Below are 56,862 nucleotides of genomic sequence, written 5' to 3'. Positions count from 1 at the left end.
ATGACCACGTCTTCGCCCTCGACCTTGACGGACTTGATGTTGAACTCCGGCCTCTCGTAGTCCTTGCCGAGGCGATAGAGCAGGTCATAGCCTGCCGCCATGCGCTGCGCCATGGGCAACTGGCCCCACACCGCGCCTTGGCCATAAAGCTTGGAAGCTGCTTGGGCGAAGTCCGAAAATGGTTCCATCAGGGAACGCTGGGCTTCGTAGAGTTGATAAAGCATGGCTGGTCTTGGAGTGAATGTTGCAGTGCAATATATCAGCGCATTTGTCGGGTTGAAGGGGGGCCTAACCCCTACATCAACACCGCCGCAAGGGTTGTTTCTGGCCCAGGATGTGAAGGAATTCTCGAAGTCGGATTCCTTCACACTTTTGCCGTCACCTAAACGACTTTGGCAATCGACGCGCAGACGTAGTCGATGTTCTTGCTGTTGAGCGCCGCCACGCACATGCGGCCGGTGTCGGTGCCGTACACGCCGAACTCGTTGCGCAGGCGCACCATCTGGTCCTTGTTGAGGCCCGAGTAGCTGAACATGCCGATCTGCGTGGTGATGAAGCTCATGTCTTCCTTCACGCCCGCGGCCTTCAGGCCGTCGACCAGCTTCTGGCGCATGGCCTTGATGCGCACGCGCATTTCGCCGAGTTCCTTTTCCCACAGGGCGCGCAGCTCGGGGTTGCCGAGCACCGCGGCCACCACGGCGCCGCCGTGGATCGGCGGGTTGCTGTAGTTGGTGCGGATCGCGATCTTGAGCTGCGACAGCACGCGGCCGGCTTCTTCCTTGCTTTCGCACAGTACCGAGAGAGCGCCCACGCGTTCGCCATACAGGCTGAAGCTCTTGGAGAAAGAGGTCGAGACGAAGAAGGTCAGACCCGCATCGACGAACTTGGCAACGGCCGCGCCGTCTTCTTTCAGGCCATAGCCGAAGCCCTGGTAGGCCATGTCGAGGAAGGGCACCAGGCCCTTGGCCTTGACCGTGGCGACGACCTGGTCCCACTGCTCGGACGTGATGTCGTAGCCGGTCGGGTTGTGGCAGCAGGCGTGCAGCACGACGACGGTGCCGGCCGGCGCCGCATTCAGGGCGGACAGCATGCCGTCGAAGTTCACGCCGCGCTTGGCCGCATCGTAGTAGGGGTAGCTGTCGACCTCGAAGCCCGCATTGGTGAACAGGGCGCGATGGTTTTCCCAGCTCGGGTCGCTGATCAGCACCTTGGCCTTGGGGTTGAGCTTCTTGAGGAAGTCGGCGCCGACCTTGAGGCCGCCGGTGCCGCCGATGGCCTGGATGGTGGCCACGCGGCCCGATTGCACGGGCTCGCTGTCGGCGCCGAAGACCAGGCCCTTGACCGCGTTGTCATATGCCACGATGCCGTCGATCGGCAGGTAGCCGCGCGCGGTCGGCGCCTTCATCATGTTCTGTTCGGCCGCCTGAACGCACTGGAGCAGCGGCAGCTTGCCGTTGTCGTCGTAGTAGACGCCCACGCCGAGGTTGACCTTGTTGGGGTTGGTATCGGCTGCAAACTGCTCGTTGAGGCCGAGGATCGGGTCGCGCGGTGCCATTTCGACCGCGGTGAACATAGACATGGAAAGGTCCTTTGGGATGAAAGCTTCGCTGCAACCGGAGGAGGCTTTATGCTTTCCGGTTGCCTTGAATTTTACCGGTGCCATCGCCACCTGTCGGGAACAGCCATGCCAGAGAACAACGAAGCCATAGCAGACCTGAAGAAACTGGACCCGATCGGTCCGGCCAAGCAGGGCGAATTCATCAAATACCCCGGTTCGCCTTTCGAACTTTTCCAGCCCTACCCACCGGCCGGAGACCAGCCGAAGGCCATCGACGGGCTGGTCGAGGGCGTGCTCGACGGCGAGGTGTTCCAGACGCTGCTGGGCGTCACGGGGTCGGGCAAGACCTTCACCATGGCCAACGTGATTGCGCGCTTGGGCCGCCCGGCCATCGTGTTCGCGCCCAACAAGACGCTGGCGGCGCAGCTCTACAGTGAATTCCGCGAGTTCTTCCCGAAGAACGCGGTGGAATACTTCGTGAGCTACTACGACTACTACCAGCCCGAGGCCTACGTGCCGCAGCGCGACCTGTTCATCGAAAAGGACTCGTCGATAAACGAGCACATCGAGCAGATGCGGCTGTCGGCCACCAAGAGCGTGCTGGAGCGGCGCGACACGGTCATCGTGGCCACGGTGAGCGCCATCTACGGCATCGGCACGCCCGAGGATTACACGCAGATGCGTTTCATCATGCGGGTGGGCGACAAGATCGGCCAGCGCGACGTGATCGGGCGGCTGATCCGCATGCAGTACACCCGCAACGAGCAGGACTTTTCGCGCGGCACCTTCCGTGTGCGCGGCGACACCATCGACGTGTTTCCGGCCGAGCACAGCGAATTGGCCATCCGCATCGAGCTGTTCGACGACGAGATCGAGACGCTGCAGCTGTTCGACCCCGCTCACAGGCCGCATCCGCCAGAAGATCCCGCGTTTCACGGTGTACCCGTCGAGCCACTACGTGACGCCGCGCGACAAGGTGCTGGGCGCGGTCGAAACCATCAAGATCGAACTGGCCGGGCGGCTCAAGGAATTTGTGAGCCAGGGCAAACTGGTGGAGGCGCAGCGCCTGGAGCAGCGCACCCGCTTCGACCTGGAGATGCTGGCAGAGATCGGCCACTGCAAGGGCATCGAGAACTACTCGCGCCACCTGTCGGGCGCCGCGCCGGGCGAGCCGCCGGCCACGCTCACGGACTACCTGCCGAAGGACGCGCTGATGTTCCTCGACGAGAGCCATCAGATGATCGGCCAGCTCAACGCCATGTACAGCGGCGACCGGGCGCGCAAGACCACGCTGGTCGAGTACGGCTTCCGGCTGCCCTCGGCAATGGACAACCGGCCGCTCAAGTTCGAAGAATTCGAAAAGCGCATGCGGCAGGCGATCTTCGTCTCGGCCACGCCGGCGCAGTACGAAAAAGACCATTCGGGCAATGTCGTCGAGCAGCTGGTCCGGCCGACCGGCCTGATCGACCCCGAGGTGGAGGTGCGCCCCGCCACGCACCAGGTCGACGACGTGCTGGGCGAGATCCGCATCCGCGTCGAGAAGAGCGAACGCGTGCTGATCACCACGCTCACCAAGCGCATGGCCGAGCAGCTGACCGATTACCTGAGCGACAACGGCGTGAAGGTGCGCTACCTGCACAGCGATGTCGACACCGTCGAGCGGGTGGAAATCCTGCGCGACCTGCGGCTGGGCAGCTTCGACGTGCTGGTGGGCATCAACCTGCTGCGCGAAGGCCTGGACATTCCCGAGGTGTCGCTGGTCGCCATTCTCGATGCCGACAAGGAGGGCTTCCTGCGCGCCGAGCGCTCGCTGATCCAGACCATCGGCCGCGCGGCCCGCAACCTGAACGGCAAGGCCATCCTCTATGCCGACCGGATGACCGAATCGATGAAGAAGGCCATTGGCGAAACCGAGCGCCGCCGCGCCCGGCAGATTGCCCACAACGAGGCCAATGGCATCACCCCGCGCAGCATCGTCAAGCAGGTGCGCGACCTGATCGACGGCGTCTACAGCGAAAAGACCGGCAAGGAAATGGCCAAGCTGGACCTGGAGCGCGCCAAGGTCGAGGACATGAGCGAAAAGGACATCGCCCGCGAGATCAAGCGGCTCGAAAAGCTCATGATGGAGCACGCCCGCAATCTCGAATTCGAGAAGGCGGCGCGGGTGCGCGACCAGCTGGCGCTGCTGCGGGAGCAGGCTTTTGGCGCCTCCGGCGGGGACAATATCGCGATCCTGCCGTCGTAGGCCGGGATTCCGGGTTCTTCAAGCGGTTTCCGCAGGGGTTTACCCGAGCAGACTCCAGGGCCTTCTGCTATACTTGACCGAAATACTCAACAACAAAAAAGAACTTCGCGATGAAGAACCGATCCCACCGGCTGGTTCACCAGCGCCAGGGGGTCGGGCAGGGCGGAGACGAAGTCACCGCGGCCCTGGGCCACGGTGTCATTTCAACGGTAAGCACTTGAAGGAGCTTGCGATGCGTCTCACTACCAAAGGCCGTTTTGCGGTCACAGCAATGATCGACCTGGCGCTGCGCCAGAATACCGGTCCGGTCACGCTGGCTGCGATCAGCCAGCGGCAGCAGATTTCGTTGTCGTATCTCGAACAGCTGTTCGGCAAACTGCGCCGCCACGAGCTGGTCGAGTCGACCCGCGGCCCTGGCGGCGGCTACAGCCTCGGCCGCAAGGCTGCGGATATCACCGTCGCAGACATCATTGTTTCCGTCGATGAGCCCATCGATGCCACGCAATGCGGCGGCAAGGAAAACTGCCTCGGCGAAGCCGGCCGCTGCATGACGCACGAGCTCTGGGCCTCGCTGAACCAGCGCATGGTCGAGTTCCTCGATTCCGTCACGCTGCAGAAGCTGGTCGACGACCAGATCGCCAAGGGCGTGCAGATCGAGAACAAGCCGGTCGTCAAGCGCGCCATTTCCGCGCAGCCGGTGGTCAAGCCGATTCGCGTGAACGCGCCCAACTCGGTGTTTGCCCTCGGCAACGCCTTCGCGAAGTCCTGAAGCCGTGGAGCGCCTTCGGGCGCTGCCACCAGAAGCCCAGATCAACGAAACAACCCCACGCCAGCCCGAGCCAGCCATGGACGTCACTCCTCATTTCCCGATCTATCTCGATTACGGCGCCACCACGCCGGTCGACCCGCGCGTGGTCGATGCCATGATCCCCTGGTTGCGCGAGCATTTCGGCAACCCGGCGTCGCGCAGCCATGCCTGGGGCTGGGAGGCTGAAGAGGCGGTCGAGAAGGCGCGCGGCCAGGTGGCTGACCTGATCAGTGCGGATCCTCGCGAAATCGTGTGGACGTCGGGTGCGACCGAGTCGATCAATCTCGCGCTCAAGGGCGCGGCCCAGTTCTACAAGGGCAAGGGCAAACACCTCATCACCCTGAAGACCGAGCACAAGGCCGTGCTCGACACCATGCGCGAACTCGAGCGCCAGGGCTTCGAGGTCACCTACCTCGACGTCGAGGAAAACGGCCTTGTCGACCTTGAGAAGTTCAAGGCCGCCATTCGCCCCGACACCATCCTGGCCAGCGTGCTGTTCGTGAACAACGAAATCGGCGTGATCCAGGACGTGGTCGCGCTCGGCAATGCCTGCCGCGAAAAGGGCGTCATCTTCCACGTCGATTCGGCCCAGGCCACCGGCAAGGTCGACATCGACATCACGAAGCTGCCCATCGACCTGATGAGCCTCGCCTCGCACAAGACCTACGGCCCCAAGGGCATCGGCGCGCTGTACGTGCGTCGCAAGCCGCGCATTCGGCTCGAAGCACAGATGCACGGTGGTGGTCACGAGCGCGGCATGCGTTCGGGCACGTTGCCCACGCATCAGATCGTCGGCATGGGCGAGGCGTATCGCATCGCCAAGCTCGAGATGAAAGACGATATCGCTCATGCGCGCCGCCTGCAGCAGCGTCTGCTGAACGGCCTGAAGGATGTCGAACAGGTGTTCATCAACGGCGACCTCGAGCGCCGCGTGCCGCACAACCTGAACATGAGCTTCAACTACGTCGAAGGCGAGTCGCTGATCATGGGCATCAAGGGCCTGGCGGTGTCGTCGGGTTCGGCCTGCACCTCGGCCAGCCTCGAGCCCAGCTATGTGCTGCGCGCCCTGGGCCGCAGCGACGAACTGGCCCACAGCAGCCTGCGCATGACCATCGGCCGATTCACGACCGAAGAAGAAATCGACTACGCCATTTCGACCATCAAGCACAACGTTGCCAAGCTGCGCGAGTTGAGCCCGCTGTGGGAGATGTTCCAGGACGGCGTCGACATCAGCACGATCCAGTGGTCGGCCCACTGACGCATTGAACAAAGTTTGAGAGGTACACCATGGCATATTCATCCAAGGTCATCGACCACTACGAAAATCCCCGCAACGTCGGCTCCTTCGAAAAGGGCGACGACTCGGTCGGCACCGGCATGGTCGGCGCGCCGGCCTGCGGCGACGTCATGAAGCTGCAGATCAAGGTCAATCCGGAAACCGGCGTGATCGAAGACGCGCGCTTCAAGACCTATGGCTGCGGCTCGGCCATTGCCTCGTCATCGCTCGTGACCGAATGGGTCAAGGGCAAGACGCTCGACGAAGCCGCGGCACTCAAGAACGCGCAGATCGCCGAAGAACTGGCGCTGCCGCCCGTCAAGATCCACTGCTCGATCCTGGCCGAAGACGCCATCAAGGCCGCCGTGAGCGACTACAAGGCCAAGCACGGCGCCAAGGCGGCAGAAGCCGAGCCCTCGGCAGTCCACTGACATGGCCGTTACGCTGACCGAAGCCGCTGCGCGCCACGTCACCCGCTACCTCGGCAAACGGGGCAAGGGCGTGGGCGTGCGGCTGGGCGTGAAGACCACCGGCTGCTCCGGCCTGGCCTACAAGCTCGAGTACGTGGACGAATTCGCGCCTGAAGACGTGGTGTTCGAAGACCACGGCGTGAAGGTGCTCGTCGACCCCAAGAGCCTGGCCTATATCGACGGCACGCAGCTCGACTTCGTGCGCGAAGGCCTGAACGAAGGCTTCAAGTTCATCAATCCGAACGAGCGCGACCGTTGCGGCTGCGGGGAAAGCTTTCGCATCTGATGCACCGTCGCTGACAGCGACCACAGCCGCCACCATGTCATGTGCTGGCGGTTTTTTCTTGCCATGAACCTGAACGACACCGACTTTCAACTGTTCGCCGTCCCCGCGACCTTCGCGCAGGACCGTGCCGCACTCGACGCGCGCTGGAAAGAGCTGCAGCGCGAGGCGCATCCGGACCGCTTCGCCGCGCAGGGGGCTGCGGCGCAGCGCGTGGCCATGCAGTGGTCGGTGCGCATCAACGAGGCCTACCAGCGGCTCAAGGATCCGATCCGGCGGGCCAGCTACATCTGCGAACTCAACGGTGCACCGCTGAACGCCGAGAACAACACCGCGATGCCGCCCGATTTCCTGATGCAGCAGATGGAATGGCGCGAAGCGCTCGACGATGCTCACGACATTGCCGCGGTCGCGCAGCTGCAGGCCGAAGTCGAGGCCGGGCGTGCCCGGGCGCTGTCGTCGCTCGATTGGCTGATCGACGAAAAGGGCGATTACCCGGCCGCCGCGCAGCAGGTGAGAGCCCTCATGTTCATTGAGCGCTTCGGACAGGACGTCGAAGCCAAATTCGATCAGTTGGGACAATAGTCCGTTATGGCTCTTCTTCAAATTTCCGAACCCGGCCAGGCGCCCGACCCGCATCAGCGCCGCATTGCCGTGGGCATCGACCTCGGCACCACGCATTCGCTGGTGGCCGCGGTGCGCAACGGCGTGGCCGAATGCCTGCCGGACGACCAGGGCCGCGTGATCCTGCCTTCGGCCGTGCGCTACCTCGACACGGAGCGGCGCCAGATCGGCTTCGATGCGCTCGCCGCGCGCGCGCAGGATGCCGCGAACACCATCACCTCGGTCAAGCGGCTCATGGGCCGCGGGCTGGCCGACATCGCGAACCGCGCGTCGATGTCGTACCGTCTGGTGGACGAGGGCGGCATGGTCAAGGTGCAGACGGCCGCGGGCATCAAGTCGCCGGTGGAGATCAGCGCCGAGATCCTGGCCACCTTGCGCTACCGCGCCGAAGACACCTTCGACGATGAGCTCTACGGCGCCGTCATCACCGTGCCGGCCTACTTCGATGAAGGCCAGCGCCAGGCCACCAAGGACGCCGCGCAGCTCGCCGGCCTCAACGTGCTGCGCCTGATCAGCGAGCCCACGGCCGCGGCCATTGCCTACGGCCTGGACAACGGGAGCGAAGGCGTCTACGCCGTCTACGACCTGGGCGGCGGCACCTTCGACATCTCGATCCTGCGGCTCACGCAGGGCGTGTTCGAGGTCATTGCCACGGGCGGCGACTCGGCCCTGGGCGGAGACGACTACGACCACGCGCTCGCCGATTTCGTGCTCGCGCAAACCGGCCTGCAGGTGGGCAGCGACGCCGACAGGGCCGCCGTCCTGGTGGCGGCCCGTGCGGCCAAGGAGGCGCTGACCGACGCCGACTCCGTGGCGTTCCACGCCGAGCTTGCCGGCGGCCCCGCCCGCTTCGATCTGGCGCGCGCGCATTTCGATGCCGCCACCAAAGCGCTCACCGACCGCACGATCGCAGCGGTTCGCAAGGCGCTGCGCGACGCGAAGCTCAAGCCCGATGATCTGCAGGGCATCGTGCTGGTCGGCGGCTCCACCCGCATGCCGCAGATCCGCCGCGCCGTCGCCGAGTTCTTCGGCCGCGAGCCGCTCATCAACCTGAACCCCGACGAAGTGGTGGCGCTCGGCGCCGCCATCCAGGCCAACCAGCTGGCCGGCAACAACGGTGCGGGTGATCTGCTGCTGCTCGACGTGATCCCGCTGTCGCTGGGCATCGAAACCATGGGCGGACTGGTCGAGCGCATCGTGCCGCGCAACCAGACCATTCCCACCGCGATGGCGCAGGACTTCACCACCTACCAGGACGGGCAGACCGCTCTTGCGCTGCATGTGGTGCAGGGCGAACGCGACCTGGTCGCCGATTGCCGCAGCCTGGCGCGCTTCACGCTGCGCGGCATCCCGCCGATGGCGGCGGGTGCGGCGCGCATCCGCGTGACCTTCACCGTCGATGCCGATGGCTTGCTGAGTGTCGGCGCCAAGGAGCAGGGAAGCGGCGTGGAGGCCAGCGTGACGGTCAAGCCTTCGTACGGGCTCTCGGACGACCAGATCGCGACCATGCTGCAGGAGAGCTTTTCCACCGCGCAGCAGGACATGCAGGCGCGCGCGCTGGTGGAGGCGCGCGTGGATGCCGAGCGCATGCTGCTTGCCACGCAGAGCGCGCTCGATGCGGACGGCGATCTGCTGAGCGAAGAAGAGCGCGCAGTCATCGATGCGTCGATGGCGAAGCTGCGCGAAGCCGCCAAAGGCGACGATGCCGCGGCCATCGAAGGCGCCACCAAGGCGCTGGCGAACGACACCGAAGCCTTCGCTGCCCAGCGCATGAACGCGGGCATTGCGCGAGCACTCTCCGGCCGCAAGCTCGAATCCCTCTAAGAACAACATGCCCACCATCAAGATCTATCCGCATCCCGAGTATTGCCCGCAAGGCGCCGAGATCACGGCGCCGGCCGGCACCTCGATCTGCGAGGCGCTGCTCGACAACCACATCAACATCGAGCACGCCTGCGAGATGAGCTGCGCCTGCACCACCTGCCACGTGGTGGTGCGCCAGGGCTTCAATTCGCTGAACGAGGCCGAGGAAGGCGAGGAAGACCTGCTCGACCGCGCCTGGGGCCTGGAGCCACAATCGCGCCTCAGCTGCCAGGCGATCCTGGCGCAGGAAGATGTGACGATCGAGATTCCCAAATACTCGATCAACCACGCGAAGGAAAATCACTGATGTCGCGCCAGATCGTCCTCGACACCGAAACCACCGGCCTTTCCGCCGAGAACGGCGACCGCGTCATCGAGCTCGGCTGCGTGGAGCTTTTCGCGCGCAAGCTCACCGGCAACGACCTGCACATCTACTTCAATCCCGAGCGCGAGAGCCATGAGGACGCGCTCAAGGTGCACGGCCTCACGACCGATTTCCTGCGCGACAAGCCGAAGTTCGCCACGCTGGCCAACGACATCGTCGAATATCTGCGCGGCGCCGAGCTGATCATCCACAACGCGGCCTTCGACGTCGGCTTTCTCAACAAGGAGCTCGAGCTGGCCGGCCTGCCGCCGCTGCGCAGCTTCGTCGGCGAGGTGACCGACACACTGGCCATGGCCAAGCTGGTCTACCCGGGCAAGCGCAACTCGCTCGATGCGCTGTGCGACCGCTTCGGCGTCGATCGCTCGAACCGCACCTTCCACGGCGCCAAGCTTGATGCGCAGCTGCTGGCCGACGTGTACATCAACCTCACGCGCGGCCAGGATGCGCTGCTGATCGACGTGGCCTCCAACGAGCCGGCACAGGGCACCACGGTGGTGGCCATCGACCTGAGCCAGTTCGAGCTGCCGGTGATCATGGCGGCCGAGCAGGAGCTCGCGGCGCACGAAGCGGTGTTGTCGCAGCTCGACAAATCCAGCAACGGACGCACGCTGTTCCGGCAAAACGGCTGAAATGCTGTGGCATAATCGAAGGCTTCGCGCAACGCGATTAATTCCAAGGCACTGCACGCGCGGTGCCAAGGGTTGAAAGGGCGGTTAGCTCAGGGGTAGAGCACAGCATTCACACTGCTGGGGTCGGAGGTTCGAAACCTCCACCGCCCACCAATTTCCCAAGATAAAAGCGATTTGGATTGTCCAGGTCGCTTTTTTGTTTTCCGGGCCACTTCCTGCGGCGCCGAATATCGACGCGCACCTGTCGGCTCGTGCTGACGCCAACTGCCGCCACGCACCGGCTGCGTTCCTGAACCCATGGCATAGAACCGGGGAAAGGAGAGCACCATGGCCACCCATCCCGATCTTCCGACCCCGGTCACGCCGGATCTGCCTGTGGAGCCCGACGAAGGGCCGAGCACGCCGCCGGACGAGCCGACCGATCCCGAGCCGCCTCCCACCTCGTCCTGAATTCGCCGCGCGAGCCGCGCTAAGCTCGCGCCATGGATGAATTCGATTGCGCCGTCATCGGCGGCGGTGTAGTGGGGCTGGCCGTGGCGCGCGCCTTGGCGCTCGCGGGCCGGGAGGTGGTTGTGCTGGAAGCCGAAGGTGCCATTGGCACCGGCACCAGTTCGCGCAACAGCGAGGTGATTCATGCGGGCATCTACTACCCGCAGGGCTCACTTAAGGCCAGGCTTTGCGTCGAGGGCAAGGCGGCGCTTTATGCCTATGCGGCAGAGCGCGGCGTGCCCCACCAGCGCTGCGGCAAGCTCATCGTGGCGACCTCGGCAGAGCAGGTGGCCCAGCTCGAAGTCATCCGCGCCAAGGCGGCCGCCAACGGTGTCGACGACCTCGTGCTGCTGACCGCGCAGCAGGCCATGGCCATGGAGCCGCAACTGCATTGCGTGGCGGCCCTGCATTCGCCGAGCACCGGCATCGTCGACAGCCATGCGCTGATGCTGAGCCTGCTCGGCGACCTGGAGAACGCGGGCGGCATGCTGGCACTGAAATCGCCCATCGCCCGTGCGGAGTGCGGCCAGGGCGCTATCGTCCTGGTAGCGCAAGACGGAACGGCGCTGCGCTGCAATACCGTGGTCAATGCAACCGGCCTGCTTGCGCCCGATCTGGCCCGCCGCTTCGAAGGACTGCCGGAAGCCGCCGTGCCCACCGCGTACTTTGCCAAGGGCAGCTATTTCACGCTGTCGGGGCGCGCGCCATTCACACGCCTCGTCTATCCGGTGCCCGAGCCTGGCGGACTGGGTGTGCACCTGACGATCGATCTGGGCGGGCAAGCCAAGTTCGGGCCCGATGTGCAATGGGTGGAATCGGCCGATGACCTGGTGGTGGATCCGGCGCGCGGCAACGGCTTCTACGCCGAAGTGCGAAAGTACTGGCCCGCGCTGCCCGACGGGGCACTGATTCCCGGCTACGCGGGCATGCGGCCCAAGATCTCGGGCCCGGACGAGCCGGCGCGCGACTTCATGATCGACGGGCCCCAATCGCATGGGGTGCGGGGCCTGGTGAATCTCTTCGGCATCGAGTCGCCCGGGCTCACGAGCAGCCTGGCCATCGGGCGCCACGTCGAGCGCATGCTCGCGTCAGGCTGACGGCGGACGCAATACAGGGGCCATCGCGTGCAGAAGTCTGCATAACTGCAGTGCATGAGGGGCTTTTGTGCCTGTAACATGACACCACGCCATTTGCTGGCGTGAAGCCGCCGGCGCGGTGCCGGTGTCATCACGGAGGAAAGATTCCAATGAGTGCATCCAACAATATTGAAGCGGCAGCCGAAGACATCGCAAGCGACGTGCGTGGCGTGCTGGCCAGCAAGGACCTCGATTCGGTTCCCCACATCAAGGCGCTGCGCCAGCGCATCGACACCAAGCTCGCCATTGCGCGCGAGCTTGCTGCGGAGAAGAGCAAGCTGGCCGCCAAGAAGGCCCGCGAAGCGGCCAACACTGCCAACGCCTACGCCCACGACGAACCGTGGCAGATTGCCGGCGCCGCGCTGGCCGTCGGCGTGCTGGTGGGCCTGCTGCTTGGCCGCCGCTGACCTGAACGCAAGCCGCCGCCGCATCGTTGCTCGCCGAACCGGAGTCGGCGCATGAGATTGCTGTCCCTGTTCGGGCTCGATGCCCGTCTGCGGCGGCTGCGGATCGCTGCGGCCGAAGGCGCGCTGGCCGCCGAAGACCGCGTTCAGCTCCTGCGCATGGCGTGGGAGGACGAGAAGCAGCGCCTCAAGCTGATGCTCGTGCTGGTGGTGGCCGTGCTCGGCCTGACCACGGTGGCGGTGGCATTGCTGTCGATGGCGGTGGTGGTGCATTTCTGGGAAACCCCGCACCGCATCGCGGCGGCGTGGTCAGTGGCCGGCGTTTGGATCCTGCTCTGGCTGGGCGCGGCGCTGGGCCTGTTCCTGACCCTTCGCAATGCCTCGAACAGCTTCATCCCGGCGCGCCACGAATTCGAACGCGACTGGGCCTGGGTCCAGGACAGCTTCGGGCTCGGCAAGGATCCCGACCAGGACGAAGAAGCGCCGCGACCCCCGCGGCCTGCCACGCGCGAAGAATTGCTCGCGCGCATGGAGCGCCAGCGCGAACGCATTGCCACGATGCAGGGCGCGCGGCCGGTGCAGCCCGGTGGTGCAACGGGTGCTTCTTCCGAAGCACCGCCGGCGGATGAATCGGCTGCCGCTGCGGCATTGCGCATTGCCCGTGAGCACCCCGTGGCCACCGGCGTTGCCGCCGCGGTGGCCGTGGTGGTGATCCGTCCCAGGCGGCTGTTGCGCTGGGCCGCCTTCATTGCGCCGGTACTCTGGCGCATGCGCTGAGAGGAAGCGGAGAGAAGCGAAGAAGCGAAGGCTCAGGCGGCGCTGCGACTCTGCAGCAACGCCTGCGCCGCCTCGCGCACGAGCGCCGGGCCGCGGTAGATCAGGCCTGTGTAGATCTGCACCACGTCTGCGCCCGCGGCAATCTTGGCCTTGGCATCGGCCGCGCTCAGGATGCCACCCACCCCCACGATCGGAAAGCCCGGCCCCAGCGCCGCGCGCAGCTGCGAGATCACCCGGTTGCTTGCCTCGCGCACGGGTGCGCCCGAGAGCCCCCCTGCTTCGTCGGCGTGCGGCAGGCCGGCGACCGCCTCGCGCGCCAGCGTGGTGTTGGTGGCGATCACGCCATCCATGCCGTGGCGCTGCAGCGTGGCGGCGATGACGGCAACCTGGCGCTCGTCCAGGTCAGGGGCGATCTTCACGAACAGCGGCACGCGCCGGCGGTTGCGTTCGGCCAGCGCATGGCGGCGCTCGGCGATGGCGCCCAGCAGGGCGTCGAGCGCCTCGTCGCTCTGCAGTGTTCGCAGGTTGGCGGTGTTGGGGCTCGAGATGTTGATGGTCACGTAGTCCGCATGCGGGACCACGCCATCCAGGCAGGCCAGGTAGTCGTCCACCGCTCTTTCGATCGGCGTGGTGGCGTTCTTTCCGATGTTGAGTCCGAGCAGCATCGGCTTCTTGCCGCCGCCGCTGCCGTTTTTGCGGAAGCGCGCCTTCTGCACGTTGGCGAGGAAGGCAGCGAGCCCTTCATTGTTGAACCCGAGCCGGTTGATGAGCGCATCGCGCTGGGGCAGGCGGAACATGCGCGGCTTGGGGTTGCCCGGCTGCGCCTTGGGCGTCACCGTGCCGACCTCGACGAAGCCGAAGCCCATGGCGGCAAAGGCGTCGATGCAGCGGGCGTTCTTGTCGAGCCCGGCGGCCAGGCCCACGCGGTTGGGAAATTCCAGCCCCGCGAGCGTGACCGGATCATCGACGCGCGGCGCGGCATAGGCGCATGCCAGCGGCGTGTTCTGCGTGCGGGCCAGCGCGTCGAGCGTGAGTTCGTGGGCATGCTCCGGGTCGAAGCCGAACAGAAAGGGCCGGGCCAGGCCGTAGAGCGAAGAGGGGAGCAGGGGCATCGGATAATTCTCGGCTTCAATGAGCCAAGGATTCTCCGCGATGACTGCACCCGTTTCCCCTTCTTCCGCCTCAGGCGCCGCAAACGGCGCGGGCGCCATCTCCCAGGACGAGCTCAAGGCGCAGGTCGGCCGCGCCGCGCTGGCCTACGTGGTGAAGGATGAAATCGTCGGCGTGGGCACCGGCTCCACCGTGAACAAGTTCATCGACGCCCTGGCCACGATCAAGGACCAGATCAGGGGAGCGGTGTCCAGCTCGGTGGCGTCGACCGAACGCCTGCGCGCCTTGGGCATTCCGGTGTTCGACAGCAACGAGGTCGAGGAACTCGGCGTCTACATCGACGGCGCCGACGAGATCGACCACCACGGCTTCATGGTGAAGGGCGGCGGTGCAGCGCTCACACGCGAAAAGATCGTCGCGGCGCAGTCGCGGCGCTTCGTCTGCATTGCCGATGTCTCCAAGCTGGTCGGCACGCTCGGTGCCTTTCCGCTGCCGGTGGAGGTGATTCCGATGGCGGCGCGCCGCGTGATGCGGCAGTTCGAAGCCATGGGCGGCATCGCGCAGGTGCGTGAGAAAGACGGCCTGCCGCTCGTGACGGACAACGGCCAGCACATCGTCGACGTGACGGGGCTCCAGATCAGCGATCCGCTCGCCTTCGAATCCGAAGTGAGCCAGTGGCCCGGCGTGGTCACGGTCGGCGTGTTTGCCCACCAGAAGGCCGACGTGTGCCTGCTGGGCACGCCCTCGGGCGTGCAGACGATGCAGTTCGACTGAAGAAAAAGGCCGCCAGCTGTAGCCGGCGGCGGCTGGGTATCAGAACTTGATGCCCGCCGGGTTGCTCGGGCTCGGACCGCTGGGGGCAGGCGTGGGCTGCTGCGGTGCAGGCGCCGGCTGCGCGGGCTCGCGTGCGGCGGGCGCCGGTTGCAGCGCAACCAGGGGCCGGGCCGGCGGATTGCGGTAGCCGGCGGGCAGGCTGTTGCTCTTCGGATATCCCGCGGCGTCCAGGTATTGCGACCATTCGGCGTCCGAGTAACCCTTGAGTTGCTGCGAGCCGATCGTCAGCAGTGGCAGCGAGGACTGGTTGCTCAGGCGCTGCAGCGCCTCGACATCCTGGTTGCTCTTGACGGTGCGCTCCTCGAACGGAATGCCGCGCGTGACGAGCAGTGAACGGGCCGTGCCGCAGGGCGCGCATTCCTCGCTGCTGTACAGGGTCACTGGGTAGCGCTGTGCCACTTGCCGTAACTCGTAGGGCAGGCCGGCGTTGGCCGCAGGCGTGATGCCCGCCTGCGGTGCTGCGGCCGGTTCCGTGCTTGCGGTAGGCGCGCGGTCCGAGAAGGTGACCTTGCCGTTCTTGTCGACATTGCGGTAGATCGGCTGGGCCATCGCGCCTGCGGCGATCAGCAGCAGGGCGACGCCGGACAGGCGATGCAAGGGGGATTTCTTGTGGATCGAATGCATCGCCCGAGTATCGCAAGCTTCAGGCCCGCATCAAGCGGGCTGGGCCTGCGCCATGCCCTGGTGTCGCAGCAGCGCATCAAGCTGGGGCTCGCGGCCGCGGAAAGCCTTGAACGAATCCATGGCGCTGCGGCTGCCGCCGGCTTCGAGGATGGCCTGGCGGTACCTGCGGCCGGTTTCGATGTTCGGCTGGCCGTCGGCACCCACGGTTTCCTCGAAGGCGGCATAGGCGTCGGCGCTCAGCACCTCGGCCCACTTGTAGCTGTAGTAGCCGGCCGCGTAGCCGCCCGAGAAGATGTGGCTGAAGGTGTTCGGCGTGCGGCTGAAAGGCGGCGAAGGCATCACGGCCACCTCGGTGCGCACCTTGCCCAGCAGCGCGAGCACGCCGCCCGGCTGCGCGGTGGCGGCCTGGTATTCGGTGTGCAGCAGCATGTCGAACAGCGAGAACTCGATCTGGCGCAGCGTCTGCAGGCCGCTCTGGAAGTTCTTGGCGGCCGTCATCTTGTCGAACAGGGCGCGCGGCAGCGGCTCGCCGGTGTCGACGTGGGCCGTCATGTGACGCAGCACGTCCCACTCCCAGCAGAAGTTTTCCATGAACTGGCTCGGCAGTTCGACGGCGTCCCACTCGACGCCGCTGATGCCCGACACGTCGCGCTCGTTCACCTGCGTGAGCATGTGATGCAGGCCGTGGCCGAACTCGTGGAAGAGGGTGGTCACGTCGTCGTGCGTGAGCAGGGGCGGCTTGCCGTCGACGCCGCTCGCGAAGTTGCACACGAGCTGCGCCACCGGCGTTTGCAGCACGCCGTCGTCCGGGCGCAGCCAGCGCGCGCGCACGTCGTCCATCCAGGCGCCGCCGCGCTTGGCGGCGCGCGCGGACGGGTCGAGGTAGAACTGGCCGACCTTCTGGCTGCCTTCGGCCGTCTGGCGCTCGATACGGTAGACCTCGACGCTCGGGTGCCACGTGGGCGCGCTGTCGCGGCGAATGGACACCTCGAACAGCGTCTCGACGATCTTGAACAGGCCGGCCATCACCTTGGGCGCCGGGAAGTACTGCTTGACCTCCTGCTCGCTGAAGGCATAGCGCGCTTCCTTCAGTTTCTCGCCGATGTAGCTCCAGTCCCACGCCTGCGGATCGGCGATGCCCAGCTGTTCCGAGGCGAAGGCGCGCAGGTCGGCCAGGTCGCGTTCGCCATACGGCTTGGCCTTGGCCGCGAGATCGCGCAGGAACTTGATCACCTGCTCGGGCGACTCGGCCATCTTGGGCACGACCGAGAGTTCGCCGAAATTCCTGTAGCCGAGCAGCCTGGCTTCTTCTTCGCGCAGCGCGAGGATCTCGTTGATCAATGCCGTGTTGTCGAAGGCCGGATCGCCGAGTTCGCTGGCGCGTGTGACGTACGAGCGGTAGAGCGTTTCGCGCAGCGCGCTGCTCCTGGCGAATTGCATCACGGGCAGGTAGCAGGGCATCTTGAGCGTGAGCTTGTAGCCGTCCTTGCCCTCGGCCTGGGCGGCCGCGCGGGCCGCGCTCACCACGTCTTCGGGCACGCCGTCGAGTTCACCCAGCTGCGCGTAGTACGCGAAGGCGTCGGTGGCGTCGAGCGCGTTCTCGCTGAATTTCTGGCTCAGTTCGGCCTGGCGCTCCTGGATGTCGGCAAAACGCTTCTTCGCGTCGCCCTGCAGTTCCGCGCCGCCGAGCACGAAGTTGCGCACGGCATTCTTGTGCGCCTGGCGCTGCTCGGGGTTGAGGGTGGCCACGTCGATGGCCTTGTACTTGGCATACAGGCGCTCGTCGGAACCCAGGCGGGTCCAGAAGGCGGTCACGCGCGGCATCGCCTCGTTGTAGGCGGCGCGCAACTCTGGCGTGTCGGCCACCGCGTTGAGATGGCCCACGGCGCCCCAGGCCCGGCTGAAGCGCTCGGACGCCACGTCGAGCACCTTGGAGATCGCATTCCAGTCGGCGGGAAAGCCGGCGGCCGTCACGGTCTGCAGCGCCGCCTCGGCCTCGGCCAGCAGGATGTCGACCGCGGGCGCGACGTGCCTGGGCTCGATGCGGTCGAACAGCGGGAGATCTTTGAAGTCGAGGAGGGGGTTGGTCATGGAAATCAATTTGCGGCGCGTTCCGCGGCTTCAAGGGTGTTGAGGAGCAGCATGGCGCGTGTCATGGGGCCCACGCCACCAGGTACGGGGGTGATCCAGCCGGCCACTTCCTTGACAGCGTCGAAATCGACGTCGCCGGCCAGCTTGCCGTCTTCCTTGCGGTTCATGCCCACGTCGATTACGACCGCGCCGGGCTTCACCATGTCGGCGGTCAGGATGTTGCGCTTGCCCACCGCGGCGACGATCACGTCGGCCTGGCGCGTGAGGGCGCCGAGGTCTTGCGTGGCGCTGTGGCAGATGGTCACGGTGGCGCTCCTGGCGAGCAGCATCATGGCCATCGGCTTGCCGACGATGTTGCTGCGGCCGATGACCACCGCATGCTTGCCGCGCAGCTCGTAGCCGATGGATTCGAGCATCTTCATGCAGCCATACGGCGTGCAGGGCCAGAAGCCCGGCGCGCCGGTCATGAGCGCGCCGGCGCTGGCCACGTGGAAGCCGTCCACGTCCTTGGCGGGCGATATCGTCTCGATGACCTTCTGGCTGTCCATGTGCTTGGGCAGCGGCAGCTGGACCAGGATGCCGTGTACCTTGGGGTCGTCGTTGAGCGCGCGGATGCGCTCCAGCAGCTCGGCTTCGCTCATGTCGGCCGGGTAGGTTTCGAGCGTGGCCGCGAGGCCGGTTTCGGTGCTGTCGTTGACCTTGTGCCTGGTGTAGACCTGGCTGGCCGGATCGCTGCCCACGAGGATGATGGAAAGGGCCGGGTTCACGCCACGGGCCTTCAGCGCGGCGGTGCGGCCGGCAACCTCGGCGCGAATGGTTTTGGCGAGGGCGTTGCCGTCGATCAGTTGGGCGGTCATCGGTTTCGATTTTCCAAGTAAAAACGCCCGCTTGCGCAGGCGTGGGGGACATTCGTTGCTATCGGGGGGATAGCCGGGCGTTCGGTCAGGCCTTGGCCGCTGGCGCCGCCTGCCCGAGCGCGATCTTGAGCAGATCGGCCACGGTGTTGGCGTTGAGCTTTTCCATGATGTTGGCGCGGTGCGCCTCGACCGTCTTGATGCTGATGCCGAGGTCGTCGGCAATCTGCTTGTTCAGGCGGCCGGCGACGATGCGCTCGAGCACCTGGGCCTCGCGGCCGGTGAGCTTGGACAGCAGCGCATCGCGGCTGGCCGACTGCTGGTGCTGGGTGAAGGCTCCGCGCGCATGCTCGAGCATGCGCTCGACCAGCGTGACGAGCTCTTCGTCGTTGAAAGGCTTCTGGATGAAATCCATGGCGCCTTTCTTCATGCTGTCGACCGCCATCGGCACGTCGCCGTGGCCGGTGATCACCACGATGGGCAGCGGGGAGCGCCGTTCGATCAGCCGGTCCTGCAGCTCGAGGCCGGTCATGCCGGCCATTCGGATGTCGACGATCAGACAGGCGACTTCGCGCGGGTCGTATCGCGAGAGAAAGGACTCGGCCGAATCGAAGCAGCGAACCCTGTAGTCCTTGCCCTCGAGCAGCCATTGCAGCGAATCTCGCACGGCTTCGTCGTCATCGACGACATAGACAGTGCCCTTCTTCGGAATCAAACTCATGCAGGTACCTTTGCCTCGTCGCTTGCTACGGAACTGGGAGCGTCCAACACCGGAATCCAGAAGGAAAAACGGCATCCGATCACATCCGGACCATTGTAGATGTTCTCCGCCTGCATCCTGCCCCGATGGGACTCGACGATGGTGCGGCAGAGGTTCAAACCGATGCCCATGCCTTCCGGCTTGGTAGAGAAAAAGGCTTCATACAGCCGGTCCATCACCTCGGGGGCCAGGCCCTTGCCGGTGTCCTGCACCGAGAACTCGATGGCGTTGTGGCCCTCGATCACCTTGGGCAGCACGCGCAGTTCGACGCTGCGGCGCGCGAGCGGTCGCTCGGCAATGTCGATGGACTCGGCCGCGTTCTTCAGCAGGTTGACCATCACCTGCTCGATCAGGATCGGGTCCACCTGCACCACCGGCAGCCGCGCGGCCACGTAGTGGTTGAGCCGCACGTTGCGCCGCCGCAGCTCGATGCCCGCGAGTTCGACCGCTTCGCTGACCATGGTGGACACGTCGGCGGCTGTGCGGTTGGGCTCGCTGCGCTTCACGAACGAGCGGATGCGCTGGATGATCTGCCCCGCGCGCTGCGCCTGCTTGGAGGTTTTCTCCAGTGCCGCGAGCAGCGCCTCGGTGTCGATGGCCTGTCCCTTGATGCGCGACATCATTCCGTTGCAGTAGTTGGTGATGGCCGTGAGCGGCTGGTTGAGTTCGTGCGCCACGCTCGATGCCATCTCGCCCATCGTGATCAGCCGGCTCGCCGCCTGGGCGCGGTCGGCCTGCGCGGCGGCCTGCTCCTCGGCGTCGCGCCGCGGCGTGATGTCGGTGGCAATCACCAGCTGGGCGAGCCGGCCATCCACCCATGTCAGGTAGCGCGAACGCACTTCGAGCCACTTGCCCAGGTGCGGCACGAAGATCTCGTTGTTGGCCGCCTGCGCGGCGGTCAGGGTGTCGATCGGCAGGCCGGCGTACGGGTCGACGTCGTCCAGGCCCTCGTCGTGCGCATTGGAGGCGGGCACGCCGGCTTGCGCGACCATGCCCAGGTGGCCCACGGTGTCGGAGCCGAACCAGAGCCGGTACAGCTTGTTGGCGAACAGCAATTCCTCGCTGCCGATGGGCGCGACCGACACGGCGGCATCGAGTGCTTCGAGCACCGTGGTGAAGCGCTCGTACGAAGCCGACAGCTGCTCGCGAATGCGCGTGGGCTCGGTGATGTCGGTCATCGACGTCATCCAGCCGGTCTGGTGGCCGCGCGCGTCGATCAGCGGCGACACATAGAGCCGGGCGTTGAACACGCTGCCGTTCTTGCGCTTCACGCGCACCTGGAAGCCGCCCGGCAGTGCGCGTCCGTGCAGTTCTTCCTCGAGCCGCTCGTTCATGACTTCGCGGTCCGATTCGAGCCAGTAGGGGAAGGGCGGCGACTGGCCCACCAGCTCGGCTTCGCTCCAGCCCGTCATCGCGCAGAAGGCGGCATTCACGTAGGTGATGCGGCCCTGCAGGTCGAGCACGCGCATGCCGGTGAGCATGGAGTTTTCCATCGCGCGCCTGAAGTTGGTCTCGGCGACCAGCCGCTGCTGGGCCTGCTGGCGCCGCCGGGTGTGGCGCCAGGTGCCGATCAGCATCCAGCTGGTCAGCACGCTGAGCGCGCAGACCAGCCAGAACAGGCCGTTGCCGACCACCCCCTGCGAAGTGCGGTAGGCCTGGGCGCGCAGCACCAGCGCATTGCCGACGGGCGAAACCGGCACCTCGTACTCGTTGGTTCTTTCGGGCCAGGGGAGGAGCCGCCTGCCGCTTTCCCTCAGGTTGACCGTATTGCCCGCGAGCACATTGCCCTTGGCGTCGAGCAGCGAGACCGCATAGCGCGCCTGCACTTCCGACGGCATGCCGTAGCGCAGCAGGCCATCGACCGAAAACTCGCCCAGTACCACGCCCGCGAACAGGCCCTGGTCGAAGAGGGGGATGTGCAGCTGCAGCATCGCCGCCGGATCGCCGCCCGCCGCCGGCTGGGAGAAAACCGGCTGGCGCAGTTCGCGCGCCAGGGCGTAGTTGCTTTCCACGTCGCCCGGGCGCAGCACGTCGCCGATCAGGTGCTGCTGCGCGGGATGCACGCTCGGCGCCGAATAGCCGGCCTTGAAGCGGCGCCTGTCGTCGATCCAGGTGACGGTCTGCAGTTCCGGGAACTGGCTCACCAGCGATTCCGCGCGGCTCGCGAATTCGACCGGGTCGATCTCGCGATTCGAGGCGTCGCGCGCAATGCGCATCAGCTGTTCCTGGCGCTCGAGTAGGCGCAGGCGCATGCGCTGCTGCGCGTATTCGACGTCCCTGCGCACGGACTCCTGCTCGCGCTCGACTTCCTCGGTGCGCAAATACCAGAACGCCGAAACGATGGCGGCCAGAAACAGCAGCACCGCCGCGATCGGCGCCAGCATGGCGACCGCGTCTTGCAGCACCGGCGTTTGCTGGCGCCACCAGCGGCGCCACCACGAGAGCGGAGACGCATTCACGGCGCTGCGGGCAACCGCCAGCGGAGAGGAAAAAGGCATCCTGCGAGTTTAGGTGATGGCCCCTGCGCCAAGGACAGAGGGCCGCAGTGCCATTGATTCCGACGCGGGCGACTTTGTTTCCAAAATATCACATTAAGAAATCTTCATGCACCATTTGAAATAGAAGTATTTCTATGAGAAACTCCCGCGCGGTGATCGAAGAGCGCACTAAATTACAGCCACAGCCCTAAAGGAGAGACAAGCATGTCGGCAAATCCCGAGAACCTGTTCGGCTCGGCCGCGAACGACGCGGACGCCCAGGAAACCCGTGAATGGATGGACGCACTGTCCTCCGTCATCCAGAGCGAGGGACCTGAACGGGCCCACTTTCTTCTCGAGCAGCTGCTCGAACATGCGCGGCAGCACAGCATCGACAAGCCGTTCTCTGCCAATACCGCCTACGTCAACACCATCGAGCCCGACCAGGAAGAGCGCTGCCCCGGCAATCTCGAGATCGAGGAGCGCCTGCGTGCCTACATGCGCTGGAACGCGATGGCGATGGTGGTCAAGGCCAACCGCCTGCATCCGCCCGAAGGCGGCGACCTCGGCGGCCACATCGGCTCCTTCGCCTCGCTGGCGAACATGTTTGGCGCCGGTTTCAACCACTTCTGGCATGCCGAGAGCGAAAACCATGGCGGCGACTGCCTCTATATCCAGGGCCACGTCTCGCCCGGCATCTATGCCCGCGCCTACCTCGAAGGCCGCCTGAGCGAAGAACAACTGCTCAACTTCCGCCAGGAAGTCGACGGCAAGGGCCTTTCCAGCTACCCGCATCCGAAGCTGATGCCCGAGTTCTGGCAGTTCCCGACTGTCTCGATGGGCCTTGGCCCGCTGATGGCCATCTACCAGGCCCGCTTCCTCAAGTACCTGCACGCCCGTGGCATCGCCAACACCGAAAACCGCAAGGTCTGGGTGTTCTGCGGCGACGGCGAAATGGACGAAGTCGAATCGCTGGGCGCCATCGGCCTGGCAGCGCGCGAAGGCCTGGACAACCTGATCTTCGTCATCAACTGCAACCTGCAGCGCCTGGACGGACCGGTGCGCGGCAACGGCAAGATCATCCAGGAGCTCGAAGGCGAATTCCGCGGCTCGGGCTGGAACGTCATCAAGCTGATCTGGGGCAACGGCTGGGATCCGCTGATCGCGCGCGACAAGGAAGGTGCGCTGCGCAAGATCATGATGGAAACCAACGACGGCGACTACCAGGCCTTCAAGGCCAACGATGGCGCCTATGTCCGCAAGCACTTCTTCGGCCGCGACCCGCGCACGCTCGAGATGGTTGCCAAGATGAGCGACGACGACATCTGGCAATTGCGCCGCGGCGGCCACGACTCGCAGAAGGTCTATGCGGCCTTCGACGCGGCCGTGAAGCACAAGGGCCAGCCCACGGTGCTCCTGATCAAGACGGTCAAGGGCTTCGGCATGGGCAAGATCGGCGAGGGCAAGAACAACGTCCACCAGACCAAGAAGCTCAGCGACGAAGACATCATGGCCTTCCGCGACCGCTTCAACATCCCGATTCCGGACAGCAAGATCGCCGAACTGCCTTTCTACAAGCCGGCCGACGACACGCCGGAAATGAAGTACCTGCACGAGCGCCGCAAGGCGCTGGGCGGCTACCTGCCGCACCGCCGCACCAAGGCCGACGAGAGCTTCACGGTCCCCTCGCTCGAAACCTTCAAGTCGGTGATGGAGCCCACGGCCGAAGGCCGCGAGATCTCGACCACGCAGGCCTACGTGCGCTTCCTCACGCAGCTGCTGCGCGACAAGGCGCTGGGCCCGCGCGTCGTTCCCATCCTGGTGGACGAAGCCCGGACCTTCGGCATGGAAGGATTGTTCCGCCAGATCGGCATCTACAACCCTGCTGGCCAGCAGTACACCCCGGTCGATAAGGACCAGGTCATGTACTACAAGGAAGACAAGGCCGGCCAGATCCTGCAGGAAGGCATCAACGAAGCCGGCGGCATGTCCAGCTGGATCGCCGCGGCCACCTCGTACAGCACGAACAACCGCATCATGGTGCCGTTCTACGTGTACTACTCGATGTTCGGCTTCCAGCGCATCGGCGACCTGGCCTGGGCGGCCGGCGACATGCAGGCGCGCGGCTTCCTGCTGGGCGGCACCTCGGGGCGCACCACGCTCAACGGCGAAGGCCTGCAGCACGAAGACGGCCACAGCCACATCCTGGCCAACACCATCCCGAACTGCGTGAGCTACGACCCGACCTTCGCGCACGAAGTGGGCGTGATCCTGCACCATGGCCTCAAGCGCATGGTCGAGAAGCAGGACAACGTCTACTACTACCTCACGCTGCTCAATGAGAACTACCCGATGCCCGGCCTGCAGCCCGGCACCGAAGAGCAGATCATCAAGGGCATGTACCTGTCGAAGCAGGGCCCTGCGCTGAAGGCCAAGTCGCCCACCGTGCAATTGCTGGGCAGCGGCACGATCCTGCGCGAGAGCTTTGCGGCGCAAGCGCTGCTCGAAAAGGACTGGGGCATCTCGGCTTCCGTGTGGAGCTGCCCTAGCTTCAACGAGCTCACGCGCGATGGCCAGGACGCCGACCGCTGGAACCTGCTGCACCCGGACCAGGCGCCGCGCGTGTCCTTCGTGGCCGAGCAGCTCGCGCCCACGACCGGTCCGGTGGTGGCATCGACCGACTACATGAAGGCCTATGCGGAACAGATCCGCCCCTTCATCCCGAAGGGCCGCACCTACAAGGTGCTGGGCACCGACGGCTTCGGCCGCAGCGACTTCCGCAACAAGCTGCGCGAGCACTTCGAAATCAACCGCCATTACATCGTGGTGGCTGCGCTCAAGGCATTGAGCGAAGACGGCACGGTGCCGGTGGCCAAGGTGGTCGAGGCGATCAAGAAGTACGGCATCAATGTCGACAAGGTCAACCCGCTTTACGCCTGAACATCAATCAACAACCAACGAACGAACGGCGCCTCACGGCGGGAGACAAACGATATGGCAGCAGTGGAAGTCAAGGTGCCGGACATCGGCGATTTCGATGAAGTCGCGGTGATCGAGGTGCTCGTGAAGGTGGGCGACACGGTCAAGGCCGAGCAGTCGCTCATCACGGTCGAATCGGACAAGGCGTCGATGGAAATTCCGTCGTCGACCGCCGGTGTGGTCAAGGAGATCAAGGTCGCGGTCGGCGGCAAGGTGAAGGAGGGCTCGGTGGTGCTGGTGCTCGAGGCCGAGGAAGCGGGTGCTGCAGCAGCGCCGGCCGCCGCGCCCGCTGCGGCTCCCGCAGCCGCCGCGCCAACGCCAGCCGCAGCGGCGCCTGCCCCCGCGGCCGCACCGGCCGCCTCGGGTCCGGTCGAGGTCAAGGTGCCGGACATCGGCGACTTCAAGGATGTCTCGGTCATCGAATTGCTCGTGAAACCCGGCGACACGATCGCGGCCGACCAGTCGCTGATCACGGTGGAATCGGACAAGGCCTCGATGGAAATTCCGTCGTCGGCGGCCGGCGTGCTCAAGGAACTCAAGGTCAAGGTCGGCGACACGGTCAACATCGGCGACCTGATCGCGATATTGGAAGGTTCGACCGCCGCCGGCCCCTCACCCCAGCCCTCTCCCCAGAGGGGCGAGGGAGCCAGTCCCCCGGCCGCTGCGGCCCCCGTTTCCTCTCCCGCTCCCGCCGCTGCGGAAGAGGGCCGGGGTGCGGGCGCGCCCGCACCGGCGGCGCACGAGCCGACGGCCGCGCCCACCGGCAACCTGCCGCACGCCTCGCCCTCGGTGCGCAAGTTCGCCCGCGAACTCGGCGTGCCGCTCGAAGAGGTCAAGGGCTCCGGTCCCAAGGGCCGCATCACGCAGGAAGACGTCCAGGGCTTCACCAAGGCCGTGATGAGCGGCCAGGCCAGCACCAAGGCCTCGGCGGCCAAGGCGCCGGCCGGCGGCGGCACCGATGGTGCGGCATTGGGCCTCATTCCCTGGCCCAAGGTCGACTTCGCGAAGTTCGGCGCGGTCGAGCGCAAGGACCTGTCGCGCATCAAGAAGCTCAGCGGCGCCAACCTGCACCGCAACTGGGTGATGATTCCGCACGTCACCAACAACGACGAAGCCGACATCACCGAACTCGAGGCTTTCCGCGTCTCCACCAACAAGGAGAACGAGAAGTCGGGCGTCAAGGTGACGATGCTGGCCTTCGTGATCAAGGCGGTGGTGGCGGCGCTGAAGAAGTTCCCCGACTTCAACGCCAGCCTCGACGGCGACCAGCTGGTCTACAAGCAGTACTACAACATCGGCTTCGCGGCCGATACGCCCAACGGGCTCGTGGTGCCGGTGCTCAAGGATGCCGACAAGAAGGGCATCCTGCAGATCAGCGCCGAGATGGGCGAACTCGCCAAGAAGGCGCGCGACGGCAAGCTCGGCTCGGCCGACATGCAGGGCGGCTGCTTCTCGATCAGCTCGCTCGGCGGCATCGGCGGCACGCACTTCACGCCCATCATCAACGCCCCCGAAGTGGCCATCCTCGGCCTCTCCAAGGGCCAGATGAAGCCGGTGTGGGACGGCAAGCAGTTCGTGCCGCGCCTGACGCTGCCGCTGTCGCTGTCGTACGACCACCGCGTGATCGATGGTGCCCTGGCCGCGCGCTTCAACGCCTACCTTGGGCAAGTGCTCGCGGACTACCGTCGAATCCTGCTATGACCACGGTAGTGGCCGTCCGCAAAGGCGGCCAGGTCACGATGGCGGCCGATTCCCTGGTGACCTTCGGCGACACGCGGCTTTCGCACCGCGCCGAGGCGAACCAGAAGATCTTCACCATCGAAGACGCGGCGGGGCAGAGCCTTTTTGCCGTGGCCGGCGCCGCTGCGCACTTCCTGGTGCTGCAGCATGCGCTGGCCGCGCAGCCGCGCGAGGCGCTGCTGTTCGGCAGCAAGCACGAGATCTTCCGCACCTTCACGCTGCTGCATCCGGTGCTGAAGGACTCGTTCTTCATGCAGACCAAGGAAGACGAGCACGAGCCCTACGAGTCGAGCCAGTTCACGATGCTGATGGCCAACCAGAGCGGCATCTACGGCATCTACAGCTACCGCGAGGTGTTCGAGTTCAAGCAGTTCTGGGCCATCGGCTCGGGACGCGGCTTTGCGCTCGGCGCCATGCACGCGGCCTATGACATCAAGTCGCGCAGCTCGCGCGACGTGGCGGAGGCAGGCATTGCCGCCGCCTGCGAATTCGATCGCAATTCGGCCCCACCGGTCGACGTTCTCACACTCAAACTGAAAGTGTCCAAATGAGCGAACAACAAATCAAGGTGCCCGACATCGGCGACTTCGACGAAGTCGCGGTGATCGAGGTGCTGGTCAATGTCGGCGACACGGTCAAGGCCGAGCAGTCGCTGATCACGGTCGAATCGGACAAGGCCTCGATGGAGATTCCATCCTCGGCGGCCGGCGTGGTGAAGTCGCTGGCCGTCAAGGTCGGCGACAAGGTCAAGGAAGGCTCCGTGGTGCTGACGCTGGAAGTCGATGGGGCCGGGGCTGCCGCGGCACCTGCCGCGCCCGCACCGGCGGCTGCCGCGCAGGCGAGCGCCGCCGTGCCCCCGCCCCGCCCCCCCTCCCCCAGCGGGGGAGGGAGCAAGCCCATGCCCGTGTCGAGCTATGGCGGCAAGGTCGATGTCGAATGCGACGTGGTCGTGCTCGGTGCCGGCCCCGGCGGCTACTCGGCCGCGTTCCGCGCGGCCGACCTCGGCCTCAAGGTGGTGCTGATCGAACGCTACGCCACGCTCGGCGGCGTGTGCCTGAACGTCGGCTGCATCCCGTCGAAGGCGCTGCTGCACGTGGCCTCGGTCATGGATGAAGTGAAGCACTTCGCCGACCTCGGCGTGAGCTTCGCAGCACCCACGGTCGACCGCGCCAAGCTGCTCGGCCACAAGAACAAGGTGGTGGGCAAGCTCACCGGCGGCCTCACGGCCATGGCCAAGATGCGCAAGGTGACGGTGCTGCGCGGCGTCGGCAACTTCATCGACCCGTACCACCTCGAGGTCGAGGAAACCTCGGGCACCAGCTGGGACACGACCGGCAAGAAGCAGACCGTCAAGTTCCGCAACGCCATCATCGCGGCCGGCTCGCAGTCGGTCAGCCTGCCGTTCATGCCGAAGGACCCGCGGGTGGTCGATTCCACCGGCGCGCTCGAGATGGGCACCGACCCCAAGCGCATGCTGATCCTGGGCGGCGGCATCATCGGCCTCGAAATGGGCACGGTGTATTCCACGCTGGGCGCGCGCCTCGACGTGGTCGAAATGCTCGACGGCCTGATGCAGGGCGCCGACCGCGACCTGGTGAAGGTCTGGCAGAAGATGAACACACCGCGCTTCGACAACATCATGCTCAAGACCAAGACGGTCGGCGCCGAGGCCACGAAGGAGGGCATCAAGATCACCTTCGAGGGCGAGCAGGCACCGAAGGAGCCGCAGCTGTACGACCTGGTGCTGCAGGCCGTGGGCCGCAGCCCGAACGGCAAGAAGATCGGCGCCGAGAAGGCCGGCGTGACGGTGAGCGACCGCGGCTTCATCCCGGTCGACATCCAGATGCGCACCAACGTGCCGCACATCTTCGCCATCGGCGACATCGTGGGCCAGCCGATGCTGGCGCACAAGGCGGTGCACGAGGCGCATGTGGCGGCCGAGGTGATTGCCGGCGAGCAGAAGGGCGACAAGGAACTCTCGAGCGCCGCCTTCAACGCCCGCGTGATCCCGAGCGTGGCCTACACCGACCCCGAGGTGGCGTGGGTCGGCCTCACCGAAGACCAGGCCAAGGCCGAAGGCATCAAGATCAAGAAGGGCCATTTCCCGTGGACCGCTTCGGGCCGAGCGATCGCCAACGGCCGCGACGAAGGTTTTACCAAGCTGCTGTTCGACGCCGAGACCCACCGCATCCTGGGCGGCGGCATCGTCGGCACGCATGCCGGCGACATGATCGGCGAGATCGCGCTGGCCATCGAGATGGGCGCGGACGAGATCGACATCGGCAAGACCATCCATCCGCATCCGACGCTGGGCGAGAGCATCGGCATGGCGGCCGAGGTGGCGCACGGCACCTGTACCGATCTGCCGCCGGCCAAGAAGGCTGCCTGATCGCCTGATCGACCGGCCACAAAAAATCCCGCCGCGGCGGGATTTTTTTCGTCCGGATTCGGGAACGGGCAGGCGGCTCAGTTGCCGGTGTGGGTCGCGGCCGCCGCGGCTGCGGCCTTCACGTCTTCGTTCTGTGTGCCGCCGAGCACGCGGCGTGCGCCGTCGAAGCGGCGGCTCCAGTAGCTGCCGTTCATGTCTTCCACGCGCACCTGGGCGCCCGTGCGCGGCGAGTGGATGAACTTGCCTTCGCCGACATAGATGCCGACATGGCTGAAGGTGCGGCGCATGGTGTTGAAGAAGACGAGATCGCCGGGCTTGAGCTGGCTCGGGTCGATCTTCTCGGTGGCTGCGGCCTGCTCCTCGGCGCGGCGCGGCAGCACATGGCCGAGCGTCTGGTTATACATCGCGCGAACGAAGCCGCTGCAATCGAAACCGGATTCGGCCGAGTTGCCGCCACGGCGGTAGGGAACCCCGAGGAAGCCGATGGCGGTGACCACAAGGTCGGAAGTTCGTTCGGCGACGGTTTGGCGAACCTGCCTGAGTTGTCCGATGATGCCCTTGTCGGCAAGCAACCGGGCCAGTTCGTCGTCGGTTCGGTCCTGTTGGGGGGCGGCCTGGACGGCGACGGCAAACAGGAGGGACGCAGGTAGGACGAAAAAACGCATGGCGCGTAGGATATTGATGACGCGTGGTTATGTCAACCTCATCCGAATTGGCGAATGTATCCTCAAGTCTTTGATTTGTTTGAATTTTTTTGATTCGAGCGAAGAAAAAATGTAACGGCCGATCTTTATGATCCATAAGCGATCGGGCGAAAGTGAACTTTCGTACTCCTCGCCGCGACGCGAACAGCCTGGTTTCGAACCCCATTTCGCGTCAAGATCGCTGTAACTACCCGGAAAAGACATGAACCTGCGAACTCAGGAAACGCTGTGCGTCATTGGGAAGACTGTTGTTGTCATGGCACTGGCCGCCTGGGGGCTCGCCATGGCGCAGATACGGCCGGAAACCATTTCGTCGGACCTGGAGAACCCCTGGGGCCTGGCTTTCCTGTCGGACGGGCGCTTCGTGGTCACCGAGCGCCCCGGCCGGCTGCGGCTGATCGCGGCCGACGGCAAGGTCGGCGCGCCCATTGCCGGCCTGCCCGCCATTGCCGCCGGCGGCCAGGGCGGCCTGCTCGACGTGCTGGCCGATTCGGGCTTCGAGAAGAACCGCACGCTGTACTTCTGCTTCTCCGAACCCGAGGCGGGCGGTTCGGCCAACAGCACGGCGTTGGCAAGCGCGCAGCTTTCGGCCGACGGTGCGCGGCTCGAAAACCTCAGGATCATCTTCAGCCAGCAACCCAAGGTGGCCAGCCGCAACCATTTCGGCTGCCGCATCGTCGAGGCGCGCGACGGCACGCTGTTTCTCACGCTGGGCGACCGCTTCAGCCGCAAGGAAGATGCGCAGAAGCTCGACAACCACCTGGGCAAGGTGGTGCGCATCGCCAAGGACGGCGGGGCGCCCAGGGACAACCCCTTTGTCGGCAGACCGGGCGCGCTGCCCGAGATATGGAGCTATGGCCACCGCAACGGGCAGGGCGCGACGCTCGCGCCCGATGGCCGCTTCTGGATGACCGAGCACGGCCCGCAGGGCGGCGACGAGATCAACATTCCGCAGGCCGGCCGCAACTACGGCTGGCCGGTGATCACCTACGGCGAGAACTACGGCGGCGGGAAGATCGGCGAGGGGCTCACGGCAACGAACGGCATGGAACAGCCGCTGCACTACTGGGTGCCGTCGATTGCGCCCTCGGGCATGGCCTTCCTGACCAGCGACCGCTACGGTGCGGCATGGAAGGGCAACCTGTTCGTGGGATCGCTCAAGTTCGGCTATCTCGACCGCATCGAACTGAAGGATGGCAAGGTGGTGGCCGAGCACAAGCTGCTGGCCGATGGCCGGGCCCGCGTTCGCGATGTGAAGCAGGGGCCGGACGGCCTGCTCTATGTGCTGACCGACGAATCCGACGGCAAGCTGCTGCGCCTGCGGCCGAACTGAGGCGGGCCGCTTTCAGCCGGGGCAGCCCGGCAGCGGCAAGGTCGGCAGCATGCGGCGCCAGAGCCGCGTCCACTCGGGCCAGTCGTGGCCGCCCTCGGTGGTGAAGACCCGGTCCGCAGGCAGCGCGGCCGCCAGGAGTCGCTGATTGAAGGCAAAGCGGTCGTCGACGCCATAGCCCAGATAGAGCGGCGGCCGCGGGCCGTACGTGGCGGTGGCGCCGACGTAGCCGCGCAGCCACTGCCACAGCTGTGTCTCGTTCGGTGCTCGCGGGTTGCTGCCCGGCGGATTGCCCAGCGGTCCGGTCCAGCGGGCGAGGCCGCCGGCATTGGCAATGTCGGTGCCGAGCGTGCGTTCCCCGAGATAGGGCGCAATGGCGACGAGGCCTGCGAGTTCGCCAGGGTGGGTTTGCGCGTAGAGCAGTGCGCCGAAGCCGCCGATCGAGATGCCGACGATCCAGATCGCCTTGTAGCCCTGGCTGCGCGCCGGCGCCATCACGTCCCGGCTCAGCCGATCGAGGATGGTCTTGTCGTTGTAGTAGCCCAGGTGCGCATCGACCCGCATCACGTCCACCGCGAGCCTGTTCTCGTTCAAGGCATCGACGAAGCCTTCGCGCACGAACTCCTCCGGGCGCGAATGCGCGCCGGGGAGCATCACGATCAGCGTGTCGGCGTTCGGCGTGCAGTTGCTCTTTTCGAGCGTGATGTCCAGCGGCGCCCTGGCCGCGCGCAGGCCGCCGCAGCCCGTGGCCGCAAGCGCCGCGCAAAGGCTCAGGGCCGTGAAATGGCGCCGGGTCGAAAAGATCCGCATGCCCCGGAGTCTAGGGGCGCCGCGATGCGGACGGCCGCTTCTGCGACGCGCCGCGGCCATCGAGTCCGGACAATCCGATCTTTTCGGTGGTACGGTTCAGCCCAGTTCAACCGATACCTGAAAGACACTGTTCATGCTGCTCGACGCCTCGCTCTCCCAACTCGTTCTGGTCGACTACCAGGCGCGGCTGATGCCGGCGATCTTCGAGGGCGAGGCGGTCGCGCAGAACGCCGTGCGGCTCGGCAAGATGGCGCAGCTGTTCCAGCTGCCGGTGTGGGGCACCGAACACAATCCCTCCAAGCTGGGCGAGAACCTGCCCGACATCCGCGCGCTGTGCCAGCGCACGCTGTCGAAGATGCATTTCAGCGGCGTGGAAGAGGGCCTCGGCGAATGGCTGCGCGCGCCGGCGAAGGCGCCGCAAGGCAATGCCCGCAGCCTGCCCAAGCATCTGCAGAAGCCTGCTGCGGCAGCCGAAGAGCGCAATTCCATCGTGATCGCCGGCTGCGAAGCCCACGTCTGCCTGCTGCAGACCGCGCTCGACTTGCTCGAAGACGAGTTCGAAGTCTGGGTCGTCACGGATGCCTGCAGTTCGCGCACCGAGCGCAACCGCGACGCCGCCTTCGACCGGCTGGCCGGTGCCGGGGCCGAACTCGTGACGACCGAGATGGTCGGCTTCGAGTGGCTGCGCACTGCGGAGCACCCCGCATTTGACGAGCTGCTCACGCTGATTCGATAGCCGGAATCGGCGGAGCATCGCAGGGCTCGGCCGGATTGTTCCGGCCGTCAGCTTGCTGCAAGATCGGTCTCCATAATTATGAATTCAGTTTTGGCGATGCCGCCAGGGCCGGACGAATAACAGGAGACATATCCAGATGAGCCGCTACGAAGAGTTCTATCGCCAGTCTGTCGATGCGCCCGAGGCCTTCTGGGCCGAGCAGGCGAAGCTGATCGACTGGCAGACCCCCGCTGAGCAGATCCTCGATGACAGCCAGCCGCCGTTCGCGCGCTGGTTCGTGGGCGGCACCACAAACCTGTGCCACAACACCGTCGACCGGCACTTGGCCACACGCGGCGACCAGCCCGCGCTGATCTTCGTTTCCACCGAAACCGGCGTCGAGAAGAGCTACAGCTTCAAGGAACTGCACGCCGAGGTGCAGCGCACCGCCGCCAGCCTGATCGAACTGGGCGTGGGGAAGGGCGACCGTGTGCTCATCTATATGCCGATGATTCCCGAGGCTGCCTTCGCGATGCTGGCCTGCGCGCGCATCGGCGCCATCCACTGCGTGGTGTTCGGCGGCTTCGCGAGCGGCTCGCTGGCCACGCGCATCGAAGACGCCGAGCCCAAGGTGGTCGTGAGCGCCGATGCCGGCTCGCGCGGCGGCAAGGTCATTGCGTACAAGCCGCTGCTCGACGAGGCGATCCGGTTGTCGAAGTACAAGCCGGCCGCGGTGCTGCTGACCGACCGCGGCCTGGCGCCCATGCACCTGATGGCCGGCCGCGACCATCTGGCGGGCGAACTCCGGCAAAGGCACCTCGATGCCCAGGTGCCCTGCACGTGGCTGGCTGCCACCGACATCAGCTACACCATCTACACCAGCGGCACCACCGGCAAGCCCAAGGGCGTGCAACGCGACGTGGGCGGCTATGCCGTGGCGCTGGCCGCGAGCATGAAGCACATCTTCGACGGCCGGCCCGGCGAAACCTATTTCTCGACCAGCGACATCGGCTGGGTGGTGGGCCATAGCTACATCGTCTACGGCCCGCTGATCGCCGGCATGGCCACCATCCTGTACGAGGGCTTGCCCACGCAGGGCATCGACCGGCAGCCCGACGGCGGCATCTGGTGGCGCCTGGTCGAGAAATACAAGGTGACGGTGATGTTCAGCGCGCCCACCGCGGTGCGCGTGCTCAAGAAGCAGGACCCGGCGCTGCTGAAGAAATACGACCTCTCGAGCCTGCGCGCGCTGTTCCTGGCGGGCGAGCCGCTCGACGAGCCCACCGCGCGCTGGATCAGCGAAGGCCTGGGCGTGCCGATCATCGACAACTACTGGCAGACCGAGTCGGGCTGGCCGATGATCACCATTGCCAACGGCGTCGAGGCCAAGCCGAGCAAGTTCGGCAGCCCCGGTGTTCCGATGTACGGCTACCGCATCAAGATCCTGCACGAATCGACCGGCGAGGAATTGACCGCCCCCAATGAAAAGGGCGTGGTCGTGGTCGAAGGGCCGACCCCCCCCGGCTTCATGCAGACCGTGTGGAAGGACGATGCGCGCTTCGTCGACACTTACTGGAAGAGCGTGCCCGGCAGGATGGTCTATTCGACCTTCGACTGGGGCATTCGCGACGAGGACGGCTATTTCTACATCCTCGGGCGCACCGACGACGTGATCAACGTCGCCGGCCACCGCCTCGGCACGCGCGAGATCGAGGAGAGCATCTCGGGCCACCCCAATGTGGCCGAGGTCGCGGTGGTGGGCGTGGCCGATGTGCTCAAGGGCCAGGTGGCGATGGCTTTCGTGGTGCCGAAGGACGGCATCGCCGTGACCGATGCCGACGCGGCGCGCAAGCTCGAAGGCGAGATCATGAAAGTGGTGGCCGACCAGCTCGGCGCGCTGGCGCGGCCCGCCCGCGTGCGCTTCGTCTCGGGCCTGCCCAAGACGCGCAGCGGCAAGCTGCTGCGCCGCGCCATCCAGGCCGTGTGCGAGCAGCGCGATCCGGGCGACCTGACCACCCTCGACGACCCGGCCACCCTGCAGCAGATCAGGCAGTTGCTTTCTTTCGGCTGAATGAGCGAAACCGCGCCTTGCGAAGCCGCGTCGAGCCGCCATATGTTCGACGTGGCACAATGCGAAGGTACTCAGGCCCTTCCCCAGCCACAGTCGCATCCGCCAATCGGTTCAGCCGTGTCGCGGAAGGTTTTCTTAACCAGCTAGTGCTTCCTTCAGGGAAGCGAAGGTCAGCGGATCATGAGCGATTCCTCCAAGCCCACGGCGTATGCCGCGTATCAGGGCAACACGTACCTCTTCGGCGGCAATGCGCCCTATGTCGAGGAGATGTACGAAAACTACCTCACCAATCCCGGCAGCGTGCCCGACAACTGGCGCTCGTATTTCGACGCCCTGCAGAACGTGCCCGCGGTCGACGGCTCCAACACCCGGGACGTTCCGCACCAGCCGGTGATCAACGCTTTTGCCGAACGCGCGAAGCAGGGCACCACCAAGGTCGTGCAGGCCAGCGGCGCGGATTCCGAGCTCGGCCGCAAGCGCACCGCCGTCCAGCAGTTGATCGCCGCCTACCGCAACGTCGGCGCCCGCTGGGCCGACCTCGACCCCCTCAAGCGCGCCGAGCGTCCGGCCATCCCGGAACTCGAGCCCTCGTTCTACGGCTTCGCCGATGCGGACCTCGAGACGGTGTTCAACACCAGCAACACCTTCTTCGGCAAGGAGGCCATGTCGCTGCGCGACCTGCTCAATGCCTTGCGCGAAACGTACTGCGGCACCATCGGCGCCGAGTACATGTACACCACCGACCAGAACCACAAGCGCTGGTGGCAGCAGAAGCTCGAAAGCGCCCGCACCAATCCGCAGCTCAATGCGGACCAGAAGAAGCATGTGCTGAACCGCCTGACCGCAGCCGAAGGGCTCGAGCGCTTCCTGCATACCAAGTACGTGGGCCAGAAGCGCTTCTCGCTCGAAGGCGGCGAAAGCTTCATCGTCTCGATGGACGAGCTGATCAACCAGGCCGGCATCAAGGGCGTGCAGGAAATCGTGATCGGCATGGCCCACCGCGGCCGCCTCAACGTGCTGGTCAACTCGCTCGGCAAGATGCCGGCCGACCTGTTCGCCGAGTTCGACCACACCGCGCCCGAAGACCTGCCGAGCGGCGACGTCAAGTACCACCAGGGCTTCAGCTCGGACGTGACCACGCCCGGCGGCCCGGTGCACCTGAGCCTTGCGTTCAATCCCTCGCACCTTGAAATCGTCAACCCCGTGGTCGAAGGCTCGGTGCGCGCCCGCATGGACCGCCGCGCCGACCCGCAGGGCAAGCAGGTGCTGCCCGTGCTCGTGCACGGCGACGCCGCCTTCGCGGGCCAGGGCGTCGTGATGGAAACGCTGGCGCTGGCCGAGACCCGTGGCTACTTCACGGGCGGCACGGTGCACATCGTCATCAACAACCAGATCGGCTTCACCACCAGCGACCCGCGCGACAGCCGCTCGACGCTGTACTGCACCGACATCGTCAAGATGATCGAGGCGCCGGTGCTGCACGTGAACGGCGACGATCCCGAGGCCGTGGTGCTCGCCACCCAGCTCGCCCTCGAGTTCCGCATGGAGTTCCAGAAGGACGTGGTGGTCGACATCATCTGCTTCCGAAAGCTCGGCCACAACGAGCAGGACACCCCCTCGCTCACGCAGCCGCTCATGTACAAGAAGATCGCCCAGCACCCCGGCACGCGCAAGCTGTACGCCGACAAGCTGGCGACGCAGGGCCTGGGCGCCACGCTCGGCGACGACATGGTCAAGGCGCAGCGCGCCGCCTTCGACGAAGGCCGCAACACGGTCGACCCGGTGCTCACGAACTTCAAGAGCAAGTACGCCGTCGACTGGAATCCGTACCTCAACAAGAAATGGACCGATGCCGGCGACACCGCCATTCCATCCAGCGAGTGGAAGCGCCTGGCCGAGAAGATCACCACGGTGCCGGCCGGCTTCACGGTGCACCCGCTCGTGAAGAAGGTGCTGGACGACCGCGCCGCCATGGGCCGCGGCGACGTGAACGTCGACTGGGGCATGGGCGAGCACATGGCCTACGCCTCGCTGGTGGCCAGCGGCTACCCGGTGCGCCTGTCGGGCGAAGACTCGGGCCGCGGCACGTTCACGCACCGCCATGCCGTGCTGCACGACCAGAACCGCGAGAAGTTCGACGAAGGCACCTACACGCCGCTGCAGAACGTGGCCGAGAACCAGGCACCGTTCGTGGTGATCGACTCGATCCTGTCGGAAGAAGCCGTGCTCGCATTCGAATACGGCTACGCCTCGAACGACCCCAACACCCTCGTGATCTGGGAAGCCCAGTTCGGCGACTTCGTGAACGGCGCCCAGGTGGTGATCGACCAGTTCATCGCCTCGGGCGAAGTGAAGTGGGGCCGCGTCAACGGCCTGACCATGATGCTGCCGCACGGCTACGAAGGCCAGGGCCCCGAGCACAGCTCGGCGCGCCTGGAGCGTTTCATGCAGCTGAGCGCCGACACCAACATGCAAGTGGTGCAGCCCACCACGGCCAGCCAGATCTTCCACGTGCTGCGCCGCCAGATGGTGCGCAACCTGCGCAAGCCGCTGATCATCATGACGCCGAAGTCGCTGCTGCGTAACAAGGACGCGACCTCGCCGCTGTCCGAGTTCACCAAGGGTGGCTTCCAGACGGTCATTCCGGACAGCAAGGGCCTGAAGGCCGAGAAGGTCAAGCGCCTGGTCGCCTGTTCGGGCAAGGTCTACTACGACCTGGCCAAGAAGCGCGAAGAACAGGGCAACGACGACGTGGCAATCATCCGCGTCGAGCAGCTCTATCCGTTCCCGCACAAGGCCTTCGCCGCCGAGATCAAGAAGTACCCGAACCTCGCCGACGTGGTCTGGTGCCAGGACGAGCCGCAGAACCAGGGGGCCTGGTTCTTCGTGCAGCACTACATCCACGAGAACATGCAGGAAGGCCAGAAGCTCGGCTACTCCGGCCGTGCCGCTTCGGCATCGCCTGCAGTCGGCTACTCGCACCTGCACCAGGAACAGCAGAAGGCGCTGGTCGATGGCGCATTTGGCAAGCTCAAGGGCTTCGTGCTGACCAAGTAATTACAAGCCTCTTTTCACACGAACACCTGAAGAACAAAACGGAGCCCACTCCAAATGTCTATCGTAGAAGTCAAAGTCCCCCAGCTTTCCGAATCCGTGGCCGAAGCCACCATGCTCACCTGGAAGAAGAAGGCCGGCGAAGCCGTCGCCGTCGATGAAATCCTGATCGAGATCGAGACCGACAAGGTCGTGCTGGAAGTGCCCGCACCCTCGGCTGGCGTGCTGGCTGAAATCGTGCAGCCCGATGGCGCCACCGTGGTGGCCGACCAGCTGATCGCGAAGATCGACACCGAAGGCAAGGCAAGTGCTGCAGCGCCTGCCGCAGCACCCGCCGCCGCCCCGGCCGCGGCAGCTGCGCCCGCAGCGGCTGCCGCCGCCACCGGCGGTTCGAAGTCGGACGTCGCCATGCCCGCTGCCGCCAAGCTGCTGGCCGACAACAACCTGAAGACCAGCGACGTCGCCGGCACCGGCAAGGACGGCCGCGTCACCAAGGGCGACGTGCTCGGCGCCGTGGCTTCGGGCGCCAAGCCCGCGGCCACCATCGCCGCACCCGCTGCCAAGCCCGCGCTGGCGCAGGTCGCCGCGCCCACCAGCGCACCCGACCTGGGCGAACGCCCCGAGCAGCGTGTGCCGATGAGCCGCCTGCGCGCCCGCATCGCCGAGCGCCTGATCCAGTCGCAGTCGACCAATGCCATCCTCACCACCTTCAATGAAGTGAACATGGCGCCCGTCATGGAACTGCGCAAGCGCTTCCAGGACAACTTCACCAAGGAACACGGCGTGAAGCTCGGCTTCATGAGCTTCTTCGTGAAAGCCGCGGTGCATGCGCTCAAGAAATACCCGGTGATCAACGCCTCGGTCGACGGCAACGACATCCTGTACCACGGCTACTTCGACATCGGCATTGCCGTCGGCTCGCCGCGCGGCCTGGTGGTGCCGATCCTGCGCAACGCCGACCAGATGAGCTTTGCCGACATCGAGAAGAAGATCGCCGAATACGGCAAGAAGGCGCAGGACGGCAAGCTCGGCATCGAAGAGATGACCGGCGGCACCTTCTCCATCTCGAACGGCGGCACCTTCGGTTCGATGCTCTCGACCCCGATCATCAACCCGCCCCAGTCGGCCATCCTCGGCGTGCACGCCACCAAGGACCGCGCCGTGGTCGAGAACGGCCAGATCGTGATCCGCCCGATGAACTACCTTGCCATGAGCTACGACCACCGCATCATCGACGGCCGCGAAGCCGTGCTGGGCCTGGTCGCCATGAAGGAAGCGCTGGAAGATCCGTCGCGCCTGCTGTTCGACATCTGAGGGGGAAGCATCAGATGGCAAACAAGCAATTCGACGTCGTCGTCATCGGCGGCGGCCCCGGCGGCTACATCGCCGCGATCCGCGCAGCACAACTCGGCTTCAACGTCGCCTGTATCGACGAGTGGAAGAACGGCAAGGGCGGCCCGGCACCGGGCGGCACCTGCACCAACGTCGGCTGCATTCCGTCGAAGGCGCTGCTGCAATCGTCGGAGCACTTCGACCAGGCCGGCCACCACTTTGCCGACCACGGCATCAAGGTCGAAGGCCTCGGCCTCGACCTCGACAAGATGCTGGCCCGCAAGGACCAGGTCGTGAAGCAGAACAACGACGGCATCCTGTACCTGTTCAAGAAGAACAAGATCACCTTCTTCCATGGCCGCGGCTCGTTCGTGAAGGCGGGCGAAGCCGGCTACGAGATCAAGGTGGCGGGCGCCGCCGAAGAGTCGATCAGCGGCAAGCACATCATCCTGGCCACGGGCTCCAACGCCCGCGCGCTGCCGGGTGCGCCGTTTGACGAGGAGAACATCCTCTCGAACGACGGCGCGCTGCGCATCGGTGCGGTGCCCAAGAAGCTGGGCCTGATCGGCTCGGGCGTCATCGGCCTTGAAATGGGCTCGGTGTGGCGCCGCCTCGGCGCGGAAGTCACGGTGCTCGAAGCGCTGCCGACCTTCCTCGGCGCGGTCGACGAGCAGATCGCCAAGGAAGCCAAGAAGGCCTTCGACAAGCAGAAGCTCAAGATCGAACTCGGCGTCAAGGTCGGCGAGATCAAGTCGTCCAAGAAGGGCGTGAGCGTGGCCTGGACCAACGCCAAGGGCGAGGCCCAGACGCTCGAAGTCGACAAGCTGATCGTCTCGATCGGCCGCGTGCCCAACACCATCGGCCTGAATGCCGAAGCCGTGGGCCTGAAGCTCGACGAGCGCGGCGCCATCGCCGTGGACGACGACTGCAAGACCAGCCTGCCCAACGTGTGGGCCATCGGTGACGTGGTGCGCGGCCCGATGCTCGCGCACAAGGCCGAGGAAGAGGGCGTTGCCGTGGCGGAGCGCATTGCGGGCCAGCACGGCCACGTCAACTTCAACACCGTGCCGTGGGTGATCTACACCAACCCCGAGATCGCGTGGGTCGGCCAGACCGAACAGCAGCTCAAGGCCGCGGGCCGCGCCTACAAGGCCGGCACCTTCCCGTTCCTCGCGAACGGCCGCGCGCGCGCGCTGGGCGACACGACCGGCATGGTCAAGTTCCTGGCCGACGCTGCCACCGACGAGATCCTGGGCGTGCACATCGTGGGCCCGCAGGCCAGCGAGCTGATCTCCGAAGCCGTGGTGGCGATGGAGTTCAAGGCCAGCGCCGAAGACATCGCGCGCATCTGCCATGCGCATCCGTCGCTGTCGGAAGCCACGAAGGAAGCGGCACTTGCCGTGGACAAGCGCACGCTGAACTTCTGATCCTTTGACCAGCGTCAAACAGGCCTATGAGGCGGAACTCGCCGTGCGCGGGTTCCAGAGCGATCCCGCGCAGCTGCGCGCCGTGGAAGCGCTGGATCGCTGCGCGCGCGAGTGGGGCGACTACAAGGCCCAGCGCTCCAACGCGCTGAAGAAGTTCATCAACCGGCCCGAGCTGCCGCGCGGCGTCTACATGTACGGTGGCGTCGGGCGGGGCAAGAGCTTCCTGATGGACCTGTTCTTCAACGCGGTGCCGCTGCGGCGCAAGACGCGGCTGCACTTCCACGAGTTCATGCGCGAAGTGCACCGCGAACTGCGCGAGCTGCAGGGCACGGTCAACCCGCTCGACGAACTGGGGCTGCGCATCTCCAGGCGCTACAAGCTGATCTGCTTCGACGAGTTCCACGTGGCGGACATCACCGACGCGATGATTCTTCACCGCCTGCTGGTGGCGCTGTTCGAGAACGGCGTCGGCTTTGTCACCACCTCCAATTTCAAGCCCGACGATCTGTACCCCGGCGGGCTGCACCGCGACCGCATCCTGCCCGCGATCGCGCTGCTCAACCAGAAGCTCGAGGTGCTGAGCGTGGACAACGGCACCGACTACCGGCGCCGCACGCTCGAGCAACTGCGCATGTACCTGACGCCCAACGATGCGTCGGCCGAAAAGGAGATGCGCAAGGCTTTCGACAGACTGGCCGAGACGGCCGACGAAAACCCGGTCCTGCACATCGAGCAGCGCGAGATCCGCGCCAGGCGCAAGGCCGGCGGCGTGGTGTGGTTCGACTTCAAGACGCTCTGCGGCGGACCGCGCTCGCAGAACGACTATCTCGAGATCGCGAGCCAGTTCCACACGGTGCTGCTGTCCGACGTGCCGCACATGCCGGTGCGCATGGCGTCTGAAGCACGCCGTTTCACCTGGCTGGTCGACGTCTTGTACGACCGGCGCGTCAAGCTCATCATGTCGGCCGAGGTACCGCCGGAGGCGTTGTACACCGAGGGGCCGCTGGCGCATGAATTCCCGCGAACGGTTTCCAGGCTCACCGAAATGCAATCGAGCGAGTTCCTCTCCCTGGAACGCCGCATCGTGGACACTCGACTGACATGAAAAATATCGTTCTCGCCGTGCTGATGACCTTGGGCAGCCTGCCGCTGTGGGCGCAGTCCAACGCGGCCGCAGGCAATGCAAATTTCGAAGCGGAGCGCAGCAGGCTGGCCGCCGAGCGCGCTGCCATCGAGGCGCGCTTCGACAAGGAGCGCGCCGCCTGCTATCAGAAGTTCGCCGTGGAAGACTGCCTGCGCGACAGCCGCCAGCGCCGGCGCGCCGAAACCGATCACATCAAGCGCCAGGAATCGGCCATCAACGACATCGAGCGCCAGCGCCGCGGTGCGGCCGAACTCGAGAAGCTCGACCAGAAGGCCGCCACGCGGCGCCCGCAGGACACGCCCGAGAAGCAGGACGAGGCTCGCAAGGCGCAGCAGGACCGCGAGCAGCGCGCGGCAGATCATGCGCAGAGCCGCGCGGCCACGGCGGCCGAGGCGCAGGAGCGCCAGCGCGAGTTGGAGGCCAAGCAGAAGGCCCACGCCGACGAGCAGGCCAAGGCCGCCCAGCGGCGCGCCGAGGCGCCCGCGGCGGCAGAACGCTTCGAAAGCAAGCAGCAAAAGGCGGCCGAGCACCGGGCCAGCCGCGAACGGCAGAACGCCGAGCGCACCAAGCCGCGCGGCGCACCCTTGCCCGCGCCGCCGGCCTCACCGGCTTCGGCGCCCAGCCGCTGAGCCTTGCCGCCGGAAGCCGATCGGCGGCGCTCAGTCTTGGGGAAGCTCCTCGAGCTTCAGCACGGCAATCGAGATGTTGTCGCCCGTGCCGCGCGCGCGGCGGCGCGCTTCTCCCACCAGGATTTCCACCGCTTCGCGCGGCGGCTCCGCGTACAGGACGCTGGCCAGCTCCTCGGGGCTGAAGTAGTGCCAGAGCCCGTCGCTGCAGGCCATCAGCAGGTCGCCTGGCTGCATCGCGGGGATGTAGTGCGGCTCGATGGGCGGGGGCGTCGTGGTCATGCCCAGGCATCCGAGGAGGATATTGCCCTTGGGGTGGACGTTGGCCTCGGCCTCGGTGATTTCGCCGCGGTCGACGAGCACCTGGACGTACGAATGGTCGCGTGTGCGCGTGACGAGCTCGCCATCCTGGAAGTGGTAGATGCGGGAGTCGCCCGCGTGGATCCACGCACAGTCGCCCCTGGGGTTCATCAGAAAGGCCGCCAGCGTGCTGTGCGGCTCCTGCTCGCTCGACAGGGCCGTGAGCTTGATGACCGTGTGCGCGTCTTCCAGCAACTGCCGCAGCACGGCCGGCGAACTGTCGCGGTCGGGGTGGTAGCGCGTGAACAGCTGGCGCGCCGTCATCAGCACCTGGTCGGAGGCCTTGCGCCCGCCGCTGCGCCCGCCCATGCCGTCGGCAATGATGCCGAGCATGCAGCCGGGCACGCGCGGATGGCTCATCATCAGAACCTGGTCCTGCTGATAGGGGCGGTCTCCCTTGTGGAGACCGGTGGCGGCGGCAAGCCGAAAGCCTTGTGTCATGAGCGCAAATGCGCCAATGGCGCGCTTTCTGTCTTCTCGTGGATTCGTACCAGGACGTATTATCGAGTGAACACGAGCTGCGGGCGGAATACGTTCGCAGCGCCAACGTTGGACTCCAATCTTCACTCCCTTTCCCGCCAATTGATCGAGCTGCGCATCGAACACGCCGACCTCGACGCCACCATCGACCGCCTGGCCGACGCCTTGCCGCAGGACGAGCTGCTGCTGCGGCGCCTGAAGAAGCGCCGCCTTGCGCTGCGCGACCAGATCGCGCGGCTCGAGAACGTGCTCGATCCGAGAGAACCCGCGTGAGCGAAACACTCGAGGACAAGGTGCGCGACGCCTTCGCGCAGGGCGGCGTCCTGTCGCGTGCAGCCGAACAGTTCCGCGAGCGTTCGGGGCAGACCGAGATGGCGCTGGCCGTCGCCCGCACCATCGAGGACGGCGGCGTGCTGGTGGTCGAGGCCGGCACCGGCGTGGGCAAGACTTTCTCGTACCTCGTGCCGGCGCTGCTGAGCGGCGAGCGCGTGCTGCTGTCGACCGCCACCAAGACCCTGCAGGACCAATTGTTCGGTCGCGACCTGCCGCGCCTGGTCGAGGCGCTCGAACTGCCGGTGCGAACGGCATTGCTCAAGGGCCGCGCGAGCTACCTGTGCCTGCACCGACTCGACTTGGCGCGCCACGATGCGTCGCTGCCCGAGCGCGGCAGCCTGCGAACGCTCGCCAAGATCGAGCAATGGTCCAAGGCCACGCGAACCGGCGACCTGGCCGAGCTGCCCGGGCTGGACGAGCGCTCGCCGCTCATTCCCCTCATCACCTCCACGCGCGAGAACTGCCTGGGCGCGCAGTGCCCGCAGTTCAAGCCCTGCCACGTCAACCTGGCGCGGCGCGAAGCGCTGGCGGCCGACGTGGTGGTCATCAACCATCACCTGTTCTTCGCCGACCTTGCGGTGCGCGAGACCGGCATGGCGGAATTGCTGCCTACCGTGAGCGTGGTCGTGTTCGACGAGGCCCACCAGCTCAATGAAACCGGCGTGCAGTTCCTGGGCGCGCAGCTCGGCAGCGGACAGGCCCTCGACTTCGCGCGCGACCTGCTGGGTGCGGGCCTGCAGCATGCGCGCGGATTGGTCGACTGGCAGCAACTGGTGGCAGCCGTCGAACGCGCCGCGCGCGAGTTGCGCCTTGCGGTCGGCAAGCAGTGGCCCGGCACCAAGCTGCGCTGGGTGGGGCCATCGCCGGAAGGCCTCGACGCGCAGGTCTGGCAGGACGCGCTCGAGGCCCTGCAGCAGGCCTTCGAAATGGCCGCCGAAGGGCTCGACACCGTGAGCGAGATATCGCCCGATTTCGTGCGCCTGTACGAACGGGCGCAGCAGCTCGCCAAGCGCGCGGCACGCTTCGCGCTGCCCTGCGAAACCGATTCGGTGCGCTGGGTCGACGTGGGCACGCAATTGCGCCTGGTCGAATCGCCGCTCGACATTGCCGAGGCCATGCGCACGCGCGTGCTCAAGATCGGCAGCGGTGCGGCGCGCGAAGAGGGCGACGAGGAAGAGGGCCGCGCGGCGCCGGAAGACAACGGACGCGCCTGGGTTTTCACCTCCGCCACGCTGGGCGACGAACCCACGCTGCGCTGGTTCACCGAACCATGCGGACTCGGCGACGCGGAGGTGCTCCGGGTGCAGAGCCCCTTCGACTACGCCGCGCAGGCCGGGCTCTATGTGCCGCGTGCCTTTCCGAAGCCCAACGACGCCGCCCACAGCACGCGGGTGGCGCAGCTGGCTGCGCGGGGCGCTGCCGAACTCGGCGGCCGAACCCTGGTGCTGACGACCACGCTGCGCGCGTTGCGTGCGATCGGCGACGAGATGAAGCAGCAGTTCGAACGGCTCGAGGCGGATGTGCGGCCCGAGGTGCTGGTGCAGGGCGAACTGCCCAAGCGCGTGCTCATGGACCGCTTTCGCGAAGGCGCGGATGCCGGGCGCGCCGGCTGCGTGCTGGTGGCATCCGCATCGTTCTGGGAGGGCTTCGATGCACCCGGGGACGCGTTGCAGCTGGTGGTGATCGACAAGTTGCCATTCCCTCCGCCCAACGATCCGCTGGTCGAGGCGCGCTCGCAGCGCCTCGAAGCCCAGGGGCGCAGTTCGTTCAGCGACTATTCGCTGCCCGAGGCGGCCGTGGCGCTGAAGCAGGGAGCGGGGCGGCTGATTCGCCGCGAGACCGACAGCGGCGTGCTTGCCATTTGCGACACCCGCCTGGTCGCCATGGGCTATGGCCGGCGGCTGCTGGCAGCGCTGCCGCCGATGCGGCGGCTGGAGAGCGAAGCGGACTTCGAGGCGGCGATCGGCGAGCTCAGGAATTCGCTCTCGGCTTGAAGAAAAAGCCCCGAAGGGCTTTGTTCTTTCAGCGGATTACCAGACCTTCCACCACGGATCATCCTTGCCCTTGAAGCCGCGCGCTAGGTACTCGCTCTGCGGGTAGTTGGTGGTCAGCACGCGCTGGGCGTCGTCGCGCAGATCCTTCATGCCGAGCGCATCGTAGGAGCGGACGATGATGTACAGGGCCTCTTCGAGCGCAGGCACTTCGCGATAGTCGGACAGTGCAAGCTGCGCCCGGTTGATGGCCGCGAGGTAGGCGCCGCGCGAGTAGTAGTAGCGCGCCACGTGCACCTCGTACTGCGCTAGCGAGTTCACGATGTAGTTCATGCGCTGGCGCGCGTCGGGCGTGTAGCGCGACTCGGGGAAGCGCGTTGCCAGTTCCTTGAACGATTCGAACGATTCCTTGGCGGCCTTCTGGTCGCGCTCGGACAGGTCCTGGCGCGTCAGGAACGCGAACATGCCGAGGTCGTCGTTGAAGTTGATCACGCCCTTGAGGTAGAGCGCGTAGTCGATCGCCGGGCTGGCCGGATGCAGCTTCAGGAAGCGGTCGATCGTGGCGATGGCGTTGGCCTTTTCGCCGGACTTGTACTGGGCGTAGGCTTTCTCGAGCTGGGCTTGCTGCGCGAGCGGCGTGCCGGCGGCGCGGCCTTCGAGCTTCTCGTACAGCGGCACGGCCTTGTCGTAGGCGCCGGAACCCGCTTCGTCCTTGGCTTCGGCGTAGATGCGGTTGGGGCTCCAGTTGGCGGTCTTGTCGACGGAGGTGGAGGAGCAGCCGGCTGCAAGCAGCGCTGCCGCGCTGAGCGCGATCCAGGAGGGGACCGATAATTTGGCGCGAAACATCACATACGGCTTTCGTGAAACAGTTGCCCTCAATTATATCGACCGACCCCCTGGACATGGTTCCCGACCCCGCCGAGGCCGACGAGGGCGCCGACCCGGTCGAATCCAGCGAACTACGGCCCTTCACGGTGGGCCAGGCCGAGCACGGCCAGCGGCTGGACCGCGCGCTGGCCGCCCTGGTGCCGGAATTTTCTCGCAACTATCTGCAACAGCTGATCGAAGCCGGCGCCGTGGAATTGCAAGGGCGCACGCTCCTGAAGGCTTCCGCCACCGTGCGTGCCGGCCAGGCCGGGCGCATCGAACTGAGGCCCACGCCCCAGAGCCAGGCCTTCCGGCCCGAGGCCATGGACATCGTCACAGTGCACGAGGACGAGCACCTGCGCATCATCGACAAGCCGGCCGGCCTGGTGGTGCATCCGGCGCCCGGCCATTGGAGCGGCACGCTGCTGAACGGCCTGCTCGCGCTCGATCCCAAGGCCGCGCTGCTGCCGCGCGCGGGCATCGTGCACCGGCTCGACCGCGACACCAGCGGGCTGATGGTCGTGGCGCGCACGCGAGCCGCGATGGATGCCATGGTGGCGCTGATCGCGGCGCGCGAGGTGAAGCGGCAGTACCTCGCGCTGGGGCACAAGGCCTGGGCCGGCGCGGCAGCCCGGCAGGTCGACGCGCCCATCGGCCGCGATCCGCGCAACCGTTTGCGCATGGCCGTGGTCGATCTCGAACGCCACGCGGGCAAGACCGCGCGCACGTTCATCGAGCGGCTGGACAGCAATGCGCAGGCCTGTGCCGTGCGGTGCACGCTCGAAACGGGCCGAACCCACCAGATTCGCGTGCACATGGCGTCCATCGGGCATCCGCTGATCGGCGACGCGCTCTACGGTGGGGCTCCGGCCGCGGGTCTGGCACGGCAGGCGCTGCATGCCTTCAGGCTTGCATTCGTGCATCCTGTCACGCAAGCGGCGCTGGAATTGCGTTCCCTTCCGCCGCCCGATCTGGTTCAGGCGTTCCAGGCCCTGGGGCTGGATTACAATCGCGCCTGACGGCCCGAGGGCCGCGCCGGCCACCCCCAATGCCGGCCTTGCGTTGCACTCGCCGCGTGCCGGCAGCGCCTTCTTTCATCCTTCTGAACAAGCGTCCACCAGACGCCTTTTCCCGGATCACGCAAACCATGAATACGGCGGATGCCAAGCGCATTCTCGAAACCGCCTTGATCTGTTCGAGCCAGCCGCTGCCGGTGCGCGACATGCGCGTGCTGTTCGACGACGAGCTGGGCGTGGACACCATCAAGGTGCTGTTGCTCGAACTGCAGGAAGACTGGGCGCAGCGCGGCCTGGAGCTGGTGAGCGTCGGCAGCGGCTGGCGCTTCCAGAGCCGGCCCGAGATGCGCGACCACCTCGATCGCCTGCATCCCGAGAAGCCACCGCGCTACACCCGCGCTGCGCTCGAAACGCTGGCCATCATTGCCTACCGCCAGCCGGTCACGCGCGGCGACATGGAAGACATCCGCGGCGTCACCATCAACTCCCTCATCCTCAAGCAGCTCGAGGATCGCGGCTGGGTCGAGGTGATCGGCCACCGCGAAACCGTCGGCCGCCCGGGGCTGTACGCCACCACGCGGCAGTTCCTCGACGACCTCGGCCTCGCATCGCTCGACCAGCTGCCGCTGATCGAAACGCCGGCCCAGCAGGCGGCGCTGGTCGACGCGCTCGACCAGGCGTCGGGCAACCAGCCCGGGCTGCCCATGGACATTCCGAGCGACTCCGACGCCGATGCCTCGGCCATGTCCGACGCCGAAGCAGACGCAGAACCTGCCCTGGCCGCGGCCGAGGTCCCCGAAGCCGTCGAGGCCGCCGAGGCCGCCGCTGCGCAATTCGCCGAGGACGCGGTCTCTCCCGAAGAGCCCGCGGACATCCCGGCCTCCACGGAAGCCGAGCCTCCCGTCGAGCTCGAAACCGAAGCACCGTCGCCCGACGAGTCCGATCCCCACGCTGTTCCTCCCGGAAAAACCCCATGAGCCCCTCCGACAACGACGACGCGGCCATCGTGCCGGTCCCGCCAGAATCCAAGAAGAAAAAGGCGAAAGCGGCACTGTCCGGCCAGTCTTCGGACGCCGAAGCGGGCGCGCCCGCGGCAGCAGCCGGCGAGGGCGAGGCTCCAAAGAAGCCGCGCGCTCCACGCAAGAAAAAAGTCGTGGAACCGGTGGCCGGGGATGGCGAATCGAGGGTGCCTGCCGTGGACGAAGCCTCTGAACCTGTGGCTCAGGCGGCAGATGCGGCCCCTGCCGCCGCCCCCCTGCCGGCCGCGCCCGGCGAGCCCGCTGCGCCCGTCGAACACCGGGAGCGCCGCGTGCAAGAGGATGCCCGCGCCTCCAGCGACGACGAAGAAGAGGAAGAGGAAGAAGAACCCGACGAGGAAGAGGACGACCTCGACCGCGCGCGCCGCGCCGCCGAGCGCGAGCAGCGCAATGCACTGCCGCCCGAGCCCATCCGCTTCGCAGACGTCATCTCGGGCCAGTTCGACGCCGACGAAGAGAGCCCCGAAGTCCCGCCGCTCAAGCGCGTGCTGCTGCCCGAGGCTGACTCGCCCAAGCTGCACAAGGTGCTGGCGCAGGCGGGCCTGGGCTCGCGGCTCGAGATGGAAGCGCTCATTCTCCAGGGCCGCATCTCGGTGAACAACGAGCCGGCCCACATCGGCCAGCGCATCCAGTACGGCGACCAGGTCAAGATCAACGGCAAGCCAATCCGCTACCGCATTGCGCCGCCTCCGCCGCGCGTCATCGCCTACCACAAGCCGGTGGGCGAGGTCGTGACGCACGACGATCCGCAGAACCGTCCCACGGTGTTCCGCAAGCTGCCGCGCCTGCAGCAGGGCAAGTGGCAATCGGTCGGCCGGCTCGACCTGAACACCGAAGGCCTGCTGCTGTTCAGCAGCTCCGGCGATCTTGCCAACCAGTTGATGCACCCGCGCTTCGGCCTGGAGCGCGAGTACGCCGTGCGCGTGCTGGGCGCGCTCAATGCCGAGGAAAAGAAGAAGCTGCTCGAAGGCGTTCGCCTCGACGATGGCATGGCCCAGTTCGGCACCATCGAGGAGGGCGGCGGCGAAGGCTCCAACCATTGGTACCGCGTCACCATCTCCGAAGGCCGCAACCGCGAAGTGCGGCGCCTGTTCGAATCGGTGGGGCATGCGGTCAGCCGGCTGATCCGCATCCGCTACGGCGCCATGGTGCTGCCGCGCGGCCTGAAGCGCGGCGCCTGGATGGAACTCGACGAGCGCGACATCAACGCGCTGTTCCAGGCCTCGGGCGGCGGTGCGCCGCGTCCGCAGCAGCAGCAACGCGGGCCGGGCCAGGAAGGCGCCGGCGGCGGGCGCAACGGACGCAACAAGAAGCGGCGCGGCAATCGCAACGCCGGCGGCGGACAACCGCAGCCGCGCGACATGCGCGATCCGCGCGATGACGGCCGCGAGGCGCCCATTCCGAATCCGCTGGGCGACGGCCGGCCGCCGCGTGGAGAACGCGGCGGGCGTGGTAGCAACCGAGGCGGTGGCGCTGGCGGCAATGCAGGCATGCCGCCGCAAGGCCGTCGCGGCAGCAACAACAGCAACAACAGCAACCGGGGCAACCGCCAGGGCGAGGAGCGTCCGCCGAGCGGCGCGAACCAGCCCGATCCGATGAAGACCTCGCTCGGCTACATCGGTGCCGACAGCTTTTCCCGCCAGCGCAAGGAGCAGCGGCAGGGACCGGGGCGCCGCGGTGGCGGTCCGGCCGGCGGCGGCTTTGGCGGGCAGGGCGGCCCCGGCGGAAATCGGCGCCGCGGGCGCTGAAAGCCAGTTCTCCAGCGCAGCCTTTCGCGGGGTTTTCACCAATCCCGGGGGCTGCGCCGGTTAAAATCAGAGGCTTTGTCGACCTACGATGCAACATATTCGTTGCAGTTGTGACAAAACACTTCAAAATCAAAGCTCAGGAAGCACCTCAATGGCCATCGAACGTACCCTTTCCATCATCAAGCCCGACGCCGTCGCCAAGAACGTCATCGGCAAGATCGTTTCCCGCTTCGAAGCTGCCGGCCTCAAGATCGTTGCCGCCAAGCTGGTGCATCTGTCGCGCAACGAAGCCGAGCAGTTCTACGCGGTTCACAAGGAACGCCCGTTCTTCAAGGACTTGGTCGAGTTCATGATTTCCGGCCCCGTCTTCGTGCAAGTGCTCGAAGGCGACGACGCCATCGCCAAGAACCGCGACCTGATGGGCGCCACGGACCCCAAGAAGGCGGCCCCGGGCACCATCCGCGCCGACTTCGCCGACAGCATCGACGCCAACGCCGTGCACGGCTCGGACGCCGCTGAAACCGCCGCGAACGAAGTGGCATTCTTCTTCGCCGGCCTCAACGTCTACGCGCGCTGAAGCCGGACGCCAGCTGATTTCATGACCACGGCCAATCTGCTCGAATTCGATCTCGAGGGGCTGGCTGCGTTCTGCGAAAAGCTCGGCGAGAAGCGATTCCGCGCCACGCAGCTGTTCCGCTGGATCCACCAGCGTGGCGCCAGCGACTTCGCCCAGATGACCGATCTGGCCAAGTCGCTGCGCGAAAAGCTCGCCACCACCGCGCGCGTCGAGGCCTTGCCGGTCCTGACGCAGCACGAATCCAGGGACGGCACGATCAAGTGGCTGTTCGACGTCGGCGACGGCAATGCCGTCGAAGCCGTATTCATTCCCGAGGACGACCGCGGCACGCTGTGCGTGTCGTCCCAGGCCGGCTGTGCGGTGGGTTGCCGCTTTTGCTCCACGGGGCATCAGGGCTTCAGCCGCAACCTGAGCACGGGCGAAATCGTCGCCCAGCTGTGGTTTGCCGAACACTTCCTGCGCAAGCACCTGAAGCGTGACGACCGCGTCATCTCCAACGTGGTGATGATGGGCATGGGCGAACCGCTGCAGAACTACACGGCGCTGGTGCCCGCGCTGCGCACCATGCTCGACGACAACGCCTACGGCCTGTCGCGCCGGCGCGTGACCGTGTCGACCTCCGGCGTCGTGCCGATGATCGACCGCCTGGGCGCCGACTGCCCGGTGGCCATGGCCGTGTCGCTGCATGCGCCCAACGATGCGCTGCGCGACGATCTCGTGCCGCTCAACCGCAAGTACCCGATTGCCGAGCTGCTCGAGGCCTGCAAGCGCTACCTGGTGCATGCGCCGCGCGACTTCATCACTTTCGAGTACTGCATGCTCGATGGCGTCAACGACCAGCCCGAGCATGCGAGGCAACTGGTGGAACTCGTTCGCACCCATGGTGTGTCGTGCAAGTTCAACCTGATTCCGTTCAATCCGTTTCCGGCTTCGGGCCTTCTGCGTTCGCCGCAGCCGCGGGTGCTGGCCTTTGCCAGGACGCTGAGCGAGGCCGGCCTCGTGACCACCGTGCGCAAGACGCGCGGCGACGACATCGATGCGGCCTGCGGACAGCTGGCCGGCGACGTCAAGGACCGTACCCGCGCGGCCGAACGCATGGCCCAGCGCCGTGGCTCGGAGCGCACCATTGTTTTGCATCCGGTTCGCAAGACCGCCCCCCAGGAGCATTGACCCAATGAGGATGGCCCTTCCGATGACGACCGCGAGCGCGCAGCGACGGGTGGCTGCAGGCTTTGCCGGCGTCGCCGTGGCGTTTCTGCTCGCGGGCTGCGTCAACACGCGAACCACCACCACCAGCCTGGCCGACACCAGCTCGGCCAAGGGCGCCGAGATGGTCACCGAATCCGACGAAAGCAGCCGGCAGCGCCGCGCGCGGCTGCGCATGGAGCTCGCCGCCGGCTACTTCGAGCACGGCCAGACCACCGTCGCGCTCGACGAGATCAAGCAGGCGCTGGTTGCCGACCCCAACTATGCGGACGCCTACAGCCTGCGAGGCCTGGTCTACATGCGGCTCGAGGATGCGGGCCTGGCGGAGGACAGCTTTCGCCGTGCCATTGCCATCAATCCGCGCGACCCCAACACCCGCCACAACTACGGCTGGCTCCTGTGCCAGCAGAACCGCTATGGCGATGCGGCCCAGCAGTTCACGGAGGCACTCGCGGTGCCGAGCTACACCGACCGTTCCAAGACGCTCATGACGCAGGGCGTCTGCCAGCTCAAGGCGGGCCAGCGTGCAGAGGCGGAGCGCAGTCTCACGCAGGCCTACGAGATCGACGCCGGAAATCCGGTGGTCGGATTCAACCTGGCCTCGCTGCTGGCACAGCGCGAAGAATGGTCGCGTGCGCAGTTCTACATCCGCCGCGTCAACAACAGCCCTTCGGCCAGTGCCGAAACGCTCTGGCTCGGCGTCAAGATCGAACGACGGCTCAACAACCGCGAAGCAGTGGCGCAGTTGGGAGGACAACTGCAACGGCGCTTCCCGCAGTCCCGGGAGGCAATAGCGTACGAGCGCGGGAATTTCAATGACTGAACGGGTTTCGGAGTTCGGCACCTCCGTGGTGCTGCCGCTAGAAGAAGGCGACATCACGCACAAGACAGCCGGCGACATGCTCCGCGAAGCGCGGGAGGCGCACGGCCTGCACATCGAAATGGTGGCCGCGGCCCTCAAGGTGCCGCCGCAGAAGCTCATTGCGCTCGAGGCGGACGACATCGCTTCGCTGCCCGATCCGGTCTTTGCCCGGGCCCTGGCCAGCAGTGTCTGCCGAGCCCTGCGCATCGATCCTGCGCCGGTGCTCGCGAAGCTGCCGGGTGCGCAGCGCGCGGCGCTGGCCGTGGCCGACCGCACGCTCAAGGGCAATATCGTTTCCGGAACGCCGCGCTGGAACGGCGGGCGCTCCAGTGCGCTTCCGTCGCGCGCGTTGCTGACGGTCGTGGTACTGCTGCTGGTCGGCGCGGCCGTGCTGTTCTGGCTGCCTCAATCGGTCTTCGACCAGGTCGGGGCCTCCGTGTCGCGCTGGACATCGCGTGGCGACAGCGACACCAGCGCACCGGCCGAGACGCCAGTAGCGGCGTCGGCTCCAGGCGGGTCGTCTGTCGTCGTCGAAAACGCGCCGGTGTCGCCGGTGGCACCCCCGATATCGGCTGCACCCGCGGCGCCGGGCGCGCCCGGCGCAGCCCTGCCGGCGGGCAGCGCGGCCGCTGTGGCGGCGGCTTCGCCTCCTGCTGCCGCTGCGGCACCTGCCAGCAGCCAGCAGCTGGTCTTCGTCGCGCGCGAGGAATGCTGGATCACGGTCACCGAAGCCGGCGGCAAGCAACTGCTGCGCCGCAGCGTGAAGGCCGGCGAAACGGTGGCATTGTCGGGAGCGCTGCCGTTGTCGGTGGTGGTGGGGCGTGCATCGGCGGTCGATGTGCAGGTGCGCGGAAAGCCTTACGATCTGAAGCCTGCCACGCGCGGCGGCGGCGTGGCGCGTTTCGAGGTGACATCGTGACCGACTGCACTCCGCAACCCATCGCTTCGGCGGCGCCCAAGGCGCGCCGTTCGCGCCAGGCCCAGGTGGTCTGGGGCCCGCGCACCGTGACGGTGGGCGGCGACGCACCCGTGCGGGTGCAGTCCATGACCAACACCGACACCGTCGACGCCGTCGGCACCGCCATCCAGGTGAAGGAGCTCGCCATTGCGGGTTCCGAGATGGTGCGCATCACCGTCAACACGCCGGAGGCGGCAGCCCAGGTGCCGTACATCCGCGAGCAGCTCGACCGCATGGGCATCGACGTGCCGCTGATCGGCGACTTCCACTACAACGGCCACCGCCTGCTCACCGACTATCCGGCCTGCGCCGAGGCGCTGAGCAAGTACCGCATCAATCCCGGCAACGTGGGCAAGGGCGACAAGCACGACCGCCAGTTCGGCCAGATGATCGATGCCGCGATGCGCTGGAACAAACCCGTTCGCATCGGCGTCAACTGGGGCAGCCTCGACCAGGAACTGCTCTCCGGCCTGATGGACATCAACAGCCAGCGCGCCGAGCCGTGGGATGCGAAGCAGGTGATGTACGAGGCGCTGATCACCTCCGCCATCGAATCCGCCAGGCTGGCCGAATCGATGGGCATGGCCGGCAACCAGGTCATCCTGTCGTGCAAGGTGAGCGGCGTGCAGGACCTGATCTCGGTCTACCGCGAGCTCGCGAAGCGCTGCGACTATCCGCTGCACCTGGGGCTCACCGAGGCCGGCATGGGCACCAAGGGCACGGTGGCGTCGGCCACGGCGCTTTCCATCCTGCTGCAGGAGGGCATCGGCGACACCATCCGCGTGTCGCTCACGCCGCAGCCGGGCGAGTCGCGCACGCAGGAAGTGCTGATCGCCAACGAGATCCTGCAGGCGCTGGGCCTGCGCGTGTTCGTGCCGAGCGTCACTGCCTGCCCGGGCTGTGGCCGCACCACCAGCACCACCTTCCAGGAACTCGCCAAGCAGATCGACGACTACCTGCGCATGCAGATGCCGGTCTGGCGCACCAAGTACCCGGGCGTCGAGACGATGAAGGTGGCCGTCATGGGCTGCATCGTCAACGGCCCCGGCGAGAGCAAGCACGCCGACATCGGCATCAGCCTGCCCGGCACCGGCGAGGCGCCCGCCGCCCCGGTCTTCATCGACGGCGAAAAGGCGCTCACGCTGCGCGGCGACAATATCGCCAACGAGTTTCACCAGCTCGTCGAAAACTACATTCAAAAGCGCTTCGGCGGCGAACACGCTGCCCTGGCCTGACACCTGCGCAGATCCATGGCTGAAAAACTGAATGCCGTCAAAGGCATGAACGACATATTGCCGCCCGAATCGGCGCGCTGGGAGTGGCTCGAGGCCACCGTGCGCGACCTGATGGGCCGCTTTGCATACCGCAATGTGCGCACGCCGATCCTCGAGCACACGGCGCTGTTCGTGCGCGGCATCGGCGAGGTGACCGACATCGTCGAGAAGGAGATGTACTCCTTCCAGGACCGCTCCGACAAATACGGCGACAACGACCACCTGACGCTGCGGCCCGAGAACACCGCCGGCCTGGTGCGCGCGGTGATCGAGCACAACATGCTGTACGACGGCGGCAAGCGCCTCTGGTACACGGGCCCGATGTTCCGGCGCGAAAAGCCGCAGCGCGGGCGCTTTCGCCAGTTCCACCAGATCGGCGCCGAGGCGCTCGGCTTTGCCGGGCCCGATGTCGATGCCGAGCTGATCCTCCTGGCCAATGCGCTCTGGAAGGCCATCGGCCTCACCGATGTTCGGCTGGAACTCAACAGCCTGGGCCAGCCCGCCGAGCGCGCGCTCCACCGCGCCGAGCTCATTGCCCACTTCGAAAAGTACGCCGACAGGCTCGACGAGGACGGCAAGCGCCGCCTGCACAGCAATCCGCTGCGCATCCTCGACACCAAGAACCCGGCCATGAAAGAGGTGGTCGAGTCAGCCCCTCGGCTGATCGACTTCCTGGGCGCCGAATCGCTGGCCCACTTCGATGGCCTCAAGGCCATCCTCGACGCCAACGGCGTGGCGTACACCATCAATCCGCGGCTGGTGCGCGGGCTCGACTACTACAACCTCAGCGTGTTCGAGTTCGTGACCGATCGCCTCGGCTCGCAGGGCACCGTATGCGCCGGCGGCCGCTACGACGACCTCATCGCACAGATCGGCGGCAAGCCGGCGCCGGCGGTGGGCTGGGCCATCGGCGTCGAGCGTGTGCTCGACCTCATGAAGGAGCAGGGCGCCGCCATCGCGGCGCCAGTGCCCGACGTCTACGCCGTGGTGCCCGATGCTGCGGCCATGCCCGTGGTGCTGCGTACGCTGCAGCAGCTGCGCGATGCCGGCGTGCGGGTGCAGATGCATGCCGCCACGGTCGACGGCCTCGGCAGCTTCAAGTCGCAGTTCAAGCGCGCCGACAACAGCGGCGCCACCTACGCCCTGATCTTCGGCGCCGATGAACTTGCACGCGGCGAAGTGACTCTCAAGTCGCTGCGCGACGGAAGCGGCGCGCAAACTGCCCGGCCGCTCGCCGAGGCGGCCACCTGGGCCGCCACCCTACAATCGCCGGCTCCCAACATCTGATACGCATGGCAACCCATCTCGATCTCGACGAACAGGAACAGCTCGACCAGCTCAAGCATTTCTGGAACACCTACGGCACCCTGATCACCTGGGTGGTGTTGCTCGTGGCCGGGGCCTTCGTGGCCTGGAACGGCTGGCAGTATTTCCAGCGCAACAAGGCGGCGCAGGCCGCGGCCCTCTACGACGAGGTGGAGCGCAGCGCGCAGTCCGGCGATGTGGAGCGCATCCAGCGCGTGCTGGGCGACATGAAGGAACGCTTCGCCAGCACCGCCTATGCGCAGCAGGCCGGCCTGCTGGCCGCCAAGGCGCTGTACGAGAAGGGCAACCTCGAGGGCTCGCGGGCCGCGCTCGGCTGGGTTGCGCAAAGCGCTGTCGATCCGGGCTACCAGGCCGTCGCCAAGTTGCGGCTCTCAGCCGAGCTGCTCGACAGCAAGTCCTACGACGAAGCGCTTCAGCAGCTGTCGGGCAATGTGCCCAAGGAATTCGAACCGCTCGTGGCCGATCGCAAGGGCGACATCTACATGGCCCAGGGCAAGCGCACCGAAGCGCAGGCCGAATACCGCAAGGCCTGGACCGGCCTTGGCCCGGCGTCCGACTACCGGCGCCTGGTCGAATTCAAGCTCAACGCCGCCGGCGTCGATCCGAAGAGCCTGGCACCTGTCACGGTCACGCCGGCAGCCCCCAAAAATTCCTGATCGCACTATGAATTTCAAGCGTTTCATGCCTGAGTCGTCCGCCCTGCGTGCAGGTTCGGCCATTGTTCTGGTGGCCATGCTGGCCGCCTGCTCGGGCACCAGCAAGCCCAAGCCGGCCGAACTGCCTGCCAACCCCGCGTTGTTCGGCGTGCG

50 protein-coding genes, 1 tRNA gene and 1 pseudogene (2 of these 52 running past the window's edge) are annotated in these 56,862 nt (G+C 66.3%); 40 read left to right on the top strand and 12 right to left on the bottom strand.

The genetic code is table 11. The features are described 5' to 3' along the window. Together QFZ47_RS28120 and QFZ47_RS28115 are read right to left on the bottom strand one after the other, a co-directional pair. On the bottom strand, positions 1-224 hold the 5' portion of the coding sequence (locus QFZ47_RS28120) for a polyhydroxyalkanoate depolymerase (RefSeq protein ID WP_307658746.1). It extends 1,192 nt beyond the left edge of the window; only the first 224 of its 1,416 coding nucleotides appear in the window; its start codon is at positions 222-224; the stop codon falls past the left edge of the window. 158 nt (positions 225-382) lie between these two features. Continuing rightward, positions 383-1,579, bottom strand: a complete 1,197-nt coding sequence (locus QFZ47_RS28115; RefSeq protein ID WP_307658745.1) for an amino acid aminotransferase — start codon at positions 1,577-1,579, stop codon at positions 383-385. Between the two features lie 105 nt (positions 1,580-1,684). Between QFZ47_RS28115 and uvrB the strand changes: the two are divergent. The 14 genes and pseudogenes from uvrB (at position 1,685) to QFZ47_RS28045 (ending at position 12,947) form a co-directional block, all read left to right on the top strand. Further along, a pseudogene (gene uvrB / locus QFZ47_RS28110) lies at positions 1,685-3,803 on the top strand (excinuclease ABC subunit UvrB). A 232-nt stretch (positions 3,804-4,035) separates the two neighbouring features. Then, complete coding sequence (gene iscR, locus QFZ47_RS28105) at positions 4,036-4,572, top strand: Fe-S cluster assembly transcriptional regulator IscR (RefSeq protein WP_007828186.1); 537 nt, start codon at positions 4,036-4,038, stop codon at positions 4,570-4,572. A 76-nt stretch (positions 4,573-4,648) separates the two neighbouring features. Beyond that, on the top strand, positions 4,649-5,869 hold the full coding sequence (locus QFZ47_RS28100; RefSeq protein ID WP_307658744.1) for an IscS subfamily cysteine desulfurase: 1,221 nt from the start codon (positions 4,649-4,651) through the stop codon (positions 5,867-5,869). 29 nt (positions 5,870-5,898) lie between these two features. Continuing rightward, positions 5,899-6,318, top strand: a complete 420-nt coding sequence (gene iscU / locus QFZ47_RS28095) for a Fe-S cluster assembly scaffold IscU (RefSeq protein WP_021006925.1) — start codon at positions 5,899-5,901, stop codon at positions 6,316-6,318. A gap of 1 nt (position 6,319) precedes the next feature. Continuing rightward, positions 6,320-6,643, top strand: a complete 324-nt coding sequence (iscA, locus tag QFZ47_RS28090; RefSeq protein ID WP_012747263.1) for an iron-sulfur cluster assembly protein IscA — start codon at positions 6,320-6,322, stop codon at positions 6,641-6,643. Positions 6,644-6,706: 63 nt separating this feature from the next. Beyond that, positions 6,707-7,225, top strand: coding sequence for a Fe-S protein assembly co-chaperone HscB (gene hscB / locus QFZ47_RS28085; protein ID WP_307658743.1), 519 nt, complete (start codon positions 6,707-6,709; stop codon positions 7,223-7,225). A gap of 6 nt (positions 7,226-7,231) precedes the next feature. Further along, positions 7,232-9,088 carry a Fe-S protein assembly chaperone HscA gene (hscA, locus tag QFZ47_RS28080; RefSeq protein WP_307658742.1) on the top strand — a complete coding sequence of 619 codons (1,857 nt, stop codon included), beginning with the start codon at positions 7,232-7,234 and terminating at the stop codon, positions 9,086-9,088. A 7-nt stretch (positions 9,089-9,095) separates the two neighbouring features. Then, on the top strand, positions 9,096-9,434 hold the full coding sequence (gene fdx, locus QFZ47_RS28075) for an ISC system 2Fe-2S type ferredoxin (RefSeq protein WP_307658741.1): 339 nt from the start codon (positions 9,096-9,098) through the stop codon (positions 9,432-9,434). Next, complete coding sequence (gene dnaQ, locus QFZ47_RS28070) at positions 9,434-10,141, top strand: DNA polymerase III subunit epsilon (RefSeq protein WP_307658740.1); 708 nt, start codon at positions 9,434-9,436, stop codon at positions 10,139-10,141. The genes fdx and dnaQ overlap by 1 nt, the downstream gene beginning before the upstream one ends. Before the next feature lie 78 nt (positions 10,142-10,219). Next, positions 10,220-10,294: transfer RNA gene (locus tag QFZ47_RS28065), tRNA-Val, on the top strand. 174 nt (positions 10,295-10,468) lie between these two features. Next, on the top strand, positions 10,469-10,591 hold the full coding sequence (locus QFZ47_RS28060; RefSeq protein WP_307658739.1) for a stereocilin: 123 nt from the start codon (positions 10,469-10,471) through the stop codon (positions 10,589-10,591). Between the two features lie 32 nt (positions 10,592-10,623). Beyond that, positions 10,624-11,727 (top strand): NAD(P)/FAD-dependent oxidoreductase, encoded by a 1,104-nt coding sequence (locus QFZ47_RS28055; protein WP_307658738.1) that lies wholly within the window; start codon positions 10,624-10,626, stop codon positions 11,725-11,727. Positions 11,728-11,876: 149 nt separating this feature from the next. Beyond that, positions 11,877-12,173 (top strand): glycine zipper domain-containing protein, encoded by a 297-nt coding sequence (locus QFZ47_RS28050; RefSeq protein ID WP_021006941.1) that lies wholly within the window; start codon positions 11,877-11,879, stop codon positions 12,171-12,173. A 51-nt stretch (positions 12,174-12,224) separates the two neighbouring features. Further along, positions 12,225-12,947: a phage holin family protein gene (locus tag QFZ47_RS28045; RefSeq protein ID WP_307658737.1), complete on the top strand. Its 723-nt coding sequence runs from the start codon at positions 12,225-12,227 to the stop codon at positions 12,945-12,947. 32 nt (positions 12,948-12,979) lie between these two features. Here QFZ47_RS28045 and QFZ47_RS28040 read toward each other — a convergent pair whose 3' ends face one another. Further along, entirely contained in the window at positions 12,980-14,059 is a 1,080-nt protein-coding gene (locus QFZ47_RS28040; RefSeq protein ID WP_307658736.1) for a quinone-dependent dihydroorotate dehydrogenase, read from the bottom strand. Between the two features lie 40 nt (positions 14,060-14,099). Here QFZ47_RS28040 and rpiA point away from each other — a divergent pair, with 40 nt between their 5' ends. Further along, a complete protein-coding gene (gene rpiA, locus QFZ47_RS28035; protein ID WP_307658735.1) occupies positions 14,100-14,831 on the top strand; it encodes a ribose-5-phosphate isomerase RpiA in 732 nt (243 codons plus the stop codon). A 39-nt stretch (positions 14,832-14,870) separates the two neighbouring features. On the opposite strand, the gene QFZ47_RS28030 is transcribed toward rpiA, so the two are convergent. The 5 genes from QFZ47_RS28030 to QFZ47_RS28010 form a co-directional block, all read right to left on the bottom strand. Then, positions 14,871-15,515, bottom strand: a complete 645-nt coding sequence (locus QFZ47_RS28030) for a glutaredoxin family protein (RefSeq protein WP_307658734.1) — start codon at positions 15,513-15,515, stop codon at positions 14,871-14,873. Positions 15,516-15,545: 30 nt separating this feature from the next. Beyond that, positions 15,546-17,606, bottom strand: coding sequence for a M3 family metallopeptidase (locus tag QFZ47_RS28025; RefSeq protein ID WP_307658733.1), 2,061 nt, complete (start codon positions 17,604-17,606; stop codon positions 15,546-15,548). Between the two features lie 5 nt (positions 17,607-17,611). Continuing rightward, a complete protein-coding gene (gene folD, locus QFZ47_RS28020) occupies positions 17,612-18,463 on the bottom strand; it encodes a bifunctional methylenetetrahydrofolate dehydrogenase/methenyltetrahydrofolate cyclohydrolase FolD (RefSeq protein ID WP_307658732.1) in 852 nt (283 codons plus the stop codon). Between the two features lie 85 nt (positions 18,464-18,548). Further along, the gene (locus QFZ47_RS28015) at positions 18,549-19,181 is read right to left on the bottom strand and encodes a response regulator transcription factor (protein WP_012747279.1); all 633 of its coding nucleotides are present in this window, start codon (positions 19,179-19,181) and stop codon (positions 18,549-18,551) included. Next, a complete protein-coding gene (locus tag QFZ47_RS28010) occupies positions 19,178-21,718 on the bottom strand; it encodes a PAS domain-containing sensor histidine kinase (protein ID WP_307658731.1) in 2,541 nt (846 codons plus the stop codon). Before QFZ47_RS28010 ends, QFZ47_RS28015 begins: the two co-directional genes overlap by 4 nt. A 204-nt stretch (positions 21,719-21,922) precedes the next feature. Here QFZ47_RS28010 and aceE point away from each other — a divergent pair, with 204 nt between their 5' ends. From aceE to lpdA (QFZ47_RS27990), 4 genes are read left to right on the top strand one after another with little or no spacing between them, the layout of a single operon-like run. Next, a complete protein-coding gene (gene aceE, locus QFZ47_RS28005; RefSeq protein WP_307658730.1) occupies positions 21,923-24,637 on the top strand; it encodes a pyruvate dehydrogenase (acetyl-transferring), homodimeric type in 2,715 nt (904 codons plus the stop codon). Positions 24,638-24,691: 54 nt separating this feature from the next. Further along, positions 24,692-26,377 (top strand): dihydrolipoyllysine-residue acetyltransferase, encoded by a 1,686-nt coding sequence (gene aceF, locus QFZ47_RS28000; RefSeq protein ID WP_307658729.1) that lies wholly within the window; start codon positions 24,692-24,694, stop codon positions 26,375-26,377. Beyond that, positions 26,374-26,967: an Ntn hydrolase family protein gene (locus QFZ47_RS27995; RefSeq protein WP_307658728.1), complete on the top strand. Its 594-nt coding sequence runs from the start codon at positions 26,374-26,376 to the stop codon at positions 26,965-26,967. The genes aceF and QFZ47_RS27995 overlap by 4 nt, the downstream gene beginning before the upstream one ends. Then, complete coding sequence (gene lpdA, locus QFZ47_RS27990; protein WP_307658727.1) at positions 26,964-28,805, top strand: dihydrolipoyl dehydrogenase; 1,842 nt, start codon at positions 26,964-26,966, stop codon at positions 28,803-28,805. Before QFZ47_RS27995 ends, lpdA (QFZ47_RS27990) begins: the two co-directional genes overlap by 4 nt. A 77-nt stretch (positions 28,806-28,882) precedes the next feature. Here the strand turns inward: lpdA (QFZ47_RS27990) and QFZ47_RS27985 are convergent, their stop codons facing one another. After that, positions 28,883-29,470 carry a C40 family peptidase gene (locus QFZ47_RS27985; RefSeq protein ID WP_307658726.1) on the bottom strand — a complete coding sequence of 196 codons (588 nt, stop codon included), beginning with the start codon at positions 29,468-29,470 and terminating at the stop codon, positions 28,883-28,885. Between the two features lie 295 nt (positions 29,471-29,765). On the opposite strand from QFZ47_RS27985, the gene QFZ47_RS27980 reads away from it, so the two are divergent. Next, entirely contained in the window at positions 29,766-30,842 is a 1,077-nt protein-coding gene (locus QFZ47_RS27980) for a PQQ-dependent sugar dehydrogenase (protein ID WP_307659036.1), read from the top strand. A gap of 12 nt (positions 30,843-30,854) precedes the next feature. On the opposite strand, the gene QFZ47_RS27975 is transcribed toward QFZ47_RS27980, so the two are convergent. After that, positions 30,855-31,649: an alpha/beta hydrolase gene (locus QFZ47_RS27975; protein ID WP_307658725.1), complete on the bottom strand. Its 795-nt coding sequence runs from the start codon at positions 31,647-31,649 to the stop codon at positions 30,855-30,857. Positions 31,650-31,782: 133 nt separating this feature from the next. Between QFZ47_RS27975 and QFZ47_RS27970 the strand changes: the two genes are divergently transcribed. The 7 genes from QFZ47_RS27970 (at position 31,783) to QFZ47_RS27940 (ending at position 42,021) form a co-directional block, all read left to right on the top strand. After that, positions 31,783-32,385, top strand: a complete 603-nt coding sequence (locus tag QFZ47_RS27970; RefSeq protein WP_307658724.1) for an isochorismatase family protein — start codon at positions 31,783-31,785, stop codon at positions 32,383-32,385. An 82-nt stretch (positions 32,386-32,467) separates the two neighbouring features. Further along, on the top strand, positions 32,468-34,435 hold the full coding sequence (locus QFZ47_RS27965) for a propionate--CoA ligase (RefSeq protein WP_307659035.1): 1,968 nt from the start codon (positions 32,468-32,470) through the stop codon (positions 34,433-34,435). A 180-nt stretch (positions 34,436-34,615) separates the two neighbouring features. Further along, entirely contained in the window at positions 34,616-37,492 is a 2,877-nt protein-coding gene (locus QFZ47_RS27960; RefSeq protein WP_307658723.1) for a 2-oxoglutarate dehydrogenase E1 component, read from the top strand. A 54-nt stretch (positions 37,493-37,546) separates the two neighbouring features. Further along, positions 37,547-38,803, top strand: coding sequence for a 2-oxoglutarate dehydrogenase complex dihydrolipoyllysine-residue succinyltransferase (gene odhB / locus QFZ47_RS27955; RefSeq protein WP_307658722.1), 1,257 nt, complete (start codon positions 37,547-37,549; stop codon positions 38,801-38,803). Positions 38,804-38,817: 14 nt separating this feature from the next. Then, positions 38,818-40,248: a dihydrolipoyl dehydrogenase gene (gene lpdA / locus QFZ47_RS27950; protein WP_307658721.1), complete on the top strand. Its 1,431-nt coding sequence runs from the start codon at positions 38,818-38,820 to the stop codon at positions 40,246-40,248. Between the two features lie 4 nt (positions 40,249-40,252). Next, positions 40,253-41,353: a cell division protein ZapE gene (gene zapE / locus QFZ47_RS27945; protein ID WP_307658720.1), complete on the top strand. Its 1,101-nt coding sequence runs from the start codon at positions 40,253-40,255 to the stop codon at positions 41,351-41,353. After that, on the top strand, positions 41,350-42,021 hold the full coding sequence (locus QFZ47_RS27940) for a hypothetical protein (RefSeq protein ID WP_307658719.1): 672 nt from the start codon (positions 41,350-41,352) through the stop codon (positions 42,019-42,021). Before zapE ends, QFZ47_RS27940 begins: the two co-directional genes overlap by 4 nt. A gap of 30 nt (positions 42,022-42,051) precedes the next feature. Here the strand turns inward: QFZ47_RS27940 and QFZ47_RS27935 are convergent, their stop codons facing one another. After that, positions 42,052-42,819 (bottom strand): PP2C family protein-serine/threonine phosphatase, encoded by a 768-nt coding sequence (locus tag QFZ47_RS27935; RefSeq protein WP_307658718.1) that lies wholly within the window; start codon positions 42,817-42,819, stop codon positions 42,052-42,054. Between the two features lie 108 nt (positions 42,820-42,927). Between QFZ47_RS27935 and QFZ47_RS27930 the strand changes: the two genes are divergently transcribed. Further along, positions 42,928-43,131 carry a DUF465 domain-containing protein gene (locus QFZ47_RS27930; protein WP_307658717.1) on the top strand — a complete coding sequence of 68 codons (204 nt, stop codon included), beginning with the start codon at positions 42,928-42,930 and terminating at the stop codon, positions 43,129-43,131. Continuing rightward, positions 43,128-45,185, top strand: a complete 2,058-nt coding sequence (gene yoaA, locus QFZ47_RS27925; RefSeq protein WP_307658716.1) for a DNA repair helicase YoaA — start codon at positions 43,128-43,130, stop codon at positions 45,183-45,185. The genes QFZ47_RS27930 and yoaA overlap by 4 nt, the downstream gene beginning before the upstream one ends. 36 nt (positions 45,186-45,221) lie before the next feature. On the opposite strand, the gene QFZ47_RS27920 is transcribed toward yoaA, so the two are convergent. After that, positions 45,222-46,028, bottom strand: a complete 807-nt coding sequence (locus QFZ47_RS27920) for an outer membrane protein assembly factor BamD (RefSeq protein WP_047785080.1) — start codon at positions 46,026-46,028, stop codon at positions 45,222-45,224. Positions 46,029-46,084: 56 nt separating this feature from the next. On the opposite strand from QFZ47_RS27920, the gene QFZ47_RS27915 reads away from it, so the two are divergent. The 11 genes from QFZ47_RS27915 to bamB all read left to right on the top strand — a co-directional run. Then, positions 46,085-47,068: an RluA family pseudouridine synthase gene (locus QFZ47_RS27915; RefSeq protein WP_307659034.1), complete on the top strand. Its 984-nt coding sequence runs from the start codon at positions 46,085-46,087 to the stop codon at positions 47,066-47,068. Positions 47,069-47,196: 128 nt separating this feature from the next. Then, positions 47,197-48,042, top strand: coding sequence for an SMC-Scp complex subunit ScpB (gene scpB, locus QFZ47_RS27910; RefSeq protein ID WP_307658715.1), 846 nt, complete (start codon positions 47,197-47,199; stop codon positions 48,040-48,042). Beyond that, a complete protein-coding gene (locus QFZ47_RS27905; RefSeq protein ID WP_307658714.1) occupies positions 48,039-49,850 on the top strand; it encodes a pseudouridine synthase in 1,812 nt (603 codons plus the stop codon). The genes scpB and QFZ47_RS27905 overlap by 4 nt, the downstream gene beginning before the upstream one ends. Before the next feature lie 151 nt (positions 49,851-50,001). Then, a complete protein-coding gene (gene ndk, locus QFZ47_RS27900; protein WP_307658713.1) occupies positions 50,002-50,427 on the top strand; it encodes a nucleoside-diphosphate kinase in 426 nt (141 codons plus the stop codon). A gap of 21 nt (positions 50,428-50,448) precedes the next feature. Continuing rightward, entirely contained in the window at positions 50,449-51,597 is a 1,149-nt protein-coding gene (rlmN, locus tag QFZ47_RS27895) for a dual-specificity RNA methyltransferase RlmN (protein ID WP_307658712.1), read from the top strand. 4 nt (positions 51,598-51,601) lie between these two features. After that, positions 51,602-52,456, top strand: coding sequence for a type IV pilus biogenesis/stability protein PilW (gene pilW / locus QFZ47_RS27890; RefSeq protein ID WP_307658711.1), 855 nt, complete (start codon positions 51,602-51,604; stop codon positions 52,454-52,456). Next, positions 52,449-53,414 carry a helix-turn-helix domain-containing protein gene (locus QFZ47_RS27885; RefSeq protein WP_307658710.1) on the top strand — a complete coding sequence of 322 codons (966 nt, stop codon included), beginning with the start codon at positions 52,449-52,451 and terminating at the stop codon, positions 53,412-53,414. Before pilW ends, QFZ47_RS27885 begins: the two co-directional genes overlap by 8 nt. Further along, positions 53,411-54,688 (top strand): flavodoxin-dependent (E)-4-hydroxy-3-methylbut-2-enyl-diphosphate synthase, encoded by a 1,278-nt coding sequence (gene ispG, locus QFZ47_RS27880; protein ID WP_307658709.1) that lies wholly within the window; start codon positions 53,411-53,413, stop codon positions 54,686-54,688. Before QFZ47_RS27885 ends, ispG begins: the two co-directional genes overlap by 4 nt. Before the next feature lie 15 nt (positions 54,689-54,703). After that, positions 54,704-56,014 carry a histidine--tRNA ligase gene (gene hisS / locus QFZ47_RS27875; protein ID WP_307658708.1) on the top strand — a complete coding sequence of 437 codons (1,311 nt, stop codon included), beginning with the start codon at positions 54,704-54,706 and terminating at the stop codon, positions 56,012-56,014. A gap of 5 nt (positions 56,015-56,019) precedes the next feature. Continuing rightward, positions 56,020-56,709, top strand: a complete 690-nt coding sequence (locus QFZ47_RS27870) for a YfgM family protein (protein ID WP_307658707.1) — start codon at positions 56,020-56,022, stop codon at positions 56,707-56,709. Positions 56,710-56,716: 7 nt separating this feature from the next. Further along, positions 56,717-56,862: the 5' end (the start) of an outer membrane protein assembly factor BamB gene (bamB, locus tag QFZ47_RS27865; protein WP_307658706.1), read on the top strand. The gene runs 997 nt beyond the window's last position; the window shows 146 of its 1,143 coding nt (coding positions 1-146); its start codon is at positions 56,717-56,719; its stop codon lies beyond the right edge, outside the window.

It is taken from the genome of Variovorax paradoxus (assembly GCF_030815975.1).
Classification (GTDB): domain Bacteria; phylum Pseudomonadota; class Gammaproteobacteria; order Burkholderiales; family Burkholderiaceae_C; genus Variovorax; species Variovorax paradoxus_N.
This window is presented reverse-complemented; position numbering and strand designations above follow the sequence as displayed.

What these genes read in the sequence shown, in the direction of transcription:
- QFZ47_RS28115 (WP_307658745.1), bottom strand. Translation starts at nt 1,579, where the DNA reads ATGTCTATGTTCACCGCGGTCGAAATGGCACCGCGCGACCCGATCCTC.
- iscR (WP_007828186.1), top strand. Translation starts at nt 4,036, where the DNA reads ATGCGTCTCACTACCAAAGGCCGTTTTGCGGTCACAGCAATGATCGAC.
- QFZ47_RS28100 (WP_307658744.1), top strand. Translation starts at nt 4,649, where the DNA reads ATGGACGTCACTCCTCATTTCCCGATCTATCTCGATTACGGCGCCACC.
- iscU (WP_021006925.1), top strand. Translation starts at nt 5,899, where the DNA reads ATGGCATATTCATCCAAGGTCATCGACCACTACGAAAATCCCCGCAAC.
- iscA (WP_012747263.1), top strand. Translation starts at nt 6,320, where the DNA reads ATGGCCGTTACGCTGACCGAAGCCGCTGCGCGCCACGTCACCCGCTAC.
- hscB (WP_307658743.1), top strand. Translation starts at nt 6,707, where the DNA reads ATGAACCTGAACGACACCGACTTTCAACTGTTCGCCGTCCCCGCGACC.
- hscA (WP_307658742.1), top strand. Translation starts at nt 7,232, where the DNA reads ATGGCTCTTCTTCAAATTTCCGAACCCGGCCAGGCGCCCGACCCGCAT.
- fdx (WP_307658741.1), top strand. Translation starts at nt 9,096, where the DNA reads ATGCCCACCATCAAGATCTATCCGCATCCCGAGTATTGCCCGCAAGGC.
- dnaQ (WP_307658740.1), top strand. Translation starts at nt 9,434, where the DNA reads ATGTCGCGCCAGATCGTCCTCGACACCGAAACCACCGGCCTTTCCGCC.
- QFZ47_RS28060 (WP_307658739.1), top strand. Translation starts at nt 10,469, where the DNA reads ATGGCCACCCATCCCGATCTTCCGACCCCGGTCACGCCGGATCTGCCT.
- QFZ47_RS28055 (WP_307658738.1), top strand. Translation starts at nt 10,624, where the DNA reads ATGGATGAATTCGATTGCGCCGTCATCGGCGGCGGTGTAGTGGGGCTG.
- QFZ47_RS28050 (WP_021006941.1), top strand. Translation starts at nt 11,877, where the DNA reads ATGAGTGCATCCAACAATATTGAAGCGGCAGCCGAAGACATCGCAAGC.
- QFZ47_RS28045 (WP_307658737.1), top strand. Translation starts at nt 12,225, where the DNA reads ATGAGATTGCTGTCCCTGTTCGGGCTCGATGCCCGTCTGCGGCGGCTG.
- QFZ47_RS28040 (WP_307658736.1), bottom strand. Translation starts at nt 14,059, where the DNA reads ATGCCCCTGCTCCCCTCTTCGCTCTACGGCCTGGCCCGGCCCTTTCTG.
- rpiA (WP_307658735.1), top strand. Translation starts at nt 14,100, where the DNA reads ATGACTGCACCCGTTTCCCCTTCTTCCGCCTCAGGCGCCGCAAACGGC.
- QFZ47_RS28030 (WP_307658734.1), bottom strand. Translation starts at nt 15,515, where the DNA reads ATGCATTCGATCCACAAGAAATCCCCCTTGCATCGCCTGTCCGGCGTC.
- QFZ47_RS28025 (WP_307658733.1), bottom strand. Translation starts at nt 17,606, where the DNA reads ATGACCAACCCCCTCCTCGACTTCAAAGATCTCCCGCTGTTCGACCGC.
- folD (WP_307658732.1), bottom strand. Translation starts at nt 18,463, where the DNA reads ATGACCGCCCAACTGATCGACGGCAACGCCCTCGCCAAAACCATTCGC.
- QFZ47_RS28015 (WP_012747279.1), bottom strand. Translation starts at nt 19,181, where the DNA reads ATGAGTTTGATTCCGAAGAAGGGCACTGTCTATGTCGTCGATGACGAC.
- QFZ47_RS28010 (WP_307658731.1), bottom strand. Translation starts at nt 21,718, where the DNA reads ATGCCTTTTTCCTCTCCGCTGGCGGTTGCCCGCAGCGCCGTGAATGCG.
- aceE (WP_307658730.1), top strand. Translation starts at nt 21,923, where the DNA reads ATGTCGGCAAATCCCGAGAACCTGTTCGGCTCGGCCGCGAACGACGCG.
- aceF (WP_307658729.1), top strand. Translation starts at nt 24,692, where the DNA reads ATGGCAGCAGTGGAAGTCAAGGTGCCGGACATCGGCGATTTCGATGAA.
- QFZ47_RS27995 (WP_307658728.1), top strand. Translation starts at nt 26,374, where the DNA reads ATGACCACGGTAGTGGCCGTCCGCAAAGGCGGCCAGGTCACGATGGCG.
- lpdA (WP_307658727.1), top strand. Translation starts at nt 26,964, where the DNA reads ATGAGCGAACAACAAATCAAGGTGCCCGACATCGGCGACTTCGACGAA.
- QFZ47_RS27985 (WP_307658726.1), bottom strand. Translation starts at nt 29,470, where the DNA reads ATGCGTTTTTTCGTCCTACCTGCGTCCCTCCTGTTTGCCGTCGCCGTC.
- QFZ47_RS27980 (WP_307659036.1), top strand. Translation starts at nt 29,766, where the DNA reads ATGGCACTGGCCGCCTGGGGGCTCGCCATGGCGCAGATACGGCCGGAA.
- QFZ47_RS27975 (WP_307658725.1), bottom strand. Translation starts at nt 31,649, where the DNA reads ATGCGGATCTTTTCGACCCGGCGCCATTTCACGGCCCTGAGCCTTTGC.
- QFZ47_RS27970 (WP_307658724.1), top strand. Translation starts at nt 31,783, where the DNA reads ATGCTGCTCGACGCCTCGCTCTCCCAACTCGTTCTGGTCGACTACCAG.
- QFZ47_RS27960 (WP_307658723.1), top strand. Translation starts at nt 34,616, where the DNA reads ATGAGCGATTCCTCCAAGCCCACGGCGTATGCCGCGTATCAGGGCAAC.
- odhB (WP_307658722.1), top strand. Translation starts at nt 37,547, where the DNA reads ATGTCTATCGTAGAAGTCAAAGTCCCCCAGCTTTCCGAATCCGTGGCC.
- lpdA (WP_307658721.1), top strand. Translation starts at nt 38,818, where the DNA reads ATGGCAAACAAGCAATTCGACGTCGTCGTCATCGGCGGCGGCCCCGGC.
- QFZ47_RS27940 (WP_307658719.1), top strand. Translation starts at nt 41,350, where the DNA reads ATGAAAAATATCGTTCTCGCCGTGCTGATGACCTTGGGCAGCCTGCCG.
- QFZ47_RS27935 (WP_307658718.1), bottom strand. Translation starts at nt 42,819, where the DNA reads ATGACACAAGGCTTTCGGCTTGCCGCCGCCACCGGTCTCCACAAGGGA.
- QFZ47_RS27920 (WP_047785080.1), bottom strand. Translation starts at nt 46,028, where the DNA reads ATGTTTCGCGCCAAATTATCGGTCCCCTCCTGGATCGCGCTCAGCGCG.
- QFZ47_RS27915 (WP_307659034.1), top strand. Translation starts at nt 46,085, where the DNA reads ATGGTTCCCGACCCCGCCGAGGCCGACGAGGGCGCCGACCCGGTCGAA.
- scpB (WP_307658715.1), top strand. Translation starts at nt 47,197, where the DNA reads ATGAATACGGCGGATGCCAAGCGCATTCTCGAAACCGCCTTGATCTGT.
- QFZ47_RS27905 (WP_307658714.1), top strand. Translation starts at nt 48,039, where the DNA reads ATGAGCCCCTCCGACAACGACGACGCGGCCATCGTGCCGGTCCCGCCA.
- ndk (WP_307658713.1), top strand. Translation starts at nt 50,002, where the DNA reads ATGGCCATCGAACGTACCCTTTCCATCATCAAGCCCGACGCCGTCGCC.
- rlmN (WP_307658712.1), top strand. Translation starts at nt 50,449, where the DNA reads ATGACCACGGCCAATCTGCTCGAATTCGATCTCGAGGGGCTGGCTGCG.
- pilW (WP_307658711.1), top strand. Translation starts at nt 51,602, where the DNA reads ATGAGGATGGCCCTTCCGATGACGACCGCGAGCGCGCAGCGACGGGTG.
- QFZ47_RS27885 (WP_307658710.1), top strand. Translation starts at nt 52,449, where the DNA reads ATGACTGAACGGGTTTCGGAGTTCGGCACCTCCGTGGTGCTGCCGCTA.
- hisS (WP_307658708.1), top strand. Translation starts at nt 54,704, where the DNA reads ATGGCTGAAAAACTGAATGCCGTCAAAGGCATGAACGACATATTGCCG.
- QFZ47_RS27870 (WP_307658707.1), top strand. Translation starts at nt 56,020, where the DNA reads ATGGCAACCCATCTCGATCTCGACGAACAGGAACAGCTCGACCAGCTC.